A 44,417-nucleotide genomic window follows, 5' to 3' on the forward strand; every position below is an offset into this window, starting at 1 on the left:
GGTGAGGGGTGTGTCGGGGGTGGGGTTGGTTGGGGTGGCGGGGCGGCTGGTGCGGCACGAGTGGACGGTGCTGGTGCTCGGCTCGCTGGTGCTGGCCGCGGCCATGACCTGGCCGACCCTGCGGGACGTCACCGGGACGCTGCCGCAGGACACCGGTGACCCGACGCTGCAGGCGTGGCAGGTCGCCTGGGGCGGGTACGCCCTGTGCACCGACCCGGCGGGGGTGTGGCACTCGAACACGTTCTTCCCGGAGCCCTACACCTACGCCTATTCGGACACACTGCTCGGCTTCGCCCCGGCCGGCCTGGTCGGCGCCGGACCGGTGGCCGCCGTCGCCCGCTACAACCTGCTCTACGTGCTGGTGCACGCGCTCGCCTTCGTCGGGGCGTACGCGCTGGCCCGGCAGGTGGGGGCGGGGCGGGCCGGCGCGGCGGTGGCCGGCGCCTCCTTCGCGTACGCGCCGTGGAAGTTGGCCCAGGCCGGGCACCTGCACGTGCTCTGTGTGGGCGGGATCGCCCTGTCGCTGGCCATGCTGGCCCGGGGGCACGGCTGGTCGCTGCGCCGGGGCCGCCGGCCCCGCCGGGTCCGACCGGGCTGGGCGGCGGCGGGGTGGGTGGTCGCCGCCTGGCAGGTCACTCTCGGCTTCGGCATCGGCCTGCCCTTCGCGTACGCCCTCGGCCTGCTCTGCCTCGGTGCGGCCGGCGGGTACGGCTGGTCCTGGTGGCGGCGTCGGGTCCGGCCGGTCTTCCCGCGCGGGCTGCTCCTGGCCGACCTGGCCGGCGGGACCGCGTTCGCCGGGGTGACCCTGCTGATGGCCGCGCCGTACCTGGAGGTGGTGGCCCGGCACCCGGCCGGCCGGCGGACGGTCGCCCAGATCGCGATGTTCTCCCCGCCGCCGCGCGGGTTTCTGACCGCGCCGCCTGAGTCGTGGCTGTGGGGCGACGCGCACGCGGCGGCCCGGGCCACGTTCGGCTTCCCCACCGAGATGACCCTGCTGCCCGGGATGACGCTGCTGGGGCTGGCCGTCGCCGGGTTGTTCTTCTCCGTCTGGCGGATCCGGGACCGGGTGGCGCTGGCGGTGGGGGTGGCGGCGAGCGTGGCGCTGGCCGCCGGCGTCACGCTGGGCGGGGACGGCGATCCCGGCTACCTCACGCTGGTCCGGCACCTGCCCGGCTGGGACGCCATCCGCACCCCGGGGCGACTGGTGCTCTGGACCACGCTGCTGCTCGGGATCCTGGCCGCCGGGGCGCTGACCGTACGCCGGTCGGAGCTGCCGCCCGGGGCCCGGGGGTGGCGGCGGTGGGCGCGGTGGGTGCTCGTCCTGCCGGTCCTGCTGGTGCTGCTCGAAGGGGTCAACCGCACCCCGCACGTGCCGGTGCCCGCCGAGCCGGCGGCCCTGCGCGGGCTGACCGGCCCGGCCCTGGTGCTGCCCAGCGGCGGCACCCGCGAGTTCCTCGTGATGCTCTGGTCGACCGACGGCTTCCCCCGGCTGGTCAACGGGCTGGCCTCGTTCACCCCGGCCAGCCAGGAGCGGATCCGGGCGGCGAGCGTCACCTTCCCGGACGCCGCGTCGGTGGCGTACCTGCGGGCGTCGGGGGTGCGCACGGTGGTGCTGCTGCCCGGGTACGCGGCCGGGACGCCGTGGCGGGATGCGGCCGGCCGGCCGGTGGACGGCCTGGGGATCCGCCGGGAGCCGGTGGGCGACGGGCTGGTCTTCCACCTGGACTGACGACCGTCCACCCCGGATGTGCGTCCGCTCGTGGCCGACATGCTTGGGAGCGCTTCCAGACTGCCTCTCGGGCATCCCCGGACGGCGAACGGCGGTGTCCCCGACCGGGGGCACCGCCGTGTCGTCGGTGGCTCGGGTCAGCCGTCCAGGCCGACCGGCGAGTTGGGCCGGTCCACGTCGACGAACTCGATCTCGTCGGTGTCCCGGGTCCGGCTGCCGGCGGCCCGGGCGGCGGTGCCGGCGGCCCAGCCGAGGGCCGCACCGACCAGCGCGGCGCTGATCAGCAGGGTCCAGGGCAGCGTCGGACGGCGGCCGGCGAGCGCGTCGAGGGCGAGGGTGGCCCGGCGGCGGGCCTCCTCGGCGGCGGAGCCGACCAGGTCGGTGGCGTCGTCGGCCAGGCCGGAGCCGCCGCGACGGGCGGACCGGGCGGTGTCCCGGACGCTGTCACCGGCGGAGCTGACGGCGGATGCGAGGTGCTGCAACGCCTGGTCGGCGATCCGCTCGGGCTTGCTGCGGCGGTCCAGCAGAGTGGTTCCGAACATCGTGCTTACCTCCTCGGGTGCCGAAGCCCGGGGGTCACTTCGGACTCCGGCGGCTGTCCGGCGCGTGACTGTTCGCTTACCCGCCAGTGCCCGTCGGGGCAGCGGCGCAAACCATCCCGGGTGCAGGCGGCACGGTCAACCCAACGCGCCGACAACCGGGGTGCGCGCCGCCGCGGCGCGGGGCCGCTACCCTGGTGCGGCGGATCGGCCGGCCCTGGTCGGTCGTTTGGAGAACGAGAAACCCGGTCGTCGGGAAAATAGGAACCAGAAGGTCTGGATTGGGCTGTCCAGGTGTGCCCGGTCCGCGAATTGCTCATCCCGAGGGGTGGCGACCGAGGCCGTCGGAGGAATACTCTCGGTCGCGGCCCGCGTACTGATGAGGCGCCCGTCACGGGCGAGTGGAGGTGCTCGCGTGAGCCTGTCGATCGTGAAGTCGATGCTGCCGGGTGGTGTCATCCAGATCGCCCCGCGAGGTGAGATCGACGTCGACACCGCCTACGAGGTCCGCGAGGCGATCGCGGAGGTGCTCGCGAAGAGCCGTCCGTCCCGCATCGAGCTGAACATGCGGTTGGTCAACTTCATCGACTCCGTGGGCATCAGCGCGATGGTCGCCGGTTTCCAGACCGCCGAGGTCAGCGGCGTGAAGCTGATCGTGACCGAGCCCAGCCGGTTCGTGCATCGGCAGCTCTGGGTCACCGGCCTGCTCGGCCTCTTCGGCGCCCCGGAGCCCTACTTCGCCGGCACCGCGACCCGCGAGGTGCTCCCCGGCGCCTGAGCGCTCCGACCGGTCATTGTCCTGCCGGGGCTCCTGGATTCCCGCCAGCTCCGCGTCATGCGGGGCGTTGCCAGCCCGCCCGCCGTACGGGACGATCGTGCGGACCGCCGACGGCGAGGGGGACGGTGTGCTCAGCCGCGACACGTTCAGCTACACCGTGCAGGCGCGTTGCACGCGGGCCGAGGCGCTCGCGCTCCTCGGCGACCTGACCCGCCAGGGCGAGCTGCACCCGCTGATCGTCGGCGTGCGCCGGCTGCCACCCCGCCCGGGCGCGCTGGCCAGCTACGCGATCACCGACCGGCTGGCGGTCGGGCCGCTGCGTTTCCCGGTCACCTACCGGGCGGACGTGCTGATCGCAAGCGAGGACGAGGTGGTGACGGTGGCCCGGCAGCGTCCGGCGACCACCGTGCGCAACCACACCCGGTTGCGGGACGAGCCGGGCGGCGTGACGCGGATCGACGTCGAGATCACCCTCTCCGCGCCGGCGCCCCTGTTCGGGTACGCCTTCCGGCAGGCTCGGGCGGCCCACCTCGGGCTCGCCAGCCGGCTCGGCGCGGCGCTGGACCGCGGTCCGGACGCACCCGCCACGACCTGACCGGTGGCCGGTCAGGAGCGGTGTGCGGCGGCCACCGGGTGGCGCCGGGCCGGGGTGCCGGGGCGGCGCAGCCGGCCCCACGGCTTGTAGGTGGAGAGCACGGTGGCGACGAGCAGCAGCGTGCTGGAGACCGCGGGGGCGACGACCAGGTCCACCCGGTAGTGGGCGGAGGCCGCGGCGCCCAGCTCGCCGAGCTGCCGGATCCGGGGCGTCAGCAGCAGCAGGACCAGACCGAGCAGCACCGTGGTGAGCACGAACTTGACCAGCACCCAGCGCCAGCGCAGCAGCCCCCACGGGGTGAGCAGGGAGCTCGCCACGCCGACCAGCCAGACGGCGACGCTCAGCGGCGCGAAGAGGTACGTGACGATCAGCGCCGCGGTGGGGTAGACCACCGCGGCGTCGGCGCCGCGCAGCCCGGCGACGCCGAGGGTGAGCAGCACCAGGTCCGCGCCGAGCCAGCCCAGCGAGGTGACCAGGTGCAGGGTCAGCAGGGCCTTGCGGGCGGCGGGGGATAGTCGGCTCATGCCCACGATGCTGGTCGGGCGGTCCGGCCCCGTCGTGGGGCCCTCGGCGACATCTGGCGTAGGTCGGTGGGCGTAGGGGGGGTGACCCGTGGGGCGGCGGGGCACCCCCGCCGCTCAGTAGACGGACAGGTGCACGTGGTTGGTGTGGTCGCTGGACGGGTCGCCGTTGCCGCCGCTGTACGCCTTCCAGCCGCTGCTCGGCAGCCAGATCTGCTTGAACCAGATCACGTAGAGCACGGCCAGCGCGTCGGAGTTGCGGATGAAGTACGCCGCCAGGTTGGTGCCGTACGTCCGGTCGCCGCCGCTGGCGACCCCGCCGAAGCCGTCCTTCTGCGCGGCGAAGTCGCACGCCCGTCCCTTCGGGTGCTCACCGGAGCCGCTGGGCCGGTGGCAGGAGACGTACCGGGTGAACCCGGCGGCCTTGGCTTCCTGCAGCGCGTGCAGCGTACGCGGGGTGATGCAGCCGTCGGCCGGGGTCGGGTCGTTGATGCTGCACGACTCGGGCGGCCAGGAGCCGTCGGAGTTGCGCGGCGCCGGGTCGGCGTTCGCGGTGGACGTACCCCGGACGGTGCCGCCGCTGGTGCCGCTGTTGCCGCTGCCGGCGCGGTCGTTCGCCACCTCCAGCGCGCGTTCGGCCTGCTGCTTGCGCTTGGCCATCACCGCGACCTGCTTGCGCTGTTCCTGGACCGCGGCGTTCAGCGCCGTGCGGGTCTGCGTCGCCCGGTCCCGGGTCTCGAGCAGGTCGCGCAGCGCCCGGTCCTCGTGGGCGGCCACCTGGCCCAGCGCGGCGGCGCGGTCCATGAAGCCTTCCGGGCTGGCGCTGTTGAGCAGCGCCGCCGCGGTGCCGAGCCGTCCGGTCCGGTACGCGACTCCGGCGATCTCGCCGACCTTGGTGTCGCGGACGCTCAGCTCGCCGTTGATCGTGGTGAGCTGGTCGGTGAGCTGCTTCTGCCGGCCGACCGAGTGGGCCAGCGCCGCCTTCGCCTCGAGCCAGCCCTTGCTGGCCGCGTCGAGCTGGGCGCGTAGCGCCGGGGTGCCGCCCTCGTCGTCGCCGGGGGCGGCGGCGAGCATGCCGGCCCGGGGCGCCGCGCCGGCGGGGCCGACCGGCAGGGTCGCGACGCCGAGCGCGAGCGTCGCCACGAGCAGGGCCGCCAATCGGGCGGCCGTCCGTCTTACAGGTGCCACTGCTGGCATTCAGGTTTCCTTCCGTCAGCCGCCGACCGGGTTAGCTGACGGGTTCGGGACGGAAGATCCCTACCGCTGGCGCGGATGCACCCCACGAACATGGTTCCCCGGTTCGCCGCGGGCGGCGATTAGGCGGCGGCCACCGCAGGCGCCGGAGGGCGCCGCCCGGCGGAGGCCGGGGCCGAGCTTACCGGTGGTGCCCCGGCCCGGCCCGTTCAGCGAGGGCCGCGACCTGGGACAAAACCGGCATAGGGACACAATACCCTCACTGATTTAAGGTTGTCCTCATTACCACTCGACTGCACCACAGGCACCGGGTGACGCTCCGGGTTCGATCTGCAACGTGGCGTGATCGATCCGGAAGTCCTCGTGCAGGGCGGCCCGGGCGGCGGCCAGCACCTCGCCCACCTCGGCACCGGGCGCCATGGTCAGGTGCGCCGAGGCCACCTCCATGCCGGAGGTCAGCGTCCAGACGTGCAGGTCGTGCACCTCGGCGACGCCGGGCACCGCGGCCAGCCGGTCGTGCACCGCCGTCACCTGGAGGTGCTCCGGGGCGGCCTGCACCAGGATGCGCAGCGCGGCCCGCCCCAGCCGCCAGGTGCGGGGCAGGATGAACAGCCCGATCGCGACGGCGACCAGGGGGTCCGCCCACCACCAGTCGGTGAGCGCGATGACCAGCGCGGCGCCGATCACCCCGAGCGAGCCGAGCAGATCGCCCAGCACCTCCAGGTACGCCCCGCGCAGGTTGATGCTCTCCTGCGCCCCGGTGCGCAGCAGGGCGAAGGCGGCGAGGTTGGCCAGCAGGCCGAGCACCGCCACCGCGAGCATGGGACCGGCCAGCACCTCCGGCGGCTCGCCGAACCGGCGTACCGCCTCGATCAGCACGTAGACCGCGACGGCGCCGAGCAGCACGGCGTTGGCCAGCGCGGCCAGCACCTCCAGCCGGTAGAGCCCGAAGGTCCGCTGCGGGTCGGTGTCGGCGCGCCGGGTGGCGGTGATCGCGGCGAGGGCCATGCCGATGCCCAGCACGTCGGTGAACATGTGCCCGGCGTCCGAGAGCAGGGCCAGCGAGCCGGTCGCGAACGCGGTGACCGCCTCGACCAGCATCAGGGCGGTGAGCAGCCCGAACGCGGCCCAGAGCCGACCCCGGTGGCGGTAGGCGGCATTGGTCACCGCCCCGCTGTGGTCATGACCTGCGCCCACGCCCACACCCTTCCGCCCTGGCCCCGGTCGAACCCAATATATGTTCACATCGCTATGTATGCAACTGAACGGCCGGCTTGCGCCCGCCCGCGGTCGACGCCCCGCTCAGCCCAGCGGGTCGACGGTGGTGAGTCGCTGCGTGGCCCGGGAGAGCGCCACGTAGAGGGTCCGCACGCCGGAGCCCGGATCCGCCCGGATCTCGCTCGGCGCGACCAGCACGACCCCGTCGTACTCCATGCCCTTGGCCTGCAGGCTCGTCACCACCTGGAGCCGGGACCCGCCCAGGCCGCCGAGCCAGCCGGCCACCTCGTCCCGGCGCGGCACCGGCGTGATCACGCCGACCGTCCCCTCCACCTCGGCAAGCAGGGTCCCGGCCGCCTCGACGGTGGCCGCCGCCAGTTCGGCGGCCGGCACGGTCCGCTCGACCGGGTCGATCCCGGTGGAGCGCACCGCGGTGGGCAGTGGCAGGTCCGGGTAGAGCCGGCGAATCTCCGCCGCCGCCACCGCGAAGATCTCCGCCGAGTTGCGGTAGTTGGTGGTCAGCGTGAACTGGTGCCGGCGGCGTCGCCCCAGCGCCTGGTCCCGGGCCCGGGTCAGCTCCTCCGGGTCGCCGGTCCAGGCGGTCTGCGCCGGATCGCCCACCACCGTCCAGGAGGCCAGCCGGCCGCGCCGGCCGATCATGCGCCACTGCATCGGCGAGACGTCCTGCGCCTCGTCGACCACCACGTGCGCGTACTCCCGGTAGTCCTCCGGCCGTTCCCGGGCCGCGGCCCGGGCGGCCCGCTGCCGGTCGCCGAAGGTGCTCAGCTCCCGGACGCCGCCGGCGAGCTGGAACGGGTCGCGCTTCGCCTTCGCCGGCCGCACCGGCTTGCCGAGCAGCGCGTCCAGCTCGTCCAGCAGCGCGATGTCCGCGATGGTCGGCCCCGCGTCGGCCAGGCTCCGGTACGCCTCCGTCAGCAGCCGGATCTCCGCCCCGGAGAGGACGCCGCCGGCGTACCGGCGCAGCCGCTCCGGACGGGCCAGCCAGCCCAGCACGTGCCGGGGATGCAGCCGGGGCCACCAGGCCTTCAGGAACTCCCGGAACTCCGGCCGGTCGATGATCTCGTCCTCGAACGCGCGCTGCTCCGGGAGCCGACCGACGCCCAGCCGGCGGCCCTGGGCGTACAGCGCCCCGAGGACCCCGTCGAAGCCGGCCCGGCGCACCTCGTTGCGGCGTGCGCCCCGCGACAGCGCCCGGTCCCGGATGGCGTCCAGCTCCCGGCGCTCCAGCCGGAGCAGCTCGCCGCGGTAGAGCAGCCGCAGCTCCGCTGGCGAGTCCGGCACCGCGTCGTGGACCGCGCGCTCCAGCACCCGGCGCATCCGCAGCGACCCCTTCACCGCCGCCACGTCGGGCGGGTCCGTCCGGGTCGCCGACATGCCCGGGAAGAGCGAGCCGAGCGAGTGCAGGGTGGCCGTCTCCTCGCCGAGCGAGGGCAGCACCGAGGCGATGTACTCCACGAAGACGCTCGACGGGCCGACCACCAGGATGCCGCCGCCGGCGTACCGGCTGCGGTCCGAGTAGAGCAGGTACGCGGCCCGGTGCAGCGCCACCGCCGTCTTGCCGGTGCCCGGGCCGCCCGAGACGATCGTGACGCCCGAGCCGGGGGAACGGATCGCCTCGTCCTGCTCCCGCTGGATGGTCGCGACGATGTCCCGCATGCCCCGGCCGGTGGCCCGGGACAGGCTGGCCAGCAGCGCCCCGTCGCCCACCACCGCCATGTCCGCCGGCGCCGACGCGGGATCGAGCAGGTCGTCCTCGATCCGGGTCACCTTCTCGGCGGAGGACTGGATGGTACGCCGCCGCACCACGTCCATCGGCTCCGCCGGGGTCGCCTGATAGAAGGCCGCGGCGGCCGGTGCCCGCCAGTCCACCACCAGGGTCTCCGCGCTCTCGCCGCGCACCCCGAGCCGCCCGACGTGCAGCACCTGCCGGGTACGCAGGTCGAGCCGGCCGAAGACCAGCCCCTCGTGCTCGGCGTCCAGCGCGTGCCGGCGCCGCGCGGCGTGGAAGACCATCGCGTCCCGCTCGACCAGCGCCCCGAAGTTGCCCACCCGGGCCAGCCGGTAGCCCTCCCGCTCGGCGTCGGCGGCCGACCGGCGCAGCTCCGCCAGCCGGGTATACACCCGGTCGAGATGCCGCTGTTCGGCGGCCATCTCCTGTTCCAGGGTGGTGTGGTCGGTCAACGCGGCAACTCCCGTGGTCACGGCGGCGGGCAGGGTGGGCTGAATGAGGGTACGGGCCGGCGCTCCCGCCCTCGTCGGGGCCATGCCGGTCCGGGGGCCAGCCCGTCCGGGTTGCCCGTTATCCGACCGTTTCCACCCCGGCCACCGGCCCGTCACCGGCACGGATCCCGCCCGGCGCGGGGCGCTCCAACACCTGCCGGAGCACCGCGGCCAGCGCCGCGTTCACCTCGTCCGGCCGCTCCATCATCAGCATGTGCCCGGCGCCCGGGCAGACAGTCAGCTCGGTGGTCGACAGCGCGGCGGCGATCGACTGCGCGCAGGGCGGCGGGGTGAGCCGGTCCCGGTCGCCGACCAGCGCGGCCGCCGGCAGGTGGCCCAGCGCGGCCAGCGTGTCCAGCCGGTGCTGGGCGCCGATCGAGGCGCGGAAGCCGCCGATCGAGCGCAGCGAGGCGTGCGCCACCGCCGAGGTGACCAGCCGGATGTCCGCCGGGTCGCAGCGGTCGCCGAAGAGCATCCAGCGGATGCTGGGGCGCAGCGCGCGCAGCAGCGCCCGCGGCGGTCGCCACGACCCGCACCGGGCCAGCACCCCGGCTCCGGTGGTCTCGGCGAGCCGGATCAACCGGGCGATCCGGGGCGACAGCCCGTAGACGGTGTGCGTGTGCCCCTCGGCGGTGGTCGACACGAAGACCAGGCCGGCGGTACGGGCGGCGAAGTGGTGGGGGTGGCGGTGGGCATACTCCATCACGGTCATTCCGCCCATCGAGTGCCCGACCAGCACCACCTTCCCGGTCGGGGCGAACTGGTCCACCACCGCCGCCAGGTCGTCGCCGAGCTGGGCCAGGGTGGCCGTCCGCAGCGCCATGCAGCTGGACCGGCCGTGCCCCCGGGCGTCGTAGCTGACCACCCGGACCCGCTCGCCGAACCGCTCGCGGACCGCGGCGAGCTGCCGGTGCCAGCTGCGGCCGTCCAGCGTCCAGCCGTGCAGCAGGATCGCGGTGACCTCGGCGTCGTCCGGCCCGGCCACCGCCACGTGCAGGCGTACGCCGTCGGGAAGCTGTACCTCCAGGTGCTCCGGCATGGTTACCTCCCCCCGGGCCGACCGGTTTTTAACGCACCGGTAACCCGGCGGCAACACCGGCTACCCGTCATGACAACACACCAACCGTGGTGGTGAGAAGATTCGCAACCGGCCCCGCCGGGTCGGATCGGTGACCAGGCTGGAGGGCATGCCGCCGCCGAGCCCGAGACCGGCCGCCGGAGCGGGCCGGACCCCGCGTACCGCCCTGGCCGAGCTGCTCGCCGGGAACCGGCGCTTCGTCAGCGGCCAGCCGGTGCACGGGCACGACGTCACCGCCGCCGCGGCGGTCGCCTCCGGCGACCAGCAGCCGTACGCCGTGGTGCTCGGCTGCATCGACTCGCGCGTCCCGTTGGAGGCGATCTTCGACCAGACGTTCGGGTCGATCTGCGTGATCCGCACCGGCGCGCACGTGCTGGACCGGGCGGTCTGTGGCTCGATCGAGTACGTGGTGGGCCAGCTCGGGGTGCCGCTGGTGATGGTGCTCGGGCACGAGCGCTGCGGGGCGGTCGGCTCGGCGGTGGAGACGCTGCGCACGGGAGAGCGGCCGGGCGGCTCGCTGGCGTACGTGGTGGACCAGATCGCCCCGGCGGTGGCCGAGGTGGGCCCGGACGATCCCCAGGCGCACCCGATGGCCGTACGCCGGCACGTGCTGCGCACCGTGGCCACGCTGCGGGCCGACGACCTGCTCACCGGTCCGGTCGCCGCCGGGCGGGTCGCCGTGGTCGGCGCACTCTACGACCTGGCCACCGGCAACGTCGCCGTGCTCGAGGAGTGACCGGTCGGAGAGACGACGAACCGCCCGCCGGGATCACCCGACGGGCGGTTCGTGGTGTCGCGAGTTGAGGGTCTCAGCCCTCGAAGACGCCGGCCTCGACGAGACGCTTCTCCGTCTTGTCCCAGCCGTGGTCCGGGTGGGTGGCCGCGAGGCCGTTGATCTCCGCCCGGATCTTGGCGGCGTGGCCGGCCGCGGCCAGCACCCGGATCTCCTCGACGAAGGCCTCGGAGTCGGTGCGCAGGTGCGCGGTCTTGCCGTTGGTCAGGTTCCGCACGTAGGCGTGCTTGCCGCCGTTGAGCGGGATGACGTACTTGAACTCGCCCAGCACGCTGAGGGCGCCACCCTGGCCAGCCTGGCCGGCCCGGACTGACGCGCGCGCGGTCTTAGAGGTGTTGCTCGCCACGGAGGTACTCCTTGCAGACGTACGGGAGGACTGAAACGTCCGGGGGCTGTTGCGGGTGACGCCCGGATGAGCCTCGGCCCGCGAAGATGTACGGCGGCACAGAACCGCCCAGAGAACTGTACATGACTGCGACACCTGGCTGGTCGTCGCGCCGTCATGGTGGTCAACCGGGTCCCCCGGCCGGCTATTCCAGCCGGATCCGGCCGCCGAATTTTCCGATTCTCTGGCGCACCATCCGTCACAGAGTCATCATGTGTTGCAGAGGCCACTGGGGTGGACGAGGTCGTAGGGGAAGACGCACCTCGCTCTCCGGGAGGTCACCGTGCCAACGCGTGGCGTCGTATACGTCCACTCGACCCCGCTCGCCGTGTCGTCACACGTCGAGTGGGCGATCGCGCGCGTCCTCGCCGCGCCGGTCAACCTGCAGTGGACGGCCCAGCCCGTCGACCCTGGCGCCCGCCGCGCCGAGTGCGGGTGGACCGGTAGCCCGGGGACGGGCGCCGAGCTGGCTGCTGCCCTCCGGCAGTGGCCCATGATCCGTTTCGAGGTGACCGAGGAACCGAGCCCCGGCGCCGACGGCGAGCGGTTCATGTACGTCCCGGGTCGGGGGCTGTTCCGGGCCACCGTCGGCGCGGCCGGCGACATCCAGCTCGGCGAGGACCGGCTGCGCAGCCTCATGGCGTCCGCCCGCGCCCCGGAGGCCCTCGCACACGCCCTGGACAAGGCGCTCGGCACCGCCTGGGACGCCGAGCTGGAGCCCTACCGGTACGCCGGCGACGGCGCCCCGGTGACCCTGCTCACCCGGGTCGGCTGACGAAGGTCAAGTTGCCCGATAAGCGGCGAACTGGTGGGATGGTCGCGTGTCGACCACCCCTCGACGTACTGTCGTCGCGCTCGCCGCACTGACCGCGCTGCTCGTCTCCGGGTGCGCGAAGGAGCCGGGAAGACCGGGTCTCACCGGGCCGCATCTCACCGGGCCGCCGAGCCCCACTTCGGCCGCCCCCACCCCGACCCCGACCGCCGACCCGGCCGCCCGGGCCGCGGCCCTGGTGCGGACGCTCGCCGACGAGGACCTGGTCGGCCAGGTGCTGATGCCGTACGCGTACGGCAGCTCCGCCACCAAGGTGTCGCCCGCGTCGGCCGCCGGCAACCAGGCCCTCGCCGGGGTCGACACCCCGGCGGAGATGGTGGCGAGGTACCGGCTGGGCGGGTTGATCCTGGTCGGCTTCAGCGCCGACGACCCCACCTCCGGCAACCAGGCCACCACCAACGTCGACAACCCGAAGCAGGTCCGGGAGCTGACCACCGGGCTGCGGGAGGCCGCCGGGAAGCTCCCCGCCGCGCCGGCCCCCTTCCTGATCGGCACCGACCAGGAGTACGGCGTGGTCACCCGGATCACCGACGGGGTGACCCTGCTGCCCAGCCCGATGGCGGCCGGTGCGGCCGGGAAGCCCGCGCTGACCGAGGCCGCCTGGCGGGCCGCCGGCGCCGAACTCGCCGCGATGGGGATCAACCTCGACTTCGCCCCGGTCGCCGACGTGCTGGCCACCCGCAGCGCCGTGATCGGCTCCCGCTCCTTCGGCGCCGACCCGGCGAACGCCTCCGCCCAGGTCGCCGGCGCGGTGCGGGGCCTACAGGCCGAGGGCGTGGCGGCCAGCGTCAAGCACTTCCCCGGGCACGGCCTGAGCGCCACCGACTCGCACAAGGACGTGCCGGTGATCCGCCAGCCCCGCGCGGTGCTGGACCGGACCGCGTTCCCGCCGTTCCGCGCCGGGATCGGCGAGGGCGCGATGGCGGTGATGTCCGCCCACCTCGACGTGCAGGCCGTCGACCCGGGCACCCCGGCCACCTTCTCCCACAAGCTCCTCACCGACGTGCTCCGCGGCCAGCTCGGCTTCCAGGGTGTGGTGATCACCGACGGGATGAACATGCCGCCGGCCAAGCGCTGGTCGCCCGGCGAGGCGGCGGTGCGGGCCCTCACCGCCGGCAACGACCTCATCCTGATGACCCCGAACGTGAGCCAGGCCTACGCCGGGCTGCTCGCCGCGCTCCGCGACGGCTCGCTGCCCCGAACCCGGTTGGTCGAGGCGGCCACCCGGGTGCTCACCATGAAGTTCAAGCTGGCCGACCGGCCGACCCCGGAGCTGTCCGGACTCGACAGTGCCGACCACCGGAAGGCGGCGGCCGACCTGGCCGCGGCCGCGGTCACCCAGCTGCGCGGAAAGTGCGGCGGCCCGACGGCCGGCCCGGTCACCGTCACCTCCTCCGCCGGGCGGGACCGCACCCGGGCGACGCTGACCGAGGCGCTCACCGCGGCCGGGGTGAAGGTGGTGCCGAGCGGCGGCACCGTCGTCCACCTCGTCGGGTACGGCGACGGCGCCGACGACCTGCGTGCGGACGCCGCCGTGACGGTGGCCATGGACACCCCGTACGTGCTGTCCGCCGCGAAGTCGCCGACGCTGCTGGCGACGTACTCGTCCAGCCGGGCGTCGATGACCGCGCTGGCCGCGGTGCTCGCCGGCAAGGCCCGACCGGGCGGCCGGTCGCCGGTCCCGGTGACCGGGCTGCCCGCCACCAGCTGCGGCACCTGACCGGCGGCCCCGCCCCGACGGGCCCGACCGCGACCGGCCCGACTGGTAGCGTTCGGGCCGTCCGCCGCCGCAGGAACGGAGGGTCGAGCGCCGTGACGGGACCGCTTCCGGCACTCTCCGTCGTGGTGCCGATGTTCAACGAGGAGAGCGTCCTGCCGCTGCTGGCCGAGCGGCTGCGCGGTGTGCTCGACGGCCTCGGCGAGGCGTACGAGGTGGTGGCGGTCGACGACGGCAGCACCGACGGCACCGTCGCCGGGCTGACCGCCCTGCGCGCCGGCTGGCCGGAGCTGCGGGTGCTGCGGCTGCGCCGCAACAGCGGCCACCAGGCCGCCCTCGTCGCCGGGCTGCTCCGCGCCCGCGGCGGGTACGTGGTCAGCATCGACGCCGACCTGCAGGACCCGCCCGAGGTGATCGCCGAGATGCTCCGCCGGGCGCGCGTCGACGAGCTGGACATCGTCTACGGCGTCCGGGCCGACCGGAGCCGGGACACGGTGTTCAAGCGCTGGACCGCGACCGGCTACTACCGGCTCGTACGGCGGCTGGTCGGCAAGCAGGTGCCCGCCCAGGCCGGCGACTTCCGGCTGCTCAGCCGGGCCGCCGTGGAGGCGCTGCGGGAGCTGCCCGAGCGCAGCCCGGTGCTCCGCCTGGTGGTGCCCTGGCTCGGCTTCCCCAGCGGCGAGGTCGGCTACGAGCGGCAGGAACGCGCCGCCGGGCGGACCAAGTACCCGCTGTCCCGGATGGTCGGCCTGGCCGCCGAGAGCGTCACCAGTTTCTCCGCCGCGCCGCTGCGGGTGGCCACCTGGCTCGGGCTGGCCGGGGTGGCCGTCTGTGGGGTGCTGGTGGTGGTGGCGGTGCTCGCCTGGTTCGCCGGCGCCACGGTGACCGGCTGGCCGTCGCTCTACGTCGCGATCCTCTTCCTCGGCGCGGTGCAGCTGCTCTGCCTCGGCCTGCTCGGCGAGTACGTCGCCCGGATCTACACGGCGGTGCAGGGCCGGCCCGCGTACTTCGTGGCCAGCGACAGCGCCGTCGGGGAGCCGGCGTTCCCCGGCCGGGACGTCGTCGAGTTGGCCGACACGCTGCGGTGACCACGCTCGCCACCGGGGACGCCACCCCGTCGACCGTGGGCCGGCGCCGCCGTCGCGCCGCCGTCCGGTTCGCCCCGGCCCTGGCCGGCTACGCGTTCGTCGTCCTCGTCCTGCTCACCACCGGCACGCCCGCGTTCGACGTCGCCCGCTGGACGGCGTACGCCCTGCTGGCCGTGCTGTTGCCCGGGACGCTGGTGTTCCGCGCCCTGCGCCGGGAGCCGCACACCCTGGTCGAGGACCTGGCGATGGGCGCGGCCGTCGGGCTGCTGCTGGAGCTGGCCGCCTGGGCGGCGTTCACCGCCGTCGGGGCACCCGGTTGGCTGCGGCTCTGGCCGCTGGCGGTGCTGGCGCCGTTCGCCGCCGTGCCGCGGTTGCGCCGGCACTGGCGGGTCCGCTACGACACCGTCGCCCCGGCCGGCTGGGCCTGGTCGTTGACGGCGGTCGTGGCCGGCTTCACCCTCTACCTGTACGAGTCGTTCCTCGCCGTCAACCCGGTGCTGCCCACCGACGAGGGGCAGGCGCAGTACATCGACCTGGCGTTCCAGCTCTCCCTCGCCGGGGCGGCCACCCACCAGGTGCCGCTGGACGTGCCGCAGGCGGCCGGGGAGCCGCTGCACTACCACTGGTTCGGCTTCGCCCACCTGGCGGCGACCAGCCTGGTCAGCGGGGTCGACCTGCCGACGGTCTTCTTCCGGCTCGCCGTGCCGGCGCTCTGCGCGCTCGCCGTCGTGCTGGTCGCCGTGGTCGGCTGGCGGATCACCGGCCGGCCGTACGCCGGGGTGGTCGCCGCGGCGCTGATGTTCACCGTCGGCGAGTTCGGCTTCGAGGACGGGTGGCGGCAGCTCTTCGGCACCCAGGCCACCTTCATCGTCTGGGGCAGCCCGTCGATGACGTACAGCTGGGTGTTGCTGCTGCCGCTGATCGCGGCGCTCGGGGAGATCGTCGGGCGGGCCCGCGGGGTGGCCGTGCCCCCGCTCGGGCGCGGCGCCTGGGTGCTCGCGGCGCTCTTCCTGGCGGCCTCCACCGGCGCGAAGGCCAGCACCGTGCCGGTGGTGCTGGCCGCGCTCGCGTTCACCGCCGTGCTGCTGCTGGCGGTCCGGCGCCGGCTGCCCCGCGCGGTGCTCGTCGCCGCCGGGCTGGCGCTAACCGCGCAGGTCTTCGCGACCGCCGTGCTCTTCGCCTTCGAGAGCCACGGGGTGACCGTGGACCCGTTCTCCGGGCTGCGGACGTACCTGCCCGAGGACCGCTCCGCCGGGTTCACCGCTGTCCTCTGGGTGGCGGTCCTGCTGGCCTTCCTGCTCAGCCTCCAGCTGCGGCTGGCCGGCATCCTGGCGCTGCTGCGGCTGCGTGGCGGGCGGCTGGAGCCGGTGCACCTTCTGCTGCTCGGCGGGGCGCTCGCCGGCCCGGCGATCTACCTGCTGGTCGGGCATCCGGGCAGCAGCAACCAGTACTTCACCCGGACCGGCTTCGCCTTCGGCGTCCTCCTGTCCGCCTGGGGCTGGGTCGAGGCGGCCGACCGGGCCGCCCTGTCGGCCCGGGGCCGGCTGCTGCTCGGGGTGGGCACCGCCGGGTTCGCGGTGCTGCTGACCGCGGTCCAGCTCGGCTCCGCGACCAGCACGCCCGCCGTCCCCGCGTACGCCCCGGTGCTGCCGCTGCTCTGCTGGGCCGCCGTCCTGACGCTGGTGGCGCTGGTGGTGGCCCTGTGCTGGCCGGCGCTGGTCGGGCGGTGGCCCGGGCTGGCCGGTCGGGGCGGGCTGCTGCTGCTCACCGCCGTGCTGGCTGCCGGGGCGCCGGGCCTGGTCATGGACGCGGCCGCCGCCGCGAAGCAGCCGAACGGTGGGGCGTACCCGGTGGTGCCGATGCCCGCCTCCCGGGTCGAGGCGGCCCGCTGGGTCCACGCGCACAGCGACCCGGACGACGTGCTCGCCACCAACGTGCACTGCCGGGCCGTGGTGGACGGCTGGTGCGACGCCCGCACGTTCTGGCTGAGCGGCTACGCCGAGCGCGCGGTGCTGGTGGAGGGGTGGGCGTTCGCGCCCCGGATGGTCGGGCTGCCCGAGGGTCCGTACGCCCCGTTCTGGGACGCCGAGCGGCTGCGCGCCAACGACGCCGCCTTCACCGCCCCGACGGTCGCCGGGCTGGCCGCCCTCCGCGACCGGTACGGGGTGCGCTGGCTGGTGGTCGACCGTGCCGTCGCGCCGGAGTCGCCGACCCTGCGTACCCTGGCCGACCTGCGCTTCGAGAACTCCCGGACGGCCGTCTACCGGATCCGCTGATCCCGGGCCGGCCCGGTCGTCGCGCAGGGTGACATCAGCCCTCGGCCGGGCGGTGGGCGCGCAGCATCAGCGAGACGCCGGGGAGCGACTTCACCGGCAGGTACCGCTCGGCGGTGATGATCGTGCGCAGCCCGAGGTTGACCACCGGGCGCAACTCGTCCAGGTCGCTGCCGGTGGAGCTGCGCCGCCGCCACGCCGCGACCGGGCGGAGTACCACGTTCCAGCTCCACAGCTCGTCCACGACCAGGCCGGCCTTCTGCACCACCGCCCGCAGCGAACCCCGGTCGTAACGCCGGACGTGCCCGACCGCCACGTCGTGCGCGGACCAGAGCCGCATGTCGCACGGCACCGCGATCAGCGCGGTCCCGCCCGGGCGCAGGGCACGGCCGATCTCGGCGGCGGCGAGGTGGTCCTCGTCGAAGTGCTCCAGGATGTCGAAGGCGACCACCAGGCCCAGGCTGGCCGACCCGACCGGCAGGTGCCGGGCGTCCGCCCGGATCACGTCCAGGCCGCGTTCCCGGGCCACCTCGGCGCCCTCCGTGCTGTACTCCAGGGCCAGCGGCCGCCAGCCGTGCGCCCGCAGCACCCGGGTGTTGCCGCCGCCGGCCGCGCCGATGTCCAGCGCCCGCTCCGGTCGCGTCCCGGCCGCCGCCAGCCGGCGCAGCGCCCGGCCCAGCAGGGCGCGCCGCTCCCGGTACCACCAGTGGGTGTCCTCGAGCGCGGCGAGCTTGCGGATCTCGGTCCCTTCCACGCCGCAGACGGTAACAGGGCCCCTCCGTGCTGGAGGGGCCCTGCCGAAGGCCGTCGTTACAGCGGGATGTTGCCGTGCGCGCCCCGGGCGGCCGGCGCCCCGGCGAGCGCCTCGGCGATCCGGCGCCGGGTCTCCTCCGGCTTGATCACGTCATCCACCACGCCGATCTCCAGCGCCCGGTTGACGCCACCGGCGACCTGAATCTGCTCCTCGATCAGCTGGGCGCGCAGCGCCTCCCGCTCCTCGGCGGGGGCGGCGGCCAGCTTCTTGCGGTGCAGGATGTTGACCGCCGCGCTGGCGCCCATGACCGCGACCTCCGCGTTCGGCCAGGCGAAGACCGCGGTGGCGCCGAGCGACCGGGAGTTCATCGCGATGTACGCGCCGCCGTACGCCTTGCGGGTCACCAGCGTCACCCGCGGCACCACCGCCTCGGCGAACGCGTGCAGCAGCTTCGCGCCGCGCCGGACCACGCCGTCCCACTCCTGGCCCAGGCCGGGCAGGTAGCCGGGGACGTCGACCAGCACGATCAGCGGCACCCCGAGCGAGTCGCACATCCGCACGAACCGGGCCGCCTTCTCGGCGCTGGACGCGTCCAGGCAGCCACCGAGCCGCAGCGGGTTGTTGGCGATCACGCCGACCGTCCGGCCGGCGAACCGGCCGAGCGTGGTGACGACGTTCGGCGCCCACTTGGCGTGCAACTCCACGCCCGGAGCGTCGAGCAGCGCCTTGACCACCGGCTTCACGTCGTACGCCCGGTTGGTCTCGGCCGGCATCTTCGCGGTCAGGTCGTGCCCGTCCGTCACACCGGCCGGCACGTCGTCGGGGGAGAGCCGCCCCTGGCGGCCGAGCAGCGCGGCGAGCTTCCGCGACTCGACCATCGCCGTCTCGTCGTCGGCGCAGGTCACGTGCACCACGCCGGAGCGCCGGCCGTGCGGCTCGGGGCCGCCCAGCCGCTCCATGTCGACCTGCTCGCCGGTGACGCTGCGGACCACCTCGGGGCCGGTGACGAAGATCCGGCCGGCGCCGCTCATCACCACGATGTCGGTGAGCGCCGGGCCGTACGCGGCGCCACCGGCTGCCGGGCCGAGCACCACCGAGATCTGCGGCACCCGGCCGGAGGCCCGGACCATGGCGGCGAAGACCTGCCCGACGGCGTCGAGGGCGACGACGCCCTCGGCCAGCCGGGCGCCGCCGGAGTGCCACAGGCCGAGCACCGGCACCCGCTCCCGGACGGCGGTGTCGATCGCGTCGACGACGTGCCGGCACCCGTCGGTGCCCATCGCGCCGCCCATCCTCGTGGCGTCGGTGGCGTACGCGATCGCCGGCGTCCCGTCGATCTCACCCCGGGCCCAGAGCACGCCGGAGGTGTCCCGCGGCGCCATCAGGCGCAGCGAGCCGGCGTCGAACAGGGCCCGGAGCCGGACCTCGGGATCTCGGTAGTCCACTGTCGAGCTGTCCGCGCGGACGGCGGTCGTGGTCACTGGTGCCTCCAAGGCTGTGGTCTCAGGCCCGCGTGAAGACGAGAGCCACGTTGTGACCGCCGAAGCCGAACGCGTTGTTCAGCGCGGCGGGGATCTCCAGGTGGCGCGCCTTGTGGGCGGCCACGTCCATGGTCAGACCCTCGTCCGGGTCGTCCAGGTTGATCGTCGGCGGTACGAGACTGTCGCGGATGGCCAGGATGGCGGCGATCGACTCCAGCGCGCCGGCCGCGCCGAGCAGGTGCCCGGTCATCGACTTGGTGGCGGAGAGCACCGGGTGGTCGCCGAGCGCCTTGTGCAGCGCGCCGATCTCCAGCATGTCGCCCACCGGAGTGGAGGTGGCATGCGCGTTGACGTGCGTGATGTCCGTCTTCGCGATGTCTGCGTCGGCGATCGCCTTCGCGATGGCCCGGATCGCGCCCTCGCCCTCGGCGTGCGGCTGCACGATGTCGTACGCGTCGGAGGTGATGCCGGCGCCGGCGAGGCGCGCGTACACCCGGGCGCCGCGGGCGGCGGCGTGGTCGGCGCGCTCCAGGACCAGCACGCCCGCGCCCTCGCCGAGGACGAAGCCGTCGCGGCCCTTGTCCCAGGGGCGGGAGGCCCGCTCCGGTTCGTCGTTGCGGGTCGACATGGCCCGCATCGAGGCGAAGCCGGCGATCGGCAGCGGGTGGATGACCGCCTCGGTGCCGCCGGCCACCACCACGTCGGCCCGGCCGGCGCGGATGATGTCCAGGCCGAGCGCGATCGCTTCCGCGCCGGTCGCGCAGGCGCTGGCCACCGAGTGCACGCCGGCCTTGGCGCCCAGCTCCAACCCGACCCAGGCGGCCGGACCGTTCGGCATCAGCATCGGCACCGTGTGCGGGGAGACCCGCCGCGGCCCGGACGCCTCCAGGATGTCGTCCTGGGCGAGCATGGTGGTGGCACCGCCGATGCCGGAGCCGACGCTGACCGCCAGCCGCTCCGGGTCCAGCCCGGAGTTGGCCAGGCCGGCGTCGGCCCAGGCCTGCTGCGCCGCGATGATCGCGATCGCCTCGGACCGGTCCAGCCGGCGCAGCTTGATGCGGTCCAGCACCTCGGACGGGTCCACCGCGAGCTGGGCCGCGATCCGGACGGGGAGTTGGCCGGCCCACTCCTGGGTGAGCGCACTCACCCCGGAGCGGCCGGCGAGCATGGCGTCCCAGGTCGACGCGACGTCCCCGCCGAGCGGGGTCGTCGCGCCGAGCCCGGTGACGACGACGTCGGGGCGACTCATGATCAGGACTGCGCCGCGATGTAGCTGACGGCGTCCCCGACGGTCTTGAGGTTCTGCACCTCGTTGTCCGGGATCTTGACGCCGAACTTCTCCTCGGCGGCCACCACGACCTCCACCATGGAGAGGGAGTCGACGTCGAGGTCGTCGGTGAAGGACTTCCCCTCGGCCACGTCGTCCGGGTTCACGCCGGCAACCTCTTCGAGGATCTCGGCGAGGCCGGCGGTGATCTCGTCACGGGTCATTGCGGTTGGTTCCTTTCATCGGGGGTCAACTCGACGGCCGGCGACGCCGGTCGTCGCTCCTCGGTGCGTTCGCGCCCGAGGGGGTCTTCAGGGGCAGCGGACGACCTGACCGGCGTAGGTCAGGCCGCCGCCGAAGCCGAACAGCAGCACCGGGGCGCCCGCGGGCACCTCCCGGCGCTCGACCAGCTTGGACAGGGCCAGCGGCACGCTCGCCGCCGAGGTGTTGCCGGACTCGACGATGTCCTTGGCGATGATCGCGTTGGGGATGTTGAGCCGCTTGACGATGCCGTCGATGATCCGGGCGTTGGCCTGGTGCGGCACGAACGCGGCCAGCTCCGATGGCGCCACCCCGGCCTTCTCGCAGGCCTGCAGCGCCAGCGGGGCCAGCGCGGTGGTGGCCCAGCGGAAGACCGCCTGCCCCTCCTGCGCGATGTACGGGCGCCACCCTTCGATGCGGACCGCGTCGCTCTTCTCCGGCACCGAGCCCCAGACCACCGGGCCCACCCCGGCCGGCTCGCCCTCGGCGGCGGCCGTCACCACGGCCGCGCCGGCGCCGTCGCCGAAGATGATGCAGGTGGAGCGGTCGGTCCAGTCGATGAAGTCGGAGAGCTTCTCGGCGCCGATGACGATCGCGTTGCGCGCCGCCCCGGCCCGGATGGCGTGGTCGACGGTGCCGAGGGCGTACGCGAAACCGGAGCAGGCGGTGTTGATGTCGTACGCGGCCGGGGCGGTGATGCCGAGCTTCGCGGCGATCCGGCAGGCCACGTTCGGGCTGCGGTCGACCGAGGTGCAGGTGGCCACCACGACGAGGTCGATGTCGGCGGCGGTGAGACCGGAGTTGGCCAGCGCCTTGCCGGCGGCGGCCGTGGCCATGTCGGCCACCGTCTCGTCACCGGCGATCCGCCGGGTGACGATGCCGACCCGGTCCCGGATCCACTCGTCGTTGGTGTCCACGAGCTGGGCGAGGTCGTCGTTGGTCACCACCCGGGACGGCTGGTAGTGCCCCATCGAGACGATCCGACTGCCTGCCATTAGTGCTGTCCTCCGATGCGGGCGAGCGGCTGGCCCGGGGCGACCGGGTCGTCGTGGTGGGCGAGCCACTCGGTGAGCAGCCCGCTGTCGTGCGCGGTCACCTCGACCGACCCCTGCCGGGTGGCGACGTGACCGATGACCTGGCCGACGCGCAGATCCGCGCCCTCGGCCAGGTCGGCGGCCGGCTCGAAGGTGCCGGCGGCGGGGGAGACCACTACCCGGAACTGGATCACCGGCTCGTGGCCGCGCAGGCCGCTGTGCCGGGCGATCAGGTCCCGCGCCGCGGGCAGGTCGTCGGGGGTGTTCAGGGTGACGATCTCGGGGACGCCGGTGGCCTTCAGCTCCCGCTTGACCAGGCCGGCCAGGGTGCCCGCCGGGGGCAGCTCGATCACCCCGGTCACGCCGAGGTCGGTCAGGGTGCGCATGCACAGGTCCCAGCGCACCGGCGCGGTCACCTGCCGGACCAGCCGCTGCACCATCTCCCGGCCGTGGTTGACCGCCGAGCCGTCGAGGTTGGACAGCAGGATCCGGACCGGATCGGCCGGGGTGATGCCGGCGGCGACGCCGGCCAGCGCGGCCTCGGCCGGGCCCATGTACGGCGTGTGGAAGGCGCCGGCCACCTGGAGCCGGATCACCCGGGTCTTCGCCGGCGGCTCGGCGGCCAGCTTGTCCAGGCCGCCCACCGCGCCCGCGGCGACGATCTGGCCGGCGCCGTTGCGGTTGGCCGGGTACAGCCCGTGCGCCTCGATCGCGGCGAGCACCTCGTCCGGGTCGCCGCCCAGCACGGCGGCCATCCCGGTGGGCTCCAGCGCGCAGGCGGCGGCCATTTCCCGGCCGCGGACGCCGGCGAGGGTGATCGCCGCCTCGGCGGGCAGCACCCCCGCGAGGGCGGCGGCGCCCAGCTCGCCGACGCTGTGCCCGGCGGTCACCGAGACGTCGTACATCGGCAGGTGCTCGGCGGCGAGCAGCGCGGCCGCGACCAGCAGCGGCTGGGTGCGGGCGGTGTCCTTGATCTCCTCGGCGTCGGCCTTCGTGCCGAGGTGGACCAGGTCGACGCCGGCCAGCGCGGACCACCAGCGCAGGCGCGCTTCGGAGCCGGTCAGGTCGAGCCAAGGAGTCAGGAAGCCGGGTTTCTGGGAACCCTGGCCGGGCGAGAGTACGGCGAGCACGTCTATGACTCTGACGGATACTCGCGGGTCGCGCTGTAACGTGCGGCACCAAACCGCACTAGAACCTTTGGAGGGATCCTACAAAAATCGGCGGTGATCATCACCTGTTTGTGACGTTTTCCGGGCGCCCGGGGTCATTGTCTGGGTCGGTACGGGTGCGACCCCGGGGACGACCGGGTCCAGCCGACCCACGGTCAGCGCCACCTGGAGGGCGAACGCGTCGCGGGGCATCAGCGGCGAGAAGCCGGTCACCTCGGCGATCCGCTTGAGCCGGTAGCGCACGGTGTTCGGGTGCACGAAGAGCGCCCGGGCGGCGCTCTCCAGGGTGCCCCCGGCGGCGAAGAACGCGTCCAGGGTCTCCAGCAGCTCACCGCCGGCCCGGACCAGCGTGGCGTACACGTCGTGCCGGAGCCGGCGGCGGGCCTCCGCGTCGCCGGCCAGGGCCCGCTCGGGCAGCAGGTCGGCGGCCGGCACCGGGCGGGGCGCGGTCGGCCAGGCCGGGACCGCGCGGAAGCCGGCCAGCGCCGCCCGCGCCGAGTCCGTCGCCTCGTCCAGACTGGGTACGGCCGGACCGACCACCACCGGCCCGTCGCCGAACGCCGTCAGCAGCTTCTCCGTCGCGGCCACCGGGTCGGGCGCCCCGCCGAGCACGATGACCAGCCGGTCGCCGTGCACGCCGCCGATCACCTCCACCCCGATCCGCCGGGCCTGCCGGTAGACGGTGTGCAGCACGGCGGCCACCTCGCCGCCGGGGGAGCGGCCCACCGCCACCGCCACCGGCGGCGCGTCCGTCCAACCCAGCGCCGCCGCCCGGCTGGCCAGAACGTCCGGCGAGTCGCCGCGCAGCAGCGCGTCCACCAGCAGCGCCTGCAACCGGGCGTCCCACGAGCCACGGGACTCGGCGGCGCGGGCGTAGACCCGGGCGGCGGCGAAGGCGATCTCCCGGGAGAAGCGCAGCACCGCCTCGCGCAGCTGCTGCTCCTCGCCCTTCGCGGCCAGGTGCGACACCTGCTCCTCGACCACGTCGATGGTCACCTTGATCAGCGCCACGGTCTGCTGGAGGCTGATCGAGCGGGCGAGGGCCTGCGGGGCGGTGGCGAAGACCTCGTCGGAGACCTCCTGGGTGCTGTCCGCCGTGCCGCCACCGGACTGCAGCCACTGCACCAGCGACCGGGCGCCCGCCTGGGCGACCAGCATGACCCAGGAACGCTGGTCGGCCGGCAGCTCCCGGAACCAGGGCAGCGACTCGTCCATCCGGGCCACGCTGGCGGTGGCCAGCGCCCCCGCCGCCCGTTCGATCCGGCGCAGCGTGGCCGACAGGTCGCTGGCGCCCGGCTCGCTCACCGCTCCAGCCTGACACGCCCTGAGCAGGGACTCCACACCGAGGGGGGCGCGCTCGACGATCCCCGACCGCGGCCGGCGAGAATGATCTCCGTGACCGACCTGGACCATGACCTCGCGGCGTTGGCCCGCGACATCGACACCACCTGCCGACTCACCGGACGCTTCGTGCTGCGCTCCGGCCGCATCGCCGACGAGTACTTCGACAAGTACCGGTTCGAGGCCGACCCCGTGCTGCTGGACCGGGTCGCCGCCGGGCTGGCCGGGCTGGTCCCGCCCGACACGGAGGTGCTGGCCGGTCTCGAGATGGGTGGCATTCCCGTGGTCACCGCGCTGGCCCGGCACGTGGGGCTGCCCTGCGCCTTCGTCCGCAGGACGGCGAAGGCGTACGGGACCGCACGGCTGGCGGAGGGGGCCGACGTCGCCGGGCGCCGCGTCCTGGTGGTGGAGGACGTGGTCACCTCCGGTGGTCAGGTGGTGACCTCCACGGGTCAGCTCCGCGAGCTGGGCGCCCGGATCGACTACGCGCTCTGCGTGATCGACCGGTCCGAGGGCGGTACGGACGCGCTCGCCGCTCACGGTGTCGCGCTGCGTGCCCTGCTCACCCGCGCCGACCTCGAAGCCCACCGCCGGGCCTGAGCGGCCGCTGGCGGCCCGGGCCGGCCGGCCGGCCGATCTTCACCCCGGGCCGATCCGGTACGCGGCGCACAGCCCGTCAGGCCCGGCCAGTACGGTGTCAGAGCACGTCGGGGCGACCGCCCGACGGGCGATGGCGAGCGTGAGGAGACCGGGATGGCGCACGGGGAGGCCGAGCACGGCTGCGCCCAGGGCGAGCCCTGCCGGCTGGGCCACCACGAACAGCCGGCGTCCGCCAAGCACCCTCGCCGGCTGAGCGGCGTGACGCATCCGGGGGAGCCGAACGCCGGGCGCGGGCCCGAGCGCGTCGACGACGACCCGTCCGCCCCGCGCCAGCGCGAGCCCGAGCCGGCCGAGCTGGCCGTGCCCGAGCCGGAGGCCGCCCAGGGCTGCCGCAGCGACCTGGTCGGCTGGGCCGGCGCGCACCGGCACGGCGCGGTCCGGCCCCGCAACCGGACGGTCCGTCGGGAAAGGCCGCCGCACCGCTGGTGCTGACCCGCGGTCCCGCTCGCGGCGGCCGCCGAGGCGCAGCGGCCGGTGGAGGAGGGGCACGTCCGGGGCAAGGTGGTGCTGGAGGTCTGAGCGGGGACCGGAGCCGGCGGCCGGTCGGTCGACGGCGTCCCGCTCAGTGGGTGCGGCGCCGGATGAGCAGCGCGATCCCGGCGAGGCCGGTCGTGATGACCATCACCACCCCGACGTTGAGCAGCAGCAGCCGCTGGAGTTCGCGCATCGCGTCGTCGATGTCCTGCCCCGGGTTCAGCGAGTCCTCCGGGATGGCCCGCTCGCCGCCGCCCACGCCGCCGCTGACCGTGTCGAACTGTCGCTCCAGTGGCACCCCGACGCTGCGCAGCGTCTCCGACATGTTGAGCCGGCCGAAGAACCAGCCGGCCCGGGTCTTGCTCAGGTCGGGCTGTTTGGCCGGCCGGTAGACGCGGGGGCCGCCCTTGGCCAGCGGGTAGAGGTCGTACGTGTGCCTCGGCACGTCCCCGGCGAGCACCACGACCGTGTACTTCGGACCGAGGTTCTTCGCCTCCGGTCCGCGCTGCTGACCGGTCCGGCCGAGCCAGCTGACCTGGTCGACGACGGCGACCACGTCGGTGGGTCGGGTGTCGGCGCGTAGCCGCAGCGGCTGGTTGAGCCGGTCGCCGGTGATGTCCACTCCGGCCGGTGGCAGCTTGGGCCCCGCCGCCTGGGCGGTGCCGGCGAGCGCCAGCGAACAGGCCGTGGCTATCAGCGCACCCGTCACCGCGGCCAGCAGCCGCCTCACCTTCCGGACCATCGCCGCCTCCTCGCCCCGTTCGATGGATGGCTTCCGCTGCAGGTCACGTTGATCGGCCGACGATGGTGGTCATGCCCACGGATCTGGTGCCCCCACCTCAAAGACTCCGCAGAACGTCGCTCGGTTGCAGCTGCTGCAAGAGTAATTGGAACTATCTGCGATCTGGGACCGACTAAGGAGCAGCCCGTTGATCAGTGGGCGGATCGTACCTTTGCGGAGGGGTTCATGGGGGGCAGCGTGGCACGCGTGGCGCGTACCTGGCTAGCGGTTCTCGGCGTGGCGGTCGGTGTGTCGGTGCTGCTGCCGGCCACCCCGGCGGCCGCGCACAACTCGTTGACCGGCAGCGATCCGCGGAACGGGGCGCGGCTCGCGGCCGCGCCGAAGCGGATCGAGCTCCGGTTCCTCGCCACCCCGGCCCCCGGCACGACGAAGATCGCAGTCACCGGGCCGGACAACGTGCCGGCGACGGGCGGCGCGCCCACCTTTGCCGGGAACCGGGTGAGCGTGCCGTTCACCCCTGGTCCGGCCGGGCTCTACATCGTCGGCTACCGGGTCGGGTCGACCGACGGCCATCCGGTGAGCGGCGAGATCCGCTTCACCCTCACCACCGGTACGCCGGCCGAACCTCCCTCCGCGACTCCCGCCACCTCCAGCGCCGCGCCGACCAGCACCGAGGCGACCAGCGCCGCCCCGACCTCGTCGGCCGCTCCGCCGAGCCCGGCACCGGCCGCCGACAGCCGCTCCGACGACGGCGGATCCGGCTGGCTCTGGGCGCTCGCCGCGGTCGTGGTGCTCGGGTTGCTCGGCGGGGCGGTCCTGCTCCGCCGCCGCTCCGCGCGCGACTGACCGTCCGCCCCTCGCCCGGCTGCCCTCCGGTGGCCGGGCGCGCGCAACGACGCGATGGACGTGGTGGGGCGGCGACGGGACGTACGACGGAGGGGCCCGCCGGATGACCGGCAGGCCCCTCGCGACCGGACCTCAGATCAGGCGGACCCGGGCGGCGCGCAGCCGGCTCAGGGCGCGCTCGCGGCCGAGCACCTCGAGGGACTCGAAGAGCGGCAGCCCGACGGTCCGGCCGGTGACCGCGACCCGGACCGGCGCCTGCGCCTTGCCCAGCTTGAGGCCGCGCTCCGCGCCGACCGCCTCCAGCGCGGCCTTCAGCGACTCCGCGTCCCACGACTCCAGCCCGTCGAAGGCGGCGATCGCGGCGTCCAGCAGGTCGGCCGCGCCCTCCTTCATCGCCTTCGCCCAGGCCGCCTCGTCGATCAGCGGGTCGGCCAGGAAGAGGAAGTCGACGTTCGGCACGATGTCGCTGAGCACCGCGATGCGGGTCTGGGCCAGCGGCGCCACCGCGGCGAACGCGGCAGCGTCGAACTCCTCCGGCTGCCATGGCGGCGGCGCGATGGTGCCGGTGCCCGTCAGCCACGGCTCACACGCGCTGATGAACTCCTCGACCGGCAGCGCCCGGATGTACTCGCCGTTGAACGCGCGCAGCTTCTTCTCGTCGAAGAACGCGGGCGAGGGGTTCACCTCCTCCAGCCGGAACTCCTCCTCGATCACCGACCAGGGCACGATCTCCCGGTCGCCCGAGGGGGCCCAGCCGAGCAGCATCAGGTAGTTGCGCATCGCCCCGGCGAGGTAGCCCTCGTCCCGGAACGCCTCCAGGGCGACCTTGTCGCGCCGCTTGGAGAGCTTCTGCCGCTTCTCGTTGACCACCACCGGCACGTGCGCCCAGATCGGCGGCTTGACCCCGAGGGCGTCCCAGAGCAGCTGCTGCTTCGGGGTGTTGGGCAGGTGCTCCTCGGCCCGGATCACGTGGGTGATCCCCATGGTCATGTCGTCGACCACGTTGGCCAGCAGGAAGACCGGCGAGCCGTCGCCCCGGGCGATGACGAAGTCCTCGATCAGCTTGTTCTCGAAGGTCGGCTCACCGCGGATCAGGTCGACCACCACGGTCTCGCCCTCGTCCGGCGTACGGAAGCGCAGCGCCCGCCCCTCGCCCGGGCCGAGGCCCCGGTCCCGGCAGAAGCCGTCGTAGCCCTGGTACTGCGAGCCGGTCCGCGCCTGCACGGCCTCGCGGGTGCAGTCGCAGTAGTAGGCCCGGCCGGACTCGTACAGCCGCTGGGCGGCGGCGCGGTGTTCGCCGGCGTTCTCGGACTGGAAGTACGGACCCTCGTAGCTGCCCCGCTCGATGCCGATCCAGTCCAGCGCCGACAGGATGCCCTCGGTCCACTCGGGCTTGTTGCGGGCCGCGTCGGTGTCCTCGATGCGGAGCACGAACACCCCGCCCTGCTGCTTGGCGTAGAGCCAGTTCTGCAGGGCCGAGCGGGCGCCGCCGACGTGGAACATACCGGTCGGGGAAGGGGCGAAGCGCACACGTACCGTCACGTCCCCCAGCCTACGGCCGGCCGCGACCGCTTTCCGCCAGGGGGCCGGGTCAGGGCACTGAACGGATCTTGAGGACCAGGGCGCTGCCGAGCAGGGTGACCGCCGCGGTGACCGCGTAGAGGGTGGGGTAGCCGCCGAGGTGCACCACGATCGGGGCGGAGATGGCCGGCCCGAGCACCTGCGGCGCCGAGTTCGCGATGTTGATGACGCCGAGGTCCTTGGCCCGGTCGGTGGCCGCCGGCAGCACCTGGGTGATCAGCGCCGCGTCCACCGCCAGGTAGACCCCGTAGCCGGCGCCGAGCAGCAGCGCGGCGGCCACCGCCATCGGCCAGACCGGCGCCACGGCGAGCAGCAGCGCGGCCACCGCCATGATCAGGCCCGAGGTGATCACGAAGACCTTGCGCCGGCCGGACCGGTCCGACAGCCGGCCGGCGACCACGGCGGTCAGCATCATGCCGAGCGTGTAGAGCAGGATCAGCACCAGCAGCGCGCCCTCGGGGTCGGGGTGGCGCACCCCGTCGGTGAGGAAGTACAGCAGGTAGAGGGTGCCCAGCGCGTTGCCGGTCTGGACCAGGAACCGGGTGAACCAGGCCCAGGCGAAGTCGGGGTGCCTACGTGGGCTGATCCACATCGAGGCGAGCAGCCCGCGCAGCCGCAGCGGCGGCCGGTGCTCCCGGGGCAGCGGGTCGTCGGCGGTGAGCAGCGCGAACGGCAGTGACAGCAGCAGCATCGCGATCGCGATCGCGGCGTACCCGGCGGCGTTGCCGGTGACCAGCGCGGTGACCAGCACCGCGCCGACCACCAGGCCGAGCGCCTGCGGGATGCCCACCCAGCCGGAGACGCCGCCGCGCTGGGCGACCGGGACCCGGTCCGGGATGGCGGCGGTCAGGCTGGCCAGCATCGCGTTGAAGCAGACCTGCGCGGCGACCCAGCCCAGCGCCACCCCGGCGATGGTGTCCTGGCGGGCGAGCAGCACCAGGGCCGCCGCGCCGAGCACGGCGCCGGCGGCGGTCCAGACGTGCCGGCGGCCCAGGTGCCGGTTGGCCAGCCGGAGCACCGTCCGGTCCGACAGCGCCCCGGCGAGCGGGTTGGCCAGCACCGCGGCGAGCGCACCCAGCCCGGTGACGACCGCGAGCATCGCCTCCTTGTCGCCCGGTGCGATCCGTTCGACCTGCTGCGGCAGCAGCACCTGGATCGGGGTGAAGAAGGCCATCCAGACGCCCAGGTTGGCCGCGAAGATCAGCGCGATCCAGCTCCGCCGGACCGGCACGGTCGGTTCGGCGAGCGCCGCCGGCAGCGAGGTCGGCGTCGGGTTCACCGTGGTCACGGCCGGATCACGTCCCGGAACCAGGCGTACGACGACTTCGGGGTCCGCCGCTGGGTGGCGTAGTCGACGTGCACCAGGCCGAACCGCTTGGTGAAGCCCTCGGCCCACTCCCAGTTGTCCAGCAGCGACCAGACGAAGTACCCGGTCACGTCCACGCCCTCGTCGATCGCCGCCCGCACCGCGCGCAGGTGCCCGTCCAGGTAGGCGATCCGCTCCGGGTCGGCCACCCGGCCGGCGGCGTCCGGCACGTCGTCGTACGCGCAGCCGCTCTCGGTGACCTGGATCGGCGGCAGCGCGTCGCCGTACCTGTCGCGCAGCCCGACGAGCAGGTCGCGCAGCCCGTCCGGGACCACCGGCCAGTCGAAGGCGGTCCGCGGGTATCCCTCCAGCGGGACGATCTCGAACGGCAGCGGCGAGTCCTCCTCGACCGCCCGGATCCCGGTGGGGTTGTAGTAGTTCACCCCGAGCACGTCGATCGGCGCGGCGATCACGTCGAGGTCTCCGGCGCGCACCACGCTCTCGTCGAAGCCCGGCCCGTCCGGGTAGCCGAGTCCGAGCAGCGGGTCGGTGAAGAGCCGGTTGTGCAGCGCGTCGTACGCCGCCCCGGCTGCCCGGTCGGCACCGGTGTCGCCGGCCGGCCGCACCGGGGAGTAGTTGTTGGCGATGGCGACCGGGCTGGTGCTCCGCGCCCGCAGCGCCGAGACCGCGAGGCCGTGCCCGAGCAACTGGTGGTGGGCCACCGGGAAGGCGTCGAAGATCAGCATCCGGCCGGGGGCGTGCACTCCCATGCCGTGCCCGAGGCTCATGTGGATGAACGGCTCGTTGAGGGTGATCCAGAGCTTCACCCGGTCGCCGAGGCGGGCGGCGACCAGGTCAGCGTATTCGGCGAAGCGGTTGACGGTGTCCCGGTTGAGCCAGCCGCCGGCGTCCTCCAGGGCCTGCGGCAGGTCCCAGTGGAAGAGGGTGGCGACCGGGTCGATGCCGTGGTCGAGCAGGTCGTCCACCAGCCGGTCGTAGAAGTCCAGCCCGGCGGCGTTGGCCGCCCCGGTGCCGGTGGGCTGCACCCGTGGCCAGGCGACCGAGAACCGGTACGCGGACACCCCGAGCCCGGCCAGCAGCGCCACGTCCTCGCGATACCGGTGGTAGTGGTCGCAGGCCACGTCGCCGGTGCTGCCGTCGACGATCCGGCCGGGGGAGTGGGCGAAGGTGTCCCAGATGGACGGTCCCCGGCCGTCGGCGCTGGTCGCGCCCTCGATCTGGTACGCGGAGGTGGACACGCCCCAGCGGAATCCGGCGGGGAAGTCCGGCATCGGCGCGGTCGTCATTCGCCCTCCCAGAAATGCGAAGCGTGTTCGGGACTCTAGGGCGCGGGCCGCCGATATGCCATAGGCCGGGGAGGGTCGGCGGCGCAAGGGTTTTCGGCGTGTCTTTTCCGAACCCATCCGAGTAAGTCCGATTTACCGCATACAGTGCGTAATATCGCGGATGTGTCCTTAGTGGGGGAAAGACAGAAATGATCCTCGTGGAGCGCAGTGCGCACGTGTTGGCGCCGGTGGAAGTGGTCTGGGATGTCGTGCAGCGGGCCGAGCAGTTGCCGGCCTGGCTGGCGGGGGTCCGCGCGGCGGAGGTCCTCTCGGGGGAGGGCTTCGGTCGGCGACAGCTGGTCCAGGCCGGGCGCGGCTCGGCGCACGAGGCCGAGGTGATCGCCTACCAGGAGCCCACCCTGATCGGTTGGCGCGAGCGGGCCAAGGGCGCCGGCGCCCGGGCCGAGGCGCGCACCGAGATCTACGTACAGCTGACCCCGGACGAGGAGGAGGGCGGGACCATCGTGCGGCTCATCGTCGTACGGTGGCCCGCCGGTACGGTCAAGGCCGCCCTGCTCCGGCTCGGCCTCCGCCGGGTCGGCGCCGACCTGGAGGACTCGTTGGCCCGGCTTACCGACCTGGCCGCCGTCGGTTGACCGGTCCGTCCCGGCGTCGCCCGCGATGGTGATGGTCCGGCGTCCCCGCCAGGGGCGCCGGGCCATTGTCGACTCCGCGGCCGGCCCGCCCGCGCCAGAAGGGCCCGGCACGGAGACCACCGTGCCGGGCCCTTCTCGCGCACGACCTAGCTGTCGCCGCCGGTCTCGCCGACCGGGGCGGCGTTGACGTCCTCCAGCGCGTACTTCTTGGCGGCCTCGGCCGGGACGTTGGCCGATACCACGCCGCGGAGCGCGAGCTGCCGCAGCGTCGCGACCGCCACCGACTCGGCGTCGACGTGGAAGTGCCGGCGCAGCGCGTGCCGGGTGTCCGACATGCCGAAGCCGTCGGTGCCGAGGGAGGTGTAGTCACCGGGCACCCAGCGGGAGATCAGGTCCGGCACCGCGCGCATCCAGTCGCTGACCGCGACCTTCGGCCCGTCGGCGTCGGCCAGCTTCTGCTGGACGTACGGGACCCGCTGCTCGTCGCCCGGGTTGAGCAGGTTGTGCTCCTCGCACTCCACCGCGTCCCGGCGCAGCTCCGTCCAGGAGGTCACCGACCAGACGTCGGCGGCGACGCCCCAGTCCTCGGCGAGCAACCGCTGCGCCTTCATCGCCCACTGCATGCCGGTGCCGGAGGCCAGGATGTTCGCCCTCGGCGCGTCCCCGTCGACCTTGGCGGGGGAGTAGCGGTAGATGCCCTTGAGGATGCCCTCGACGTCCACGCCCTCCGGCTCGGCCGGCTGGAAGATCGGCTCGTTGTAGACCGTGAGGTAGTAGAAGACGTTCTCCTGCGCCTCGCCGTACATCCGGTGCAGGCCGTTCTCCATGATGTGCGCGATCTCGTACCCGAACGCCGGGTCGTACGCGACCACCGCCGGGTTGGTGGCGGCGATCAGCATCGAGTGGCCGTCCTCGTGCTGGAGGCCCTCACCGTTGAGCGTGGTCCGGCCGGCGGTCGCGCCGAGCAGGAAGCCCCGCGCCATCTGGTCCGCCGCCGCCCAGAGCCCGTCGGCGGTCCGCTGGAACCCGAACATCGAGTAGAAGATGTACATCGGGATCATCGGCTCGCCGTGCGTGGCGTACGAGCTGCCCGCCGCGGTGAACGAGGCGACCGAGCCGGCCTCGTTGATCCCCTCGTGCAGGATCTGCCCGCCGGTGGCCTCCTTGTACGACAGGAACAAGTCCCGGTCGACGGAGGTGTACCGCTGGCCGTGCGGCGAGTAGATCTTCGCCGTCGGGAAGAGCGAGTCCATGCCGAAGGTGCGGGCCTCGTCCGGGATGATCGGCACCCAGCGCTTGCCGAACTCCTTGTCCTTCATCACGTCCTTGAGCAGGCGGACGAAGGCCATCGTGGTGGCCACCTTCTGCTTGCCCGAGCCGCGCTTGACGTCGGCGAACCGCTCCGGGCCCGGGATGGTCAGCCGCTTGGTGCTGGTCCGCCGGGACGGCAGGTACCCGCCGAGCTGCTGCCGCCGCTCCCTCAGGTACTGGATCTCCTCGGACTTCTCACCCGGGTTGAAGTACGGCGGCAGGTAGGGGTTGTCCTCCAGCTGCTTGTCCGGGATGTCCAGGTAGAGCCGGTCCCGGAAGAGCTTCAGGTCCTCCAGGGTCAGCTTCTTCATCTGGTGGGTGGCGTTGCGGGCCTCGAAGTGCGAGCCGAGCGTCCAGCCCTTGATCGTCTTGGCCAGGATCACCGTCGGCTGACCGGTGTGCTCCATCGCCGCCTTGTAGGCCGCGTAGAGCTTTCGGTAGTCGTGCCCACCCCGCTTGAGGTTCCAGATCTCGTCGTCGCTGAGGTGCTCGACCATCTTGCGGGTCCGCTGGTCGCGGCCGAAGAAGTGCTCCCGGACGTACGCCCCGGACTCCGCCTTGTAGGTCTGATAGTCACCGTCGGGCGTGGTGTTCATCAGGTTGACCAGCGCGCCGTCGGTGTCCGCCGCGAGCAGCGGGTCCCACTCGCGGCCCCAGACCACCTTGATCACGTTCCAGCCGGCACCCCGGAAGAACGCCTCCAGCTCCTGCATGACCTTGCCGTTGCCGCGGACCGGACCGTCCAGGCGCTGGAGGTTGCAGTTGATCACGAAGGTGAGGTTGTCCAGCTCCTCGCGGGCGGCCACACCGATCGCGCCGAGCGTCTCCGGCTCGTCCATCTCGCCGTCGCCCAGGTACGCCCAGACGTGCTGGTCAGAGGTGTCCTTGATGCCGCGGTGGTGCAGGTAACGGTTGAACCGGGCCTGGTAGATCGCGTTCAGGCCGCCGAGACCCATGGAGACGGTGGGGAACTCCCAGAAGTCCGGCATCAGCCGGGGGTGCGGGTACGACGGCAGCGCGCCGTCCGGGTGGGACAGCTCCTGGCGGAAGCCGTCGAGCTGGTTCTCGCTCAGCCGGCCCTCAAGGTACGCGCGGGCGTACATGCCGGGGGAGGCGTGGCCCTGGTAATAGATGTGGTCGCCGCCGCCCGGGTGGTCCTTGCCGCGGAAGAAGTGGTTGAAGCCCACCTCGTAGAGCGACGCGGAGCTGGCGAAGGTCGAGATGTGCCCGCCGACCTCGATCCCCGGGCGCTGGGCCCGGTGCACCAGCATGGCGGCGTTCCACCGGATGTAGGCCCGGATCCGCCGCTCGATGTGCTCGTCACCCGGGAACCAGGGCTCGCGCTCCGGCGGGATGGAGTTGATGTAGTCGGTGGTGGTCAGGGAGGGCACCCCGACCTGGCGCTCGCGGGCCCGCTCCAGCAGGCGCAGCATGACGTACCGGGCGCGCTTGGTTCCGCGCTCGTCGATGACACCGTCGAGCGACTCGACCCATTCGCCGGTCTCTTCAGGGTCGATGTCCGGAAGCTGGCTCGGCAGACCAGCGGTGATCACCGGGCGCTTGCGTTCCGTAGCCACAGGCGTTTCCTCGGTTGTGTGTGGGATAGGTCTCTAGCGCCATCCTGCCCCCTGGTGGCGCTCGTCGTCACGTCTCCCTCCCCCAGACGCGACGCTGAACACAGGTACCCACCGGTAACTTTGAGCGATCCTCGAGTGCGCCGCCGGCCGGCCGGCCGGCCCTTGCCCCGACCTCCTACCGTGCGGCCATGACGACGCGGCTGGTTCTCGGGGCCGGCGTGGCCCTCCTCGGTGGCCTCGGACTGGTGGTCGCGCTGGCCGGCCTGTACCGGGGTCAGCTGGCCCTGGCGCCCTTCGGTCTGCTCGGCCTGGTCCTGCTCGGTGCGGGCCTGGCAACCCTCGGACGGAGGTCCGCGGTCGCGTCGCGGCCCCCGGCCGGCGGGTACCGGTTCGAGGGATCGGTGGGCGGCCCGACCGGGGCCTTCGGCTTCGGCACGGACGTCAGCGGCTACGACGATCGCTCCGGGCGGCCCGACGGGCCGGCCTGCGACGGCGGCTCCGGTGGCGGCTGGTCCGGCGGCGGTGACGGTGGGGGCTCGTCGGGCGGCGGTGACGGCGGAGGCTGGTCGGGCGGCGGAGGTGGCGGCGGGAACTGATCCGCTGCGGCAGAATGCGCCGTATGCGCAGTGAGGTGATCACCGTCCAGACCGGGTCCCGGCCGACCGTCCGGGACATCACCGCCGAGGCCGAGCAGTTCGTCTCCGGCCAGGGCGACGGCCTGCTGCACGTGTTCGTGCCGCACGCGACCGCCGGGCTGGCCGTCATCGAGACCGGATCCGGCTCCGACGACGACCTGCTGCGGGCGATCGACGATCTGCTGCCCACCGACGACCGCTGGCGGCACCGGCACGGCTCACCCGGTCACGGGCGGGACCACGTGCTGCCCGCGTTCATCCCGCCGTACGCGACCCTGCCGGTGATCGACGGTCGACTGGCGCTCGGCACCTGGCAGTCGATCTGCCTGGTCGACACCAACGGCGACAACCCCACCCGCAAGGTCCGCCTCTCCTTCCTCCCAGCCTGACCCTCCCGGCCACCTCCCGACCCGCCCCACAGCGCCGGCCGCCGGCCCGGTTAGGCCCTCATTCACGGAAAGAGCGGCCATCCCGGGCGGAATGGCCACTCTTTCCGTGAATCTGCGCCCCTCAGGCTCGCTGTTGTCGTCGGCGGTCCCGGCGAGTCGGAGCAATACGTCAATAGCAGACGTAATCAACCAGTTACCGGCAAGTAAGGTGTGAGACATGGCGCAACCCACCGTCCCCACCGCCGGCCCCGACGCCGGCGACCGCTCCGGCCTGGCCGGGGACGCGGTGCGCCGGATCATGCACATCGCCTCGGCGATCCGGCACTACCAGGACGTGGAGATCTCCGAGCTGGGACTCACGCCGGCCGTCGCCCGCGCGCTGCACGAGCTTGACCCGGACCGGCCGCTGCCCGCCCGGGACCTCGCCGAGCAGCTGCGCTGCGACCGCTCCAACGTCACCGGGCTGGTCGACAAGCTGGAGCAGGCCGGCCTGGTGGAGCGGCGGGTCGACCCGGCCGACCGGCGCCAGAAGACCCTCGTGGTGACCGACGCCGGCCGGCGGATGCGGGACCGGGTGCACCAGGTGATGTCCGATTCGCGACTGTTGGGCGGGCTCACCGCCGGCGAGCTGTCCGCCCTTCGTGAGCTGGTCTGGAAGGTCTCCGACGGCGGCTGCCCGGAGCAGTGCGGCGACGAGTGAGCCTCGGCGGGCGGATCGTGTCCGAGTGGGCGAGGCGCCCCTTCGTCGGTAATGCTGTCCGACGTGACCACCCCGCAAGATCTCGACGACCGGTTCCGGGAGGCCCTGGGCGCGCTCGGTCTCCCCGCCCAGCGGCGTGACCTCGACGAGCCGCTCACCGAGGGCGCGCCGCTGACCGGAGCACAGGCGCTGGCCCTCTTCGACGCCCAGGTCACCAGTCGACTGCTGGACCTCGCCGGGCGCTGGCTGCGCAGCTTCGGCGAGGGCTTCTACACCATCGGCTCCGCCGGGCACGAGGGCAACGCGGCGGTGGCCGCCGCCCTGCGGCCCACCGACCCCGCCCTCCTGCACTACCGCTCCGGCGCCTTCTACTGCGTCCGCGCCGCCCAGGCCGCCGGGACCTTCCCGGCCGGTGACCGGGTCGCCGACGCGACCGGCTCCGCCGACGACGTCGGACCGTCCGACGACGACTCGCCGGTCGCCGACGGCACCGACGAGGTCGCTCCGGCCGGTGCGCCGCCGGACAGCGAGGCCCTTGAGCGGGACGGCCTGCCCAGCGCCGACCCGCCCAGCGCCGACCTGCCCGCCGCCGCCGAGGCGGGCGACTCCGGCCGGGCCGGGACCGACCCCGCGCCGCCGGCGGCGGAGACCGTCGAACCGCCGTCGGGGACCGCGGCACGGGACGACGACCGGGACCTTGCCGCGCCGGACCGGAACGCCGACTCCGATGCCGATGCCGATGCCGTCGAGGCGGCCGGCGCGCCGGTCGGCGCCGGGGTCGCGGTCGACGCCACCGGCGAGGCGGTGCTCGGCGAGCCGGCCGCGGTCGCCGAGGACGCGTACGTCGAGGCGGCCCGGGACGTGCTCCGGGGAATGGTCGCCTCGGCCCGCGAGCCGATCGCCGGTGGCCGGCACAAGGTGTTCGGCCGGGCCGACCTGGCCGTCATCCCCACCACCTCCACCATCGCCTCCCACCTGCCCCGGGCGGTCGGGATGGGGCTGGCCCTGGAACGGCTGCGCCGGGTCGGCGGCGGACGGCGTGCCGGGTCGCCGATGCCGGCCGCGGAGGTCACCGGCGCGCCGTGGCCGCCGGACGCGATCGTGGTCTGCTCGTTCGGTGACGCCTCGGTCAACCACGCCAGCGCCACCGTCGCGTTCAACACCGCCGGCTGGTACGACCACACCGGCCTGCGCATCCCGGTCCTCTTCGTCTGTGAGGACAACGGCCTCGGCATCAGCGTGCGCTCGCCGAAGGGCTGGGTGGCGGCGACGCTGCGCGCCCGACCGGGGATCCGCTACTTCGCCGCGGACGGGGCCGACCCGGTCGAGGCGTACCGGGTGGCGGGGGAGGCGGCGGCCTGGGTGCGCCGGCACCGGCGGCCCGCCGTGCTGCACCTGACCACCGTACGGCTGATGGGGCACGCCGGTCCGGACGCGGAGACCGCGTACCGGAGCCCGGCGGAGATCGCCGCCGACGCCGAGCGGGACCCGCTGCTGGCCACCGCGCGGCTGCTGGTCGAGGGCGGCTTCGCCACCGGCGAGGAGCTGCTCACCCGGTACGACGAGCGGGGCTGGCAGGTCCGCCGGGTGGCCGAGGAGGTGCTCGACGAGCCGAAGCTCGCGTCGGCGGCCGAGGTGGTGGCGGCGCTGGCCCCGCGCCGGCCGGTGCGGATCTGCCGAACGGTGGCCGACGCGGCGGCCCGGGCGGCCGGGCCGAACGCGGGCGCGCGGGCCGCGGCGTTCGGCGGCAAACCGCCGGAGCTGACCGGTCCGCTCACCCTGGCGCAGAGCATCAACGCGGCGCTCGCCGACGGGATGCTGGACCACCCCCGGATGGCCGTGTTCGGCGAGGACGTCGCCGCCAAGGGCGGGGTGTACGGGGTGACGAAGGGGCTGCGGGACAAGTTCGGCGCGGCCCGGGTCTTCGACACGCTCCTCGACGAGACCTCGATCCTCGGGCTGGGGCTGGGCGCGGGGATCGCCGGGATGTTGCCGGTGCCCGAGATCCAGTACCTGGCGTACCTGCACAACGCCGAGGACCAGCTGCGCGGCGAGGCGGCCACCATGCAGTTCTTCTCCGGCGGCGCGTTCCGCAACCCGATGGTGGTGCGGGTGGCCGGGCTGGCGTACCAGGAGGGGTTCGGAGGGCACTTCCACAACGACAACTCGGTGGCCGTACTGCGGGACGTGCCCGGCCTGGTGATCGCGGTGCCGGCGCGGCCGGGCGACGCCGCGCCCATGCTGCGGACCTGCCTGGCAGCCGCGGCGGTGGACGGCAGCGTCTGCGCCTTCCTGGAGCCGATCGCGCTCTACCACACCCGGGACCTGTACGCCGACGGCGACGGGGAGTGGCTCGGCGAGTACGCCGAACCGGGTGCGTGGGCGGCCGGCCACGTCCCGATCGGCCGGGCCCGGGTGTACGGGGTCGGTTCGGCCGAGGATGTCACGATCATCACGTTCGGTAACGGGGTGCGGATGTCGCTGCGGGCGGCGGCCAGCCTCGCCGACGAGGGGATCGGCACCCGGGTGGTGGACCTGCGCTGGCTCGCCCCGCTGCCGGTGGCGGACATCATCCGGGAGGCCTCGGCGACTGGCCGGGTGCTGGTCGTCGACGAGACCCGCCGGTCGGGCGGGGTGGGCGAGGGGGTGATCGCCGCGCTGGTCGACGCCGGATACGTGGGTGCGGCGCGGCGGGTGGCGGCAGTTGACTCGTTTGTACCATTAGGTCCGGCGGCACGTCAGGTTCTGGTCTCCGAGGAAGCCATTACCCAGGGTGCCCGTACCCTGCTGGCACGGTAAATTCCGTTCCACCCGGTGCGCCACTTGCGCAGGGAGCCACAACTGTGTGGACTTGGCCCGACGGCGTCATACGACGTCGCGAGCAGGGATGAGATGAGGAGGCACGCGACAGTGAGCGCGACCGCTGGTCAGGCCGCCGACGGGGTACGTAGCCTGGCGGACCGGTTCGGGATCGAGCCGGGCATGGTCGTCATGGAGATGGGGTACGACGACGACGTCGACCAGGATCTCCGGGACGCCCTGACCGACCGCTGTGGAGATCTGGTGGACGAGGACACCGACGAGGTGGTCGACTCGGTGCTCGTCTGGTACCGCGATGGCGACGGTGACCTCTTCGAGCTCCTCGTCGACGCCCTCGGGCCGCTGGCCGACAACGGGGTGGTGTGGCTTCTGACGCCCAAGGCCGGGCGGGACGGCCACGTCGAGCCGAGCGAGGTCGCGGAGAGCGCGCAGACCGCCGGGCTCCAGCAGACCTCCACCATCAACGCGGGCCGCGACTGGAGCGGTGCCCGCCTGGTGCTCCGGCGTGGGTCCAAGGCGAAGAAGTAGCCGACCTTCCGCGCCCCGACGGCCTCCGCCGCCGGATGTGGCAGGCTGATCATCTCCAGACTCGACCCCGAGGAGCTCGCATGACCATTGAGGTTGGCGCCGAGGCGCCGGACTTCGTGCTGAAGGACCAGAACAACCAGGAGGTCCGGCTCTCCGACTTCCGCGGCAAGCGCACCGTGCTGCTGGTCTTCTACCCGCTCGCCTTCACCGGCATCTGCCAGGGCGAGCTGTGCGAGGTGCGGGACAACCTCAATGAGTACGTGAACGACGACGTCCAGGTGCTGACCGTCAGCGTCGACTCGGTCTACGCCCACAAGATCTGGGCCGACCGGGAGGGCTACCAGTTCCCGCTGCTGGCCGACTTCTGGCCGCACGGCGCGGTGGCCCAGGCGTACGGCGTCTTCAACGACGTGGCGGGCATCGCCAACCGGGGCACCTTCGTGATCGACAGGGCCGGCGTGGTCCGGTTCGCCGAGATGAACATGCCGGGCGAGGCGCGGGACCAGGAGGGCTGGCGCAAGGCGCTCGCCGAGACCGCCGCCGCCTGATCCCAGAACCGGGCATACCGTTCGACCGGGCCGGTGACCGGCAGGTAAGCTTGCCAGCCACCGGCCCGCCGTACGGGCGTTCCGGGCGCGTAGCTCAGTGGGAGAGCACTCGCCTTACAAGCGAGGGGTCGCAGGTTCGAAACCTGCCGCGCCCACCACCACTTGACCAGCCAAAACCCGCCAGAAGCGAGGCAACTTGCACGGGCGGGTGAGCGTCTGACATCCATCTCTGACATCAACCGGTTGAGCCGAATGCTTCGCCGAGCTTCCGCAGGGCCTCCGTCTGCTCGGTCATCCCGGTGTGCGTGTAGATCATCATCGTGACATCCACGTGTGAGTGACCGGCGATGGCTTGAGCGATGTGCGGCGGGGTTCCAAGGCTGAGTAGAAGCGTTAAGCAGGTGTGCCGGAGATCGTGAAGCCGGATCTCAGGGAGTCCTGCTCGAAACTGTCGGGCATCTTCGTTGGTCGCACCAAACTCACCGGCCAGGGCCGGCCCGCGCTGCGTCTGGCCGCCTGGCGGGCGGTCTGGGGCGCCCAGCGCGGCAACGCCGTCTACGCGGCCCGCTACCACCACCTGACGACGCGGGAGACCAACAACTCACCGCAACCCAAGCCCAGACCGTGATCGCCGCGGCGATCCTGCGCCAGTTGCACGCCGTGATCACCACCGGCCAGGCGGGCGAGTGTGCGTTTCGAAGGACGGAGGTCGATCCTTCCTCAGTCACTCGCCGGGGCTGCCTTGAAAAGGAGTTTCCGGGATGGTGTCGTATCAAGGTGTAGCCGTTCGTGGAACCAGTGTGCGGCGGCCGGCTGGGCCGCCGGACACGAGGAGTCGGGAAAGGCCCTCGTCCGGGACTGGGAGGAGACGACCATGACGGAGTACCTGATCACCTTCAACGATGAGTGGGTGCCCGACCACACGGCGGAGGAGCTGCGCGAGAAGGGCACGGCCGCCCGGGCCGTGATCGAGGAGATGCAGGCCGACGGTGTCCTGATCTTCACCAACGGCGGGCTCGACCGGTCCACCGCGGTCTGCAGTGTCGAGCCGGTTGACGGCAAGCCCGTCTTCACCGACGGCCCGTACGTCGAGACCAAGGAGCACCTCGGCGGCTTCGCCGTCGTGGACGTGCCCGACGACGCGGCGGCGCGATACTGGGCCGGCAGGCTCGCGACCGTGCTCGACTGGCCGCAGGAGGTGCACCGGTTCCGAGGTCCCGGGCAGGCCCGGCGTAACGGCTCAAGGGAGAAGTGAGCGCGGTGCCCAGGTACCTGCTGTCCGTCTACGGACCGGCCGAGCGCACCGAGTTCGGCAACTACCCCTCCCGGGAGGCCATGCTGCAGGCGTTCGCCGACACCGGTGCCTTCACCGAGAGGCTCCAGAGGGACGGTCACTTCGTCTTCGCCGATGGCCTGGAGCCCGCGACGACCGCCACCACCGTCGACGGGCAGGGCGAGAAGCCGGCCTTCACCGACGGGCCCTACCTGGGGACGAAGGAGTACCTCGGCGGCTTCTGGGTCATCGAGGCGGCCGACCTCGACGTGGCCCTGGCGCTTGCCGCCGAGGGGTCGAAAGCGTGCCGCGGCGAGGTCGAGGTGCGTCCCTTCCGAACCGGGGAATTCGTCCGAGCGCTGCTGGCGCCGTGACTGGTCCCACCGTCGAGCAGGCGATCATCCGTGTCCACCACGAGGAGTGGGCGCGGGTGGTCGCCGGCCTCGCGCGCCGTTTCGGCGACCTCGACGTCGCCGAGGAAGCGACGGCCGAGGCGTTCGTAGCGGCTGCAGAGCGGTGGCCGCGCGAGGGCGTACCGTCCAATCCCGGCGGTTGGCTCGCCACCACCGCGACCCGCAAGGGGATCGACCGGCTCCGTCGCGAGTCGCAGCGCGACGCCAAGCACCAGGCGGCCCGGATCGTGTACGACGACACCCCTCCTGAGCCGACCGGCCCGGTCGAGGACGACCGGCTCAGACTGGTCTTCACCTGCTGCCACCCTGCGCTCGCGATGGAGGCCCGGGTGGCGCTCACCCTGCGCCTGCTCGGCGGCCTCACCGTCCCCGAGATCGCCCGCGCCTTTCTGGTGCAGGAGACCACGATGGCGCGGCGGATCACTCGCGCCAAGGCAAAGATCAAGGCGGCGCACATTCCCTACCGGGTGCCCTCGGCCGACGACATCCGCGAGCGGCTCACCGGCGTGCTCGCGGTCGTCTATCTCGTCTTCAACGAGGGCTATCTCGCCGGTGAGGGGGACGACCCGTTGCGCGGCGACCTCACCGACGAGGCGATCCGCCTCGGCCGCCTGCTCCGAGCTCTCCTCCCGGACGACGGCGAGGTGGCCGGTCTGCTTGCCCTGATGCTCCTCACCGACGCCCGGCGGCTGGCGCGCGTGTCCCGCACCGGGGAGCTGGTGACCCTCGACGAGCAGGATCGCGGCGCGTGGGACCGCACCCTCATCGCCGAGGGCAAGGCCCTGGTCCGCGAGCGGCTCGAGGCGGTGGCGGCCGGCGGTGACGCACCTGGGCGCTACCAGCTGCAGGCCGCGATCAACGGGGTCCACACGGATGCCCCGTCCGCCCGAGACACCGACTGGTCCACGATCGTCGCCCTCTACGGCCAGATGGTGCTGCTCGATCCCTCGCCGATCGTGCGGCTCAACCGGGCGGTCGCGGTCGCCGAGGTCGACGGCCCCGGGGTCGGGCTGGCCGAGGTCGACCGGCTCGGCGAGGTCCTTGACGGCTACCACGCCTTCCACGCCGCGCGCGCCGACCTGCTGCGGCGACTCGGGCGCGGCGGCGAGTCGCGGTCGGCGTACGACCGGGCCATCGGTCTCGCCGGCAACCCCGCGGAGCGGGCCTACCTCACCCGCCGCCGCGACCAGCTCGCCGGCTGACCGACACGTGGAGCCAGCCCGTTCCAGCACCGTTCGCGACGTGAGCGGACATGTGGGTTAGCTATGTCGTCGTGCTCTGGTGCGCCGTAGGGCGAGAGCCAGATTCATTGGGTAGGTTGCCCACCGTGACTGAGCTCGGACCCGTCGCCTGGCCGCCTGCCCCGATCAGGACCGAGCGGCTCGTGCTCCGTGAGTCCGAGGCCCGGGACCGTGCGGCGTTCATCGAGTTGCTCGCCTCACCGGAGGTGCATACCTACCTCGGTGGCCCTCGACCGCGTGATGAGCTTGAGCACGGGGTGCCCGAGATATCCGAACGGCGGCCTGGCCTTTTCGTGATCGATCTCGACGGAGCGATGATCGGCATGGTCAAGCTCGATCGGCACGACGCCGAGAGTCCGGGGCACGTCCGTCCGGATGTCGGGGAGGCCGAGCTCGGCTACCTGTTCCTGCCGGAGGCGTGGGGACGCGGGTACGGCGCCGAGGCGTGCGCAGCGGCACTCGACTGGTTCGCCGACGCGCTTCCCGGCGAGCGGGTGGTGCTGCGCACCCAGACCGCCAACGAGCGCTCGATGCGCCTCGCGGCGAAGCTGGGGTTCACCGAGGTGGAGCGGTACGAGGGCTACGGCGCCGAGCAGTGGCTCGGCGTGTGGTCCTCGGTCACGTCGTCCGGTTGAGCTCGTGCTCGACAGCGCAGCGGTCCACGAGGCCACCGATCAGTCGTCGGCCTCGTCGCGGCGTTTGACGTCGGCGAGCACGTCGGGCGGGAAGCGTACGGGCATGGGCGCGATCTCAGCCGCGCTGCGCGGTGCCGAGAAGATCCAGGGCGCCGACGGATAAGCCCACCGCACCCAACGACTGTTCCCGTAGCGAGCCGCGACATCGCAGACCTACGACTGAGGTGGCGCACGTTGTGCCTACAAGCCTCCGCCAGGGCGACCGAGCGAACGTCCGCACATCGGCTAGAAGCGGATCCCTCTGTGTCATCCTTGGGGAAGGCAGGGTGACCTGCTGAAACTCTGACCCGTGAGGGCGTGCGAGGAGATCCACCCCCGTGACATCGCATCACCCGGTACCCGACCCCGAGGTGCCAGCAAAGCCCCGAACAAGGACATACACCGCCGCGTACAAGGCGCGGATCCTGGCCGAGTACGAGACCCTCGACAAGGCCGGCAAGGGTGCCCT

General features: G+C 73.4%; 44 protein-coding genes, 1 tRNA gene and 1 riboswitch. Of the genes, 24 read left to right on the plus strand and 21 right to left on the minus strand.

Annotation, left to right across the window (positions count from 1 at the left end; translation table 11 throughout):
- Position 1: 1 nt before the first annotated feature.
- A complete protein-coding gene (locus SLP03_RS23420; protein ID WP_319462777.1) occupies positions 2 to 1,729 on the plus strand; it encodes a hypothetical protein in 1,728 nt (575 codons plus the stop codon).
- A 137-nt stretch (positions 1,730 to 1,866) separates the two neighbouring features.
- Here the strand turns inward: SLP03_RS23420 and SLP03_RS23425 are convergent, their stop codons facing one another.
- Positions 1,867 to 2,271 (minus strand): hypothetical protein, encoded by a 405-nt coding sequence (locus tag SLP03_RS23425; protein ID WP_319462778.1) that lies wholly within the window; start codon positions 2,269 to 2,271, stop codon positions 1,867 to 1,869.
- 436 nt (positions 2,272 to 2,707) lie between these two features.
- Here SLP03_RS23425 and SLP03_RS23430 point away from each other — a divergent pair, with 436 nt between their 5' ends.
- Positions 2,708 to 3,046, plus strand: a complete 339-nt coding sequence (locus SLP03_RS23430; RefSeq protein ID WP_413644737.1) for an STAS domain-containing protein — start codon at positions 2,708 to 2,710, stop codon at positions 3,044 to 3,046.
- A gap of 97 nt (positions 3,047 to 3,143) precedes the next feature.
- Entirely contained in the window at positions 3,144 to 3,641 is a 498-nt protein-coding gene (locus tag SLP03_RS23435) for an SRPBCC family protein (RefSeq protein ID WP_319462780.1), read from the plus strand.
- Between the two features lie 11 nt (positions 3,642 to 3,652).
- On the opposite strand, the gene SLP03_RS23440 is transcribed toward SLP03_RS23435, so the two are convergent.
- The 5 genes from SLP03_RS23440 to SLP03_RS23460 form a co-directional block, all read right to left on the minus strand.
- Entirely contained in the window at positions 3,653 to 4,165 is a 513-nt protein-coding gene (locus tag SLP03_RS23440; protein WP_319462781.1) for a hypothetical protein, read from the minus strand.
- 114 nt (positions 4,166 to 4,279) lie between these two features.
- Positions 4,280 to 5,359 (minus strand): hypothetical protein, encoded by a 1,080-nt coding sequence (locus SLP03_RS23445; RefSeq protein WP_319462782.1) that lies wholly within the window; start codon positions 5,357 to 5,359, stop codon positions 4,280 to 4,282.
- A 4-nt stretch (positions 5,360 to 5,363) separates the two neighbouring features.
- Positions 5,364 to 5,495: riboswitch (cyclic di-AMP (ydaO/yuaA leader) on the minus strand.
- Between the two features lie 143 nt (positions 5,496 to 5,638).
- A complete protein-coding gene (locus tag SLP03_RS23450) occupies positions 5,639 to 6,553 on the minus strand; it encodes a cation diffusion facilitator family transporter (protein WP_319462783.1) in 915 nt (304 codons plus the stop codon).
- Between the two features lie 105 nt (positions 6,554 to 6,658).
- Complete coding sequence (locus SLP03_RS23455; protein WP_319462816.1) at positions 6,659 to 8,776, minus strand: HelD family protein; 2,118 nt, start codon at positions 8,774 to 8,776, stop codon at positions 6,659 to 6,661.
- 118 nt (positions 8,777 to 8,894) lie between these two features.
- Positions 8,895 to 9,854: an alpha/beta hydrolase gene (locus SLP03_RS23460; RefSeq protein WP_319462784.1), complete on the minus strand. Its 960-nt coding sequence runs from the start codon at positions 9,852 to 9,854 to the stop codon at positions 8,895 to 8,897.
- 148 nt (positions 9,855 to 10,002) lie between these two features.
- Between SLP03_RS23460 and SLP03_RS23465 the strand changes: the two genes are divergently transcribed.
- Positions 10,003 to 10,629 (plus strand): carbonic anhydrase, encoded by a 627-nt coding sequence (locus SLP03_RS23465; protein ID WP_319462817.1) that lies wholly within the window; start codon positions 10,003 to 10,005, stop codon positions 10,627 to 10,629.
- Between the two features lie 73 nt (positions 10,630 to 10,702).
- On the opposite strand, the gene SLP03_RS23470 is transcribed toward SLP03_RS23465, so the two are convergent.
- Positions 10,703 to 11,032 carry a hypothetical protein gene (locus tag SLP03_RS23470; protein ID WP_319462785.1) on the minus strand — a complete coding sequence of 110 codons (330 nt, stop codon included), beginning with the start codon at positions 11,030 to 11,032 and terminating at the stop codon, positions 10,703 to 10,705.
- A gap of 322 nt (positions 11,033 to 11,354) precedes the next feature.
- On the opposite strand from SLP03_RS23470, the gene SLP03_RS23475 reads away from it, so the two are divergent.
- The 4 genes from SLP03_RS23475 to SLP03_RS23490 all read left to right on the plus strand — a co-directional run bounded on the left by SLP03_RS23475 (position 11,355) and on the right by SLP03_RS23490 (position 16,984).
- Positions 11,355 to 11,846: a DUF3145 domain-containing protein gene (locus SLP03_RS23475; protein WP_319462786.1), complete on the plus strand. Its 492-nt coding sequence runs from the start codon at positions 11,355 to 11,357 to the stop codon at positions 11,844 to 11,846.
- Between the two features lie 46 nt (positions 11,847 to 11,892).
- A complete protein-coding gene (locus SLP03_RS23480; RefSeq protein ID WP_319462787.1) occupies positions 11,893 to 13,623 on the plus strand; it encodes a glycoside hydrolase family 3 protein in 1,731 nt (576 codons plus the stop codon).
- 92 nt (positions 13,624 to 13,715) lie between these two features.
- A complete protein-coding gene (locus tag SLP03_RS23485; RefSeq protein WP_319462788.1) occupies positions 13,716 to 14,708 on the plus strand; it encodes a glycosyltransferase family 2 protein in 993 nt (330 codons plus the stop codon).
- Positions 14,705 to 16,984 carry a hypothetical protein gene (locus tag SLP03_RS23490; RefSeq protein WP_319462789.1) on the plus strand — a complete coding sequence of 760 codons (2,280 nt, stop codon included), beginning with the start codon at positions 14,705 to 14,707 and terminating at the stop codon, positions 16,982 to 16,984. Before SLP03_RS23485 ends, SLP03_RS23490 begins: the two co-directional genes overlap by 4 nt.
- Positions 16,985 to 17,018: 34 nt before the next feature.
- Here SLP03_RS23490 and SLP03_RS23495 read toward each other — a convergent pair whose 3' ends face one another.
- The 7 genes from SLP03_RS23495 to SLP03_RS23525 all read right to left on the minus strand — a co-directional run bounded on the left by SLP03_RS23495 (position 17,019) and on the right by SLP03_RS23525 (position 24,288).
- The gene (locus tag SLP03_RS23495; RefSeq protein WP_319462790.1) at positions 17,019 to 17,735 is read right to left on the minus strand and encodes a class I SAM-dependent methyltransferase; all 717 of its coding nucleotides are present in this window, start codon (positions 17,733 to 17,735) and stop codon (positions 17,019 to 17,021) included.
- Positions 17,736 to 17,791: 56 nt separating this feature from the next.
- On the minus strand, positions 17,792 to 19,216 hold the full coding sequence (locus SLP03_RS23500) for an acyl-CoA carboxylase subunit beta (protein ID WP_319462791.1): 1,425 nt from the start codon (positions 19,214 to 19,216) through the stop codon (positions 17,792 to 17,794).
- 22 nt (positions 19,217 to 19,238) lie between these two features.
- Positions 19,239 to 20,465, minus strand: coding sequence for a beta-ketoacyl-ACP synthase II (gene fabF, locus SLP03_RS23505; protein ID WP_319462792.1), 1,227 nt, complete (start codon positions 20,463 to 20,465; stop codon positions 19,239 to 19,241).
- A gap of 2 nt (positions 20,466 to 20,467) precedes the next feature.
- The gene (locus SLP03_RS23510) at positions 20,468 to 20,707 is read right to left on the minus strand and encodes an acyl carrier protein (RefSeq protein ID WP_088972559.1); all 240 of its coding nucleotides are present in this window, start codon (positions 20,705 to 20,707) and stop codon (positions 20,468 to 20,470) included.
- A gap of 87 nt (positions 20,708 to 20,794) precedes the next feature.
- Positions 20,795 to 21,739, minus strand: coding sequence for a beta-ketoacyl-ACP synthase III (locus SLP03_RS23515; RefSeq protein ID WP_319462793.1), 945 nt, complete (start codon positions 21,737 to 21,739; stop codon positions 20,795 to 20,797).
- Positions 21,739 to 22,908: an acyltransferase domain-containing protein gene (locus tag SLP03_RS23520; RefSeq protein WP_319462794.1), complete on the minus strand. Its 1,170-nt coding sequence runs from the start codon at positions 22,906 to 22,908 to the stop codon at positions 21,739 to 21,741. The genes SLP03_RS23515 and SLP03_RS23520 overlap by 1 nt, the downstream gene beginning before the upstream one ends.
- 78 nt (positions 22,909 to 22,986) lie before the next feature.
- A complete protein-coding gene (locus SLP03_RS23525) occupies positions 22,987 to 24,288 on the minus strand; it encodes a helix-turn-helix domain-containing protein (RefSeq protein ID WP_319462795.1) in 1,302 nt (433 codons plus the stop codon).
- A 54-nt stretch (positions 24,289 to 24,342) separates the two neighbouring features.
- Here SLP03_RS23525 and SLP03_RS23530 point away from each other — a divergent pair, with 54 nt between their 5' ends.
- A complete protein-coding gene (locus SLP03_RS23530; RefSeq protein WP_319462796.1) occupies positions 24,343 to 24,888 on the plus strand; it encodes an orotate phosphoribosyltransferase in 546 nt (181 codons plus the stop codon).
- A 153-nt stretch (positions 24,889 to 25,041) separates the two neighbouring features.
- Positions 25,042 to 25,380, plus strand: a complete 339-nt coding sequence (locus SLP03_RS23535; RefSeq protein WP_319462797.1) for a hypothetical protein — start codon at positions 25,042 to 25,044, stop codon at positions 25,378 to 25,380.
- A gap of 130 nt (positions 25,381 to 25,510) precedes the next feature.
- Here the strand turns inward: SLP03_RS23535 and SLP03_RS23540 are convergent, their stop codons facing one another.
- On the minus strand, positions 25,511 to 26,164 hold the full coding sequence (locus SLP03_RS23540; RefSeq protein WP_319462798.1) for a hypothetical protein: 654 nt from the start codon (positions 26,162 to 26,164) through the stop codon (positions 25,511 to 25,513).
- Positions 26,165 to 26,410: 246 nt separating this feature from the next.
- Between SLP03_RS23540 and SLP03_RS23545 the strand changes: the two genes are divergently transcribed.
- Entirely contained in the window at positions 26,411 to 27,010 is a 600-nt protein-coding gene (locus SLP03_RS23545) for a copper resistance protein CopC (protein WP_319462799.1), read from the plus strand.
- Between the two features lie 132 nt (positions 27,011 to 27,142).
- Here SLP03_RS23545 and gltX read toward each other — a convergent pair whose 3' ends face one another.
- The 3 genes from gltX to SLP03_RS23560 are packed head-to-tail and all read right to left on the minus strand — an operon-like array spanning position 27,143 to position 31,204.
- Positions 27,143 to 28,552, minus strand: a complete 1,410-nt coding sequence (gene gltX / locus SLP03_RS23550; RefSeq protein ID WP_319462800.1) for a glutamate--tRNA ligase — start codon at positions 28,550 to 28,552, stop codon at positions 27,143 to 27,145.
- A gap of 49 nt (positions 28,553 to 28,601) precedes the next feature.
- A complete protein-coding gene (locus SLP03_RS23555) occupies positions 28,602 to 29,879 on the minus strand; it encodes an MFS transporter (protein WP_319462801.1) in 1,278 nt (425 codons plus the stop codon).
- Positions 29,876 to 31,204, minus strand: a complete 1,329-nt coding sequence (locus SLP03_RS23560) for a GH1 family beta-glucosidase (RefSeq protein WP_319462802.1) — start codon at positions 31,202 to 31,204, stop codon at positions 29,876 to 29,878. The genes SLP03_RS23555 and SLP03_RS23560 overlap by 4 nt, the downstream gene beginning before the upstream one ends.
- A 188-nt stretch (positions 31,205 to 31,392) precedes the next feature.
- Here SLP03_RS23560 and SLP03_RS23565 point away from each other — a divergent pair, with 188 nt between their 5' ends.
- The gene (locus SLP03_RS23565; RefSeq protein WP_319462803.1) at positions 31,393 to 31,839 is read left to right on the plus strand and encodes an SRPBCC family protein; all 447 of its coding nucleotides are present in this window, start codon (positions 31,393 to 31,395) and stop codon (positions 31,837 to 31,839) included.
- A 146-nt stretch (positions 31,840 to 31,985) separates the two neighbouring features.
- On the opposite strand, the gene aceE is transcribed toward SLP03_RS23565, so the two are convergent.
- Positions 31,986 to 34,727 (minus strand): pyruvate dehydrogenase (acetyl-transferring), homodimeric type, encoded by a 2,742-nt coding sequence (aceE, locus tag SLP03_RS23570; protein WP_319462804.1) that lies wholly within the window; start codon positions 34,725 to 34,727, stop codon positions 31,986 to 31,988.
- A 188-nt stretch (positions 34,728 to 34,915) separates the two neighbouring features.
- Here aceE and SLP03_RS23575 point away from each other — a divergent pair, with 188 nt between their 5' ends.
- The 7 genes from SLP03_RS23575 to SLP03_RS23605 all read left to right on the plus strand — a co-directional run bounded on the left by SLP03_RS23575 (position 34,916) and on the right by SLP03_RS23605 (position 40,505).
- Positions 34,916 to 35,323, plus strand: a complete 408-nt coding sequence (locus SLP03_RS23575; protein ID WP_319462805.1) for a hypothetical protein — start codon at positions 34,916 to 34,918, stop codon at positions 35,321 to 35,323.
- 23 nt (positions 35,324 to 35,346) lie between these two features.
- Entirely contained in the window at positions 35,347 to 35,751 is a 405-nt protein-coding gene (locus SLP03_RS23580) for a YjbQ family protein (protein ID WP_319462806.1), read from the plus strand.
- A gap of 217 nt (positions 35,752 to 35,968) precedes the next feature.
- Positions 35,969 to 36,451: a MarR family winged helix-turn-helix transcriptional regulator gene (locus SLP03_RS23585; protein WP_319462807.1), complete on the plus strand. Its 483-nt coding sequence runs from the start codon at positions 35,969 to 35,971 to the stop codon at positions 36,449 to 36,451.
- 549 nt (positions 36,452 to 37,000) lie between these two features.
- The gene (locus SLP03_RS23590; RefSeq protein ID WP_413644738.1) at positions 37,001 to 39,250 is read left to right on the plus strand and encodes a transketolase C-terminal domain-containing protein; all 2,250 of its coding nucleotides are present in this window, start codon (positions 37,001 to 37,003) and stop codon (positions 39,248 to 39,250) included.
- Positions 39,251 to 39,361: 111 nt separating this feature from the next.
- Positions 39,362 to 39,799 (plus strand): DUF3052 domain-containing protein, encoded by a 438-nt coding sequence (locus SLP03_RS23595; protein WP_319462809.1) that lies wholly within the window; start codon positions 39,362 to 39,364, stop codon positions 39,797 to 39,799.
- Positions 39,800 to 39,879: 80 nt separating this feature from the next.
- On the plus strand, positions 39,880 to 40,347 hold the full coding sequence (locus SLP03_RS23600) for a peroxiredoxin (protein ID WP_319462810.1): 468 nt from the start codon (positions 39,880 to 39,882) through the stop codon (positions 40,345 to 40,347).
- Positions 40,348 to 40,430: 83 nt separating this feature from the next.
- Positions 40,431 to 40,505: transfer RNA gene (locus SLP03_RS23605), tRNA-Val, on the plus strand.
- 77 nt (positions 40,506 to 40,582) lie between these two features.
- Here the strand turns inward: SLP03_RS23605 and SLP03_RS23610 are convergent.
- The gene (locus tag SLP03_RS23610; protein WP_319462818.1) at positions 40,583 to 40,837 is read right to left on the minus strand and encodes a tyrosine-type recombinase/integrase; all 255 of its coding nucleotides are present in this window, start codon (positions 40,835 to 40,837) and stop codon (positions 40,583 to 40,585) included.
- On the opposite strand from SLP03_RS23610, the gene SLP03_RS23615 reads away from it, so the two are divergent.
- From SLP03_RS23615 to SLP03_RS23635, 5 genes are all read left to right on the plus strand, one after another.
- The gene (locus SLP03_RS23615) at positions 40,763 to 40,975 is read left to right on the plus strand and encodes a hypothetical protein (protein WP_319462819.1); all 213 of its coding nucleotides are present in this window, start codon (positions 40,763 to 40,765) and stop codon (positions 40,973 to 40,975) included. The two genes, SLP03_RS23610 and SLP03_RS23615, sit on opposite strands and share 75 nt — an antisense overlap.
- A gap of 246 nt (positions 40,976 to 41,221) precedes the next feature.
- Complete coding sequence (locus SLP03_RS23620) at positions 41,222 to 41,602, plus strand: YciI family protein (protein WP_319462811.1); 381 nt, start codon at positions 41,222 to 41,224, stop codon at positions 41,600 to 41,602.
- 5 nt (positions 41,603 to 41,607) lie between these two features.
- Positions 41,608 to 41,994 (plus strand): YciI family protein, encoded by a 387-nt coding sequence (locus tag SLP03_RS23625; RefSeq protein ID WP_319462812.1) that lies wholly within the window; start codon positions 41,608 to 41,610, stop codon positions 41,992 to 41,994.
- On the plus strand, positions 41,991 to 43,235 hold the full coding sequence (locus tag SLP03_RS23630) for an RNA polymerase sigma factor (protein WP_319462813.1): 1,245 nt from the start codon (positions 41,991 to 41,993) through the stop codon (positions 43,233 to 43,235). Before SLP03_RS23625 ends, SLP03_RS23630 begins: the two co-directional genes overlap by 4 nt.
- A 125-nt stretch (positions 43,236 to 43,360) precedes the next feature.
- Positions 43,361 to 43,909 (plus strand): GNAT family N-acetyltransferase, encoded by a 549-nt coding sequence (locus tag SLP03_RS23635; RefSeq protein ID WP_319462814.1) that lies wholly within the window; start codon positions 43,361 to 43,363, stop codon positions 43,907 to 43,909.
- A gap of 39 nt (positions 43,910 to 43,948) precedes the next feature.
- Here the strand turns inward: SLP03_RS23635 and SLP03_RS23640 are convergent, their stop codons facing one another.
- The gene (locus SLP03_RS23640; protein WP_319462815.1) at positions 43,949 to 44,083 is read right to left on the minus strand and encodes a hypothetical protein; all 135 of its coding nucleotides are present in this window, start codon (positions 44,081 to 44,083) and stop codon (positions 43,949 to 43,951) included.
- Between the last annotated feature and the right edge of the window lie 334 nt (positions 44,084 to 44,417).

It is taken from the genome of Micromonospora sp. RTP1Z1 (assembly GCF_033804685.1).
In the GTDB taxonomy this organism is placed as follows: Bacteria; Actinomycetota; Actinomycetes; order Mycobacteriales; family Micromonosporaceae; genus Micromonospora.

Coding starts and splice junctions, on each gene's coding strand:
- SLP03_RS23425 (WP_319462778.1), bottom strand. CDS start 2,271: ATGTTCGGAACCACTCTGCTGGACCGCCGCAGCAAGCCCGAGCGGATC.
- SLP03_RS23430 (WP_413644737.1), top strand. CDS start 2,708: ATGCTGCCGGGTGGTGTCATCCAGATCGCCCCGCGAGGTGAGATCGAC.
- SLP03_RS23440 (WP_319462781.1), bottom strand. CDS start 4,165: ATGAGCCGACTATCCCCCGCCGCCCGCAAGGCCCTGCTGACCCTGCAC.
- SLP03_RS23445 (WP_319462782.1), bottom strand. CDS start 5,359: ATGCCAGCAGTGGCACCTGTAAGACGGACGGCCGCCCGATTGGCGGCC.
- SLP03_RS23460 (WP_319462784.1), bottom strand. CDS start 9,854: ATGCCGGAGCACCTGGAGGTACAGCTTCCCGACGGCGTACGCCTGCAC.
- SLP03_RS23465 (WP_319462817.1), top strand. CDS start 10,003: ATGCCGCCGCCGAGCCCGAGACCGGCCGCCGGAGCGGGCCGGACCCCG.
- fabF (WP_319462792.1), bottom strand. CDS start 20,465: ATGAGTCGCCCCGACGTCGTCGTCACCGGGCTCGGCGCGACGACCCCG.
- SLP03_RS23510 (WP_088972559.1), bottom strand. CDS start 20,707: ATGACCCGTGACGAGATCACCGCCGGCCTCGCCGAGATCCTCGAAGAG.
- SLP03_RS23515 (WP_319462793.1), bottom strand. CDS start 21,739: ATGGCAGGCAGTCGGATCGTCTCGATGGGGCACTACCAGCCGTCCCGG.
- SLP03_RS23535 (WP_319462797.1), top strand. CDS start 25,042: ATGGCGCACGGGGAGGCCGAGCACGGCTGCGCCCAGGGCGAGCCCTGC.
- SLP03_RS23540 (WP_319462798.1), bottom strand. CDS start 26,164: ATGGTCCGGAAGGTGAGGCGGCTGCTGGCCGCGGTGACGGGTGCGCTG.
- SLP03_RS23560 (WP_319462802.1), bottom strand. CDS start 31,204: ATGACGACCGCGCCGATGCCGGACTTCCCCGCCGGATTCCGCTGGGGC.
- SLP03_RS23565 (WP_319462803.1), top strand. CDS start 31,393: ATGATCCTCGTGGAGCGCAGTGCGCACGTGTTGGCGCCGGTGGAAGTG.
- SLP03_RS23575 (WP_319462805.1), top strand. CDS start 34,916: ATGACGACGCGGCTGGTTCTCGGGGCCGGCGTGGCCCTCCTCGGTGGC.
- SLP03_RS23580 (WP_319462806.1), top strand. CDS start 35,347: ATGCGCAGTGAGGTGATCACCGTCCAGACCGGGTCCCGGCCGACCGTC.
- SLP03_RS23585 (WP_319462807.1), top strand. CDS start 35,969: ATGGCGCAACCCACCGTCCCCACCGCCGGCCCCGACGCCGGCGACCGC.
- SLP03_RS23600 (WP_319462810.1), top strand. CDS start 39,880: ATGACCATTGAGGTTGGCGCCGAGGCGCCGGACTTCGTGCTGAAGGAC.
- SLP03_RS23620 (WP_319462811.1), top strand. CDS start 41,222: ATGACGGAGTACCTGATCACCTTCAACGATGAGTGGGTGCCCGACCAC.